Here is a 56,592-nt window from a genome sequence, read left to right as displayed (position 1 = left end):
ACGAGGGCGGCGCGGAGCGCCGCCTCGTGGGCGTGCAGGTCGGCCGGGTCGAGCGCGGCGAGCGCGTCGCACGCGGCCGCGAGCGCCGCGGCGCCCACGACGTTCGGCGACCCTGCCTCGTGGCGCGCGGGCGCCGTCTGCCACTGCGTCCCCGTGACGGCGACCTGCCGCACCGCGCCGCCTCCGGCGAGGTACGGCATGCCCGCGTCGAGCCAGTCGCGACGGCCCACGAGCGCGCCCGCGCCGAACGGCGCGTACGTCTTGTGGCCGGAGAACGCGACGTAGTCGACCCCGGAGTCCGCGAGGGAGAACCCGCGGTGCGGGACGAGCTGGGCGCCGTCGAGGACGACGCGCGCCCCGGCGTCGTGCGCGACCCGCACGACGTCCGCGACGGGCAGCGACTCGCCCGTGACGTTCGACGCGCCGGTCACGGCGACCAGGGCGTACGGGAAGCGCGCGAGCTCCGTGCGCAGGCCGGACAGCGTCTCCGCGACGGACGCGCCGCCGGCGAGGACCGTCGCGCCGCCCGCGCGCTGCCACGGGAGCAGGTTCGCGTGGTGCTCGACGTCGAGGACGAGCACGCGCCCGGGCGTCCCGTCCGCGTTGGCCGGGACGCAGCCCGCGAGCAGGTTGAGCGAGTCGGTCGTGTTGCGCGTGACGACCGTGACGTCGTCCTCGCGTGCACCGACGAAGGCGCCGATCGTGCGGCGCGACGCCTCGTAGAGCGCCGTGGAGACCTGCGACAGGTAGCCAGCGCCGCGGTGCACGCTCGCGTAGAGCGGCAGCACCTCGGTCACGCGGTCCGCGACGGAGCGCAGGGCCGGGGCCGAGGCCGCGACGTCGAGGTTCGCGTAGGGGACGCTGCGGCCGTCGACGAGCGGCACGAGCGTGTCCGCCCCGACCACGGGCAGGAGCGCGGGCGCGTCGGCGACCGCCGCGAGATCCGGCGCCGTCGAGAGGTCGGTCGGACACGAGACGTCGGCGAGAGCAGTCATGGCACAGTCCTCCGAGGGCGGTCCGGGGACGGTGATCCCCGCGCTTGCCGCGCGCCGGTCGGCGTGCGGCCTGGTCGTCACCCGGGGCACCCCGCCGCGAGAGGAGGGTTGCCGGCCAGCAAACCGGGGTTTCACGCTGGCACTCATGACCTGCGTCCCAGGATGTGCGTGGGTGACGCGTCGTGTCAACCGGTGGTCAGTGCGTCTCGGATGGCGGGACGCAGTCCACGGGCAGCTCGAGACGCCACCCGGACTCGTCGACGGCGAACGCGTCGAGCACCTCGCCCGTGCGCGCGTCGAGCACGACGACGGAGTCGGCGGGCCACTCCGCCGGGTCTCCGGGTGGCGTCTGCGGAGGCCGCTGGAGCCTCGCACCGTTCGTGTGGGCCTCGAGGACCTCACCGGTGCGGGTGCTCGCCAGCACGACCTCCGGGTGCGCGTCGGCGTAGGCGTCGCACGCCTCGCCGTTGCCGTCCGAGCTCCACCACCCCTCGTAGCCGCCGACGACATGGTCCGCGAGGTCGATCGGCTCGCCCGTCTGCGCGTCGAGGGCCGCCCGGGAGGGAAGGGGCGAGAGGACGTCCTCGTCAGGTTCGACCTGGACGACCCGCGGTCGCTCGGCGGGCGGCCCCGGGGCGTCGTCCCCGACGACGTGCACCTCCGCCACCCCCCGCGGCCCGTCGTCGCCCTCGGGCGCCGTCCACAGCAGGACGACACCCGCCGCGACCACTCCGGCGACCACGGCCGCGCCCACCGCACGTCCGCGTGCGATCCGCATCGATCCCCCTGCCTGCCGGGACCCCCGCCCGGCCGCACGGCCACGCTAGCGCGACCGGCCGACGTCGGGCACCCGCCGCCCTGGGCCGCTCGGCGAGACGGGCGTTCCGCGCGCCGGACGCGTGGCGTACGATCCGTGCCAACCATCCGGAGCGGCCGAGTGACGTGGCACGTCGACGCCGCAGCAACCCCCCGGTCCGTCGCGAGGCGGCCGGGCGCAGGGTGCTACTGCCACGATCGATGGAGGAGGACTCATGGGCGACCAGTCCCAGCAGACGTCGGCCGTGCCCGACGCGCGACCCGCCGTCGGCTATGCCGGCGACATCACCCCGCAGCAGGCGTGGGACCTGCTGACGAGCGACGAGCGCGCGGTGCTCGTCGACGTCCGCACCGAGGGCGAGTGGCGCACCATCGGGGTGCCCGACGCCACGGACCTCGGCCGCGACGTCGTGTTCGACGAGTGGGTGACCCCGGCCGGACCCAACCCGCGCTTCGTGGAGCAGCTCGTCGAAGCGGGTCTCGCCCCCGGCGACGAGCGTCCCGTCGTGTTCCTGTGCCGCTCGGGCCAGCGGTCGATCGGCGCCGCGCGCGCGGCCACGGCCGCCGGGCTCGGGCCGTCGTACAACGTGCTCGAGGGCTTCGAGGGCGCCCAGGGGTTCTCGGGTCTGCGCGACGTCGAGGGCTGGAAGGTCCGCGGCCTGCCCACCACGACGTTCGACGAGGCCGCCCGGTGAGCGCCGCGCAGCCCGGGAGCGTCCCCGGCGGCTCCGGCCGCAAGCCCCTGCCCGCGAGCGCGCGCCCCGCGACGCTCGCCGTGCGCGGCGGGCACCACCGCACGGAGTTCCAGGAGACGTCCGAGGCGCTGTTCCTCACGCAGGGCTACACGTACGACCGCGCCGCCGACGCCGAGGCCGCGTTCAAGGGCGAGCTCGACCGGTTCGTCTACTCGCGCTACGGCAACCCGACGGTGCACGCGTTCGAGGAGCGCCTGCGCCTGCTCGAGGGCGCCGAGGCGTGCTACGCGACGGCGTCCGGCATGTCCGCGGTGTTCACGTCGCTCGCCGCGCTCGTGGGTTCCGGGTCCCGGATCGTCGCGGCGCGCGCGCTCTTCGGGTCGAGCATCGTCATCTTCGACGAGATCTTCGCCAAGTGGGGCGTGCGGACCGACTACGTCGACGGCCACGTGCTCTCCCAGTGGGAAGAGGCGCTCTCGACGCCCGCGGACGTCGTGTTCTTCGAGACGCCGTCCAACCCCATGCAGGACATCGTCGACGCGCGGCGCGTGAGCGAGCTCGCGCACGCCGCGGGCGCGGTGGTCGTGCTCGACAACGTCTTCGCCACGCCGCTGCTCCAGAAGCCGCTCGAGCTCGGCGCGGACGTCGTCGTGTACTCGGCGACCAAGCACATCGACGGCCAGGGTCGTGTGCTCGGCGGCGCGATCCTCGGGACCGAGGAGTACGTCACCGGGCCCGTGCAGACGTTCATCCGGAACACCGGGCCGTCGCTCTCGGCGTTCAACGCGTGGGTGCTGCTCAAGGGGCTCGAGACGCTGCCCGTGCGCGTCGCCGCGCAGAACGCCGCGGCGGCGCAGGTCGCGGAGGCGCTCGAACAGCTTCCCGGCGTCGGCCGCGTGCGGTACCCGTTCCTCGCGTCGCACCCCCAGCAGGAGCTCGCGCGGTCGCAGCAGAGCGGCGGCGGCACGGTCGTGACGTTCGACCTCGCCGTCCCGGAGGGCACCGACCCGGAGACCGCGAAGAAGCGCGCGTTCACCTTCCTCGACGCGCTGCAGGTCGTCGACATCTCCAACAACCTCGGCGACGCGAAGTCGCTGATCACGCACCCCGCCACCACGACGCACCGCAAGCTCGGCCCCGACGGCCGCGCCGCCGTCGGGATCGCGGAGACGACCGTGCGCCTGTCGGTGGGTCTGGAAGACCCGCTCGACGTCATCGAGGACGTGGAGCAGGCGCTCAACGCCTGACACCCCTCCGCGAGCATGTGGTGGTGGCCCGTCCCGGCGTCGGGACGGGCCACCAGCGCATGCTCGGCGGGCAGCAGGCGCATGGTCGACACCGTGCTTCCGAGAAAGGCGTGGACCGGTCGCGTCATGCCTTCGTAGCGTCGGAGGGTGCCCGACGCGATCTTCGACGAACCCCGCCTCGCCGCCCTCTACGACCCGCTCGACCCGGACCGCAGCGACCTCGACGCCTACGCGGCGATCGTCGACGAGCTCGGCGCACGGCGCGTGCTCGACGTCGGGTGCGGCACCGGGACGTTCGCGTGCCTCCTGGCGCGGCGCGGGGTCGAGGTGGTCGGCGTGGACCCGGCGGGCGCGTCGCTCGACGTCGCGCGCTCCAAGCCGGGCGCCGACCGCGTGCGCTGGGTGCACGGCGACGCCACGACCCTCCCGCCGCTCCAGGTGGACCTCGCGACGATGACGGCGAACGTCGCGCAGGTGTTCCTCACCGACGACGCGTGGGCCGCGACGCTGCGCGGCGTCCGCTCCGCGCTGGCACCGGGCGGGTGGCTGGTCTTCGAGACGCGCGTCCCCGCCCGCCGGGCCTGGGAGGGCTGGGTCCGCGACGCGACGACCGTGCACGTGGACGTGCCCGACGTCGGGCCGGTCGAGTCCTGGACCGACCTCACCGACGTGTCGCTCCCCTTCGTGACGTTCCACGACACGACCGTGCTGCCCGACGGCACCGAGCTGCACTCCGACTCGACCCTGCGCTTCCGCGAGCGCGACGAGGTCGAGGCGACGCTCGTCGCCTGCGGGTTCGAGGTGGTCGACGTCCGCGACGCGCCCGACCGCCCGGGCCGCGAGTGGGTGTTCGTCGCGCGGCGCGCGGAGCCGCCGGCCGAGTGAGGCTCGCGGCCTGTCGTCGTGCTCGGAGACCGCTGTGGACGACGGGTTCGACGGTGTGGGACGCACCTCGTAGATTCCTCGTAGCGCTCGGCCGACCAGCGGGGCGCGACGACCGGTCCGCCACCACCGACAGGGGTCCTCTTGCTGCACGTGCACCGCTCCGAGCGTGCCGAGGCGCTCGTGGCGCCGCTCGCCGCCGTGCTCGCCGCGGCGCCGGAGGACCCGTTCACGCCCGACGTCGTGGCGGTCCCGACGCGCGGCGTCGAGCGGTGGCTCGCGCAGCGGCTCTCGCACCACCTGGGCGCGGGCGACACGGCGGGGATCTGCGCGAACGTGGACTTCCGCGGGCCACGCCGGCTCGTGGAGCAGGTCGTCGCGGACCTCACCGACCTCGACCCCGACGACGACCCGTGGCGCCCCGAGCGGCTCGCGTGGTCCGTGCTCGAGGTGCTCGACGCGCACCTCGCCGAGCCGTGGGCGGCACCGCTCGCGCGCTACGTCGGCGACCCGGGCGACGAGGTGCGGCGGGGCCGGCGCCTGACGCTCGCGCGTCGGCTCGCGGACCTGCTCGTCGACTACGCGCGACAGCGGCCCGAGGTCGTCCTGGCGTGGACGGCCGGGTCCCCGAGCGAGGGGACGGGCGACACCCCGGACGACCTCGCCTGGCAGCCCGAGCTGTGGCGCCGCCTCGTCGACCGCGTGCCGGCCACGGACCCCGCACGTCGCGTCGAGGACGCGGTCGCGACGCTGCGGGCGGACCCGGCGGCCGTCGACCTCCCGCCGCGGCTGTCCGTGTTCGGCCCGACGCGGCTCCCGGAGGACGAGCTGCGCGTCCTGCGCGCGCTCGCGGAGCACCGCGACGTCCACCTGTGGCTCGTGCACCCGTCGCCCGCGCTGTGGGAGAAGGTCGCCGCGTACGACGGCGGAGCGCACGACGGGCCCGCCGTCGCACCCGGTCCCGGCGACCGCGCCCGACGCGCGGACCTGCCCACCTTCGCCCGCCACCCGTTCCTCGCGTCCACCGGGCGCGACGCGGTCGAGCTGCAGCTGCGTCTCGCCGCGGACGACCCGGCGCACGTCCGGGTGGAGACGCACCACGCGGCCTCCGCGACGCCGTCGACCCTGCTCGGCGCCGTGCAGTCCGCGCTGCGCACCGACTCTCCCGACGGGTCCCACGTCGTCGACCCCGCCGACCGGTCGGTGCAGGTGCTCGCGTGCCACGGGCGGTCCCGGCAGGTCGAGGTCCTGCGCGAGACGCTGGTCGGCCTGTTCTCCGCCGACCCGACGCTCCAGGCGCGCGACGTCATCGTGCTGTGCCCGGACGTCGAGACGTTCGCCCCCCTCGTCACGGCGACGTTCGGCGCGGTCCCCGAGCTCGGCGAGGACGCGCACCCGGGCCAGCGCCTGCGCGTGAGCCTCGCCGACCGCGGCGCGGGGACGACGAACCCCGTGCTCGCGCTGCTCGCCACCCTGCTGCGCCTCGCGGACGGCCGCGTCACGGCGTCGGAGGTGCTCGACCTCGCGGCGAGCGCGCCGGTCCGCCGCCGGTTCCGGTTCTCCGACGACGACGTGGACCGCCTGCGCCAGTGGGCCGTCGAGGCGGGCGTGCACTGGGGCGAGGACGGCGCGCGCCGAGCACGTTTCGACATCAACGAGAGCGTCCGCCAGGGCACCTGGGACGCGGCGCTCGACCGGCTCCTGCTCGGCGCGGCGATGGCGGACGAGGACGCGCGGTTCGTCGGGCCGGCGCTGCCGCTGGACGACGTCGGCTCGACCGACGTGGACCTCGCGGGCCGCCTCGCGGAGCTCGTCGCGCGGCTGACGGAGACGCTGCGCGCGCTGGACGGCGTGCACCCGCTCGCGCACTGGCTCGACGCGCTCGACCGCGCGCTCACGCTGCTCGCCGAGGCGCCGCCCACGGAGGCGTGGCAGATCGGCTCCGCGCGCCGTGTGCTGGGCGACGTGCGCGCGGCGGGCGCCGCGCACGGCGGGGTCGCGCTGCGGCTCGCGGACGTGCGCGCGCTGCTCGACGACCGCCTCGCGGGGCGCCCGACGCGTGCCGGGTTCCGCACGGGCGCGCTCACCGTGTGCTCGCTCGAGCCGATGCGCTCGGTGCCGCACCGGGTCGTCTGCCTGCTGGGCCTTGACGACGGCGTCTTCCCCCGCACCGCCGCTCCCGCGGGCGACGACCTGCTGGCGCGGCACCCGGAGATCGGCGAGCGCGACGCGCGCAGCGAGGACCGGCAGATCTTCCTCGACGCCGTCGCGGCGGCGGGCGACCACCTCGTCGTCGTGCACACGGGCGCCGACGAGCGCACCGGCGCCGCCCGCCCGCCCGCCGTCCCCGTCGCGGAGCTGCTCGACGCGCTCGACCGGGTCGCGACGACGCCCGACGGTCGCCCGGCGCGCGAGCACGTCGTCGTGCAGCACCCGCTGCAGACCGTGGACGAACGGAACTTCATCCCGGGCGCCCTGGGCGTGCCGGGTCCGTTCAGCCACGACGGCGCGGCGTTCGACGGCGCCCGCCAGGCACGTGAGAGGCGTCAGCCGGTCGGGGCCCTCGTGGGCGCCCCGCTCGACCTGCCGGCCGTCGCCGCGAGCGGCCCGGGGGCGGGCGAGGTGCCGGACGCCGGGGCGGACGCCCGCGCCGACGTCGAGCTCGACGACCTGGTCCGCCTGCTGGAGAACGCGCCGCGCTGGTTCGCGCAGCACACGCTCGACGTCGGGCTCGTGCTGGAGGAGGACGACGTCGAGGACCGCCTCCCGCTCGCGCTCACCGGCCTCGCGGGCTGGGGGGTGGGCGACCGCGTGCTCCGCGCCGCGCTGGCCGGCGTCGACCCGAACCGGGCGATGCAGGCCGAGTGGCGGCGGGGCCAGGTGCCTCCGCGCGAGCTGGGGCGCTCGGCGCTCCAGGAGGTGGTCCGCTCCGTCGGCCCGCTGCGCGTCGCCGCGGTGGAGGCCGCGCGCGAGGCGGACGTCGCCGCGGGTCGCCCGGTGAGCCAGGACGTGCTGAGCTCCGCGGAGACGGTCGACGTCCGCGCACTGCTGCCCGACGGCCGCACCCTCGTCGGGAGCGTGCCGGGCGTGCACGGCGCACGGGTCGTGCGCACCGAGTACTCGCGGCTCGGTCCCAAGCACCGGCTGCGCGCCTGGGTCCAGGCGCTCGCGCTCACGGCGAGCGACCCGGGCCGCCCGTGGGACGCCGTCGCGATCGGTCGCGCGTCCCGGGGTCCCGGCGTCGCGTGGTCCACCCTCACCCCGCCGGACCGCGAGACGGCCTCCCGGGTCCTCGCCGACCTCGTGGCGCTGCGCGACGAGGCGGCGCGCGAGCCGTTGCCGCTGCTGCCCGAGGTGTCGCTGCGCTACGTCGAGGAGCGGCGCACGAGCGACGCGCGCGACGCCCTGATGCGCGCGGGCTGGGCGTGGAACAAGGGCTTCGAGCGCAAGGACCCGTACGTCGTCCTCGCGTGGGGACAGGACCCGGCCCTCCCCGACGTCGCGGGGCTCGCCACCACGGCCGACCTGGGCCGTCTCCCCGACGACCCGACCCGCCTCGGCGCGCTCGCGCGCCGCGTGTGGGAGCCCCTGCTGGAGAACGAGCTGCGAGGTGCCCGGTGAACGGCGCGACGTCCCGGACCACGCCCGGCGGCGCCCCCACGCGCGGGGGCACGGCGGGGACGAGCAGCGCGCCCCGGCGCTTCGACCCGTTCGGCGAGCTGCCGAGCGGGACCATCGTCCTCGAGGCCAGCGCCGGCACGGGCAAGACCCACACGATCGCGACCCTCACGACGCGCTACGTCGCCGAGGGCGTGGCGGCCCTGCCGGAGATCATGCTCGTGACCTTCGGCCGCGCCGCGACCTCGGAGCTGCGCGACCGCGTCCGCGAGCGCCTCGTCGCGACCGAGCGGGCGCTGCGCGGGGCCGCCCCCGCCGACGACCCGGACCCCCTCGTCGCGTTCCTCGCCGCGGTCGACGACGACGAGCTCGACCGCCGCCGCGAGCGCCTGCGCGTCGCGCTGTCCCAACTCGACGCGGCAACCATCACGACGACGCACGGCTTCTGCCAGCAGATGCTCACCGCGCTGGGGACGGCGGCGGACGTCGACCTCACGACGAGCTTCCTGCCGGACGTCGCGGACCTCGTCGAGGAGGTCACGGACGACCTGTACGTGCGACGGTTCGCCGACGAGCCCGAGCCGATCCTGTCGCCGCGCGACGTGCGCGACGTCGCCCGGGCGGCCGTGAGCGACCACGGGGCGGTGATCGCGCCGTCGGACGCGGCCGAGGGGTCGGTGGCGGCGGCGCGGTACGAGGCCGCGGTCGCCGCGCGCCGCGAGGTCGAGGCGCGCAAGCGCGCGATGCACCTGCTCGACTACGACGACCTGCTCGTGCTGCTGCGCCGCGCCCTGACCGACCCCGAGCACGGCGCGACGGCGGCCCGGCGGGTCCGGTCCCGGTTCCGCGTCGTCATGGTGGACGAGTTCCAGGACACCGACCCCGAGCAGTGGGAGATCCTGCGGACGGCGTTCCACGGGCACCCCGAGGAGTGCCGCACGCTCGTGCTGATCGGCGATCCCAAGCAGGCGATCTACGCGTTCCGCGGCGCGGACGTCGTGACGTACCTGCGCGCGGTCGAGGACGCCGCGGACACGGCGACGCTCAGCACGAGCTGGCGCAGCGACGGTCCGCTCCTCGCGGGCCTGCACGCGCTGCTGGGCGAGACGGCGCTCGGCGACCCGCGCATCGTCGTGCGCCCGGTCGACGCGGCGTACCCCGAGCCGCGCTTCTCCGGCGGCGCGCCGGTGCGGCTGCGGCAGGTCACGCGGCGCGCCTACCGTCTCGGCGGGTCGTCGGCGCCGTCGGCACCGGACGCGCGCAGCCTGCTGGCCCGGGACGTCGCGGCGGACGTCGCGGGGCGGCTGGGGACCGCCGACGGCGGCGGCGACCGCGTGCGCGACGACGGGCTCGGCGCGGCGGGCGACGACGGCGTGAGCACCGGCGGCGCGGGGCGGTGGCGGCCGCTGGAGCCGCGCGACGTCGCGGTGCTCACCCGGACGAACGCGCAGGCCGAGGCGGTGCGCTCCGCGCTCGTCGCGCTCGGTGTGCCCGCGGTCGTGTCGGGGCCGTCGAGCGTCTTCGGCTCGGCGGCGGCCCAGGACTGGCTCACCCTGCTCGCGGCGCTGGAGCAGCCCGGTCTGCACCGCCGCGCGACGGCGCTCGCCCTCACCCCCTTCGTCGGCTGGGACGCGCAGCGGCTCGCGACCGCCGGCGACGCCGACCACGACGTGCTCGGTGACACCGTCCGGACCTGGGCACGTCTGCTCGCGGACCGCGGCGTGGCCGCGGTCGCGGAGGTCGCGGCCCGGGGAGGTGCGACCGCGCGGGTCATGGAGCGGGTCGACGGCGAGCGCTACCTCACCGACCTGCGCCACGTCACGCAGGCGCTCCACGAGGCCGCCGTCACCGACGGGCTCGGCACCGCCGCCCTCACGGCGTGGCTGCGCGCCCGGATCGCCGAGGTCGGCTCCGTCTTCACCGACGAGCGCACCCGGCGCCTCGAGACGGACGCCGCCGCCGTCCAGGTCGTCACGGTGCACGCGGCGAAGGGCCTGGAGTTCGGGGTCGTGTACGTCCCGTTCGGCTGGGAGCGGTTCGAGTCGGACGACCAGGAGCTGTTCGCGTTCCACGACGACCACGGCCAGCGCGTCCTGCACCTGGGCGGGGTCGGCTCCCCCGGGTTCGTGGACGCCAAGGCGCGCTGGCGCGACGAGGAGCTGGGCGAGGACCTGCGGCTGCTGTACGTCGCCCTCACGCGCGCCCGGCACCAGGTGGTCGTGCACTGGACGCCGACCAAGCGCAGCACCGGGTCCGGGCCGCTCACGCGGCTGCTGCTCGCGGACCGGATGCTCGGCGGCGAGCCCGGCCGCCACGCCCGGCCGGACGCGATGCGCGACGACGCCGTCCGGTCCGCGTTCGAGGCGCTCGCCGCGCGCTCGGGCGGGACGGTCGTCGTCGAGCAGGTCGACGCCCGGCCGAAGGGCGAGCGCTGGTCGCCCGGCGCGCGCGCCGGGTCCGACCTCGCCCTCGCCGCCGCGACGCACCTGCCCGACCGCGAGTGGCGGCGCGCGTCGTACTCGGCGCTCACCGCGGCCGCGCACCACGGTCCGGTCGGCGGGATCGAGAGCGAGCCGGAGGACCCGGGCGTCCAGGACGAGCCGGAGGAGACGCCGGACGACGACGGGACCGGCACCGCGCACGCCGTCGTGCCGGCCACCCGCCCCGGCGCCGACGTCCCGTCGCCCTACGAGGGGCAGCCGGGGGGCACGGCGTTCGGCACCCTGGTGCACGAGATCCTCGAGTACGTCGACACCGCCGCGGACGACCTCGACGCCGAGGTCCGCGCCCGGTGCGCGCAGGCGGCGACGGTCCGCGTGCCCGGGGTGGAGCCGGTGTCGCTCGCCGTGGCGCTGGGCCTGTCGCTGCGCACCCCGCTCGGGCCGATCGCGGGCGGGCTCACGCTCGCCGACGTCGACCCGCGCGACCGGCTGCCCGAGCTCGAGTTCGAGCTCCCGCTCGCGGGCGGGGACGAGACCGAGGGCGTCACGCCCGCGACGCTGCGCGACCTCGCCGACGTCCTGCGCGCCCACCTGCCCGCCGACGACGCGTTCGCCCGCTACCCCGACCTGCTCGCGGCGCTCGCCGACGAGGCGGACGGCACCGGCGCGAGCACGGGGTCGGGCGCCGGTGCCGGCACGGCCGGCGTCCCGCTGCGGGGATATCTCACGGGCTCGATCGACGCGGTGCTGCGCGTGCCCGTCACGGGACCGGACGGTCGTCCCGACCCCGCGGGCCGCCGGCGGTACCTCGTCGTCGACTACAAGACCAACCGCGTCGGCCCGCCCGGGGTGCCGCTCGCCGTCGGCGACTACCACCCGGACGCGACGCGCGACGCGATGCTCGCCTCGCACTACCCCCTGCAGCTCGTGCTGTACCTCGTCGCGCTGCACCGGTACCTGCGCTGGCGCGTGCGCGACTACGACCCCGACCGCGACCTCGCCGGCGGCGCGTACCTGTTCGTGCGCGGCATGGCCGGCCCCGACACCCCGACCGGTCCCGACGGCGCGCCGTACGGCGTCGTCGCCTGGACGCCCCCGCCGGGGCTCGTCGTCGCCCTGTCCGCCCTGCTCGACGGAGGTCGCGCATGACCACGACCCCTCCCGGCGCGACGGCGCCCGCCGCGCCCATGACTCCCCCCGTGGACGAGGGCGACCCGCGCCTCGCCGTCGGGGTGCCCGCGTGGCTCGCCACGTTCAACGCCGCGCACGTCGTCTCCGCGGCCGACCTGCGCGTCGCGCTCCGGCTCGGACGGCTCACGCGCGAGCACGACGACCAGGTGCTGCTCGCGGTCGCGCTCGCGGTGCGCGCGGTGCGCAGCGGGTCGGTGTGCGTGCGCCTCGACGACCTGGGGTCGCTCGAGCTGCCCGAGGACGAGGAGGCGGCGCGCACCGACGCCACGGACCTGCCCTGGCCGGACCGGACCGCGTGGGCGGCCGCGGTCGCGCGCAGCCCGCTCGTCGCGGTGGGCGTCGACGGGCCGGCCGACCGCCCCGCGCGCTGGGTGGGCGGCGCCCTGTACCTCGACCGCTACTGGCGCGACGAGCTCGCGGTGCGCCACGACGTGGACGGCCGGCTCGCCGCGGACGACCTGCCCGTGGACCCCGACAACCTCGACGCCGCCCTCGCCCGCCTCTTCCCCGCGGCGGACGACACCCGGCAGCGCCTCGCCGCCGCGCACGCCGCGACGCGCCGGCTCACCGTCCTCACGGGCGGTCCGGGCACGGGCAAGACGACGACCGTCGCGCGCCTGCTCGCCGTCCTGCACGACGCCGCGCTCCCGACCTCGTCGTCCACCGGCGCCACGTCCGCCGCCGCGCTGCGGGTGGCGCTCGCCGCGCCCACGGGCAAGGCGGCCGCGCGCCTGCAGGAGGCGGTGCGCGAGGTCGTCGCCGGGTTCCCGGACCCGGTCGACCGCGAGCGCGTCGGCGCCCCCGTCGCGACGACGCTGCACCGCCTGCTCGGCTACCGGCCCGGCAGCAGCACCCGGTTCCGGCACGACGCGCACCACCACCTGCCGCACGACGTGGTGGTCGTGGACGAGACCTCGATGGTCGCCCTGCCGCTCATGGCGCGGCTGCTCGAGGCGCTGCGGCCCGACGCGCGGCTCGTGCTCGTCGGCGACCCCGACCAGCTCGCGTCCGTCGAGGCCGGGGCCGTGCTCGGCGACCTCGTGCACCGCGAGCCGGTCGCCCCGCCCGCGACGGCGGCCGTCGTGGTCGCGACGGCCGACGTCGCGCTCGCCGACTCCGCGCCGCCCGCCGTCGGCGAGGTGGACGACCGCGCGGTCCTGGGCAACGGCGTCGTGCGGCTGCGCACCGTCCACCGCCAGGACCGCGACTCCGAGATCCTGCCGCTCGCGGCCGCGATCCGGGCCGGGGACGCGGAGGCCACGCTCGCGCTCCTGCGGGCCGGGCACGGGAGCGTCCAGTTCCTCGAGACCCCCGACGACACGCCCGACGACGCCGTGCTGGCCACCGTCCGCGCGGACGCCGTGGCCGCGGGCACGCTGCTGGTCGAGGCGGCCCGTGCGGGTGACGCACCCGCAGCGCTCGACGCCCTCGCCCGGCACCGCGTCATGGTCGCGCACCGGCGCGGCCCCGCCGGTCGGGGCCGGTGGGCGGCGCAGGTCGAGGCCTGGGTCGAGGAGGCCACGGGCCACCACGCGACCGACTCCCCGTGGGTCGCGGGCCGGCCGCTGCTGGTCACGACGAACGACGCGGAGGTGGGTCTCTACAACGGCGACACCGGCGTGCTCGTCGCCGAGCCCGGGGGCGCCGGCGTCGTCGCCGTGTTCGGCGACCCGCGCGCGCCGCTGCGCGTGCGGACGCACCGCCTCCCGCCGGTGGAGACCGTGCACGCCATGACGGTCCACCGCGCGCAGGGCAGCCAGTTCGACCGCGTGACGCTCGTGCTGCCGCCCGCGACGTCGCCGCTGCTCACGCGCGAGCTGCTCTACACGGCGGTGACGCGCGCGCAGTCGTTCGTGCGCGTCGTCGGCTCCGAGGACGCGGTGCGCACCGCGGTCACGAGCCCGGTCCACCGGGCGAGCGGCCTGCGGACACCGCTGCCGGGCGGTCAGTCCTCCGTGCGCCCCGCCTGATCGCGCCCCCGCAGCTCCTTCAGCCGGCCCCAGGGCACGAGCACGATCCAGGCGACGGACGCGATCGCGGCGCCCATGATCATCGAGGGGACGTCCATGGCGACCATCCAGGCAGGCGTGCTGCGGTCCTCGGGGGAATGAGGCCCGGGGGTCTCCGGTTGGCACCAGGGTGAGCACCCAGACCCCCCGCCTGTCCGTCCTCGACCTCGTGCCCGTCCGCTCGGGCCAGTCCAGCACCCAGGCGGTGCGGGCGTCGCTCGACCTGGTCCGCCTCGCGGACCGGCTCGGGTACGAGCGCTACTGGTTCGCCGAGCACCACAACATGCCCGCGGTCGCGGCGTCGACGCCGCCCGTGATGATCGCCGCGGCGGCGTCGGTCACCGACCGCATCCGGGTCGGCTCGGGCGGGGTCATGCTCCCCAACCACGCGCCGCTCGTCGTCGCGGAGCAGTTCGCGGCGCTCGAGGCGATCGCCCCCGGCCGGGTCGACCTCGGCCTCGGCCGCGCGCCGGGCTCCGACCCCGTGGTCACGCAGCTCCTGCGCATCACGGGCCCGACGGCCGACGTCGACCGGTTCCCCCAGCACGTGACGGACATCCTCGCGCTCATGAGCCCCGAGGGCGCGACCCTGCGCCTCACGAGCGGCCAGGTGTACGACGTGCACGCGACCCCGGCCGCCGACGGCGCACCGACCGTCTGGCTGCTCGGGTCGAGCGACTACTCCGCACGCCTCGCGGCCGAGCTCGGGCTCCCGTACGTGTTCGCGAACCACTTCTCCGGCCAGGGCGTCGACGAGATCCTCGCGCTGTACCGCGAGGGCTACCGCCCGAGCGAGGCGTTCCCCGAGCCGCGCACGTTCCTCACGCTCAACGCGGTCGTGGCGGAGACGGAGGACGAGGCCCGGGCCCGCGCGCTCCCGCAGGCGCGCATGATGTCGCGGCTGCGCACCGGTCAGCCGCTCACCGCGCTGGAGACCGTGGAGGAGGCCCAGGCCGCGCCCCTCGACGGTGCGGCCGGGCAGATGGTCGAGGACAGCCTGCGCCGCTGGGCCGTCGGGACGCCCGACGAGGCCGCGGCCGAGGTCCGTCGGCTCGCCGAGCGCCACGGGGTCGACGAGGTGATGATCGTGCCGGTCGCGGCGTCGCGCGCCGACGAGGCGCTGGACTCCACCCCGGGCCGCACCCGCACCCTCGAGCTCCTCGCGGACGCCCTCGCCGCCTGACGCCCCGCCCACCCCCGCCCCCACCCTTGCCGAGAACGACGTTGCTGTCGCCAGCGGCGCCTTTCCGACAGCGACGTCGTTCTCGACGCGGAGCGAGGTCGTGGTCGGCGGGAGGCGGTAGCGTCGCGCGCATGACGACGAAGTACGACGACGCGTCCTGGCACTCCGAGGGCGAGGGGTACCCGCCGGAGGCCGGGCCCGAGGCGGGCGCGACGCACATCGGCATGTTCCTCGCGTGGGCGGTGCTCGGGGGGCACGTCTCCGAGGAGCTCGCCGAGGACGCCGCGAGCGAGCTCGCCGCGCTGCGCGACCGGACGACGACGCCGGGCGCGTTCGTGGTCGACGTGTGCGACGGCAGGCTCGTCGACGAGGATCTCGACGACGTCGCCGCGGCGTTCGCGAGCGCGTACTACACGGGCGACGAGGAGGACGAGGACGACGGCGGCCTCTACCTGGAGGACTACGTCGACGCGGTGAGCCCCGGCGACGGCGAACCCGAGGACGTGTACCGCGTGCCGGACACGTGGGAGACGTACGACCTCGTCGGCCCGCTGGTCGACGCCCGCTTCTCGCAGTGGGACGACGAGGGTCGCCCGACGGTCCTGCGCCACCGCGCCTGAGACGGCCCGAGATGACCGCGCCCACGCCCGTGACCCGGCTCGCCGCGGTGCTGCGCGCCGACAACCCGGGCCCGATGACGCTCGACGGCACGCGCTCGTACGTGCTCCGCGCGCCGGGGGCGGCGACGTGCGTCGTCGTGGACCCGGGGCCCGACGACGCCGCGCACCTCGACGCGCTGGCGGCGGCCGGGCCGGTCGAGCTCGTGCTCGTCACCCACCGCCACGCCGACCACACGGCCGGGGCCCCCGGGCTGCGCGAGCGCACCGGGGCGCCGGTGCGCGCCGCCGACGCGGCACACTGCCACGGCGGCGAGCCGCTGCGCGACGGCGAGGTGATCGAGGCCGCAGGGCTGCGCGTCGTCGTCCTCGCCACCCCGGGCCACACCGCCGACTCGGTCTGCCTCGTCCTGCCCGACGACGGCCCGGTCGCCCCGGCCGGCGACCTCGCCGGGGGCGGCGCACCCCCGGGCGGCGAGACCCCCGCCGACCAGTACCTCGGCGACGTGGCCCCCGGCGACGTGGCCCCCGGCGGCACGCGGTCGGGTGACGCCGCTGGGGGCGGCGCGGGATCGCCGTCGGGCCCGACGGTCCTCACCGGGGACACGGTGCTCGGGACCGGCACGACGGTGATCGCGCAGCCCGACGGCTCGCTCGGCGCGTACCTCGCGAGCCTCGACGCGATCGAGACCGTCGCCTCCGCGGGGCCCGGGCGGGCGACGGGGCTCCCCGGCCACGGGCCGGTCGTCGACGACCTCGCGGAGCGCGTGCGCGCGTACCGCGAGCACCGGCTCGAGCGCCTCGCCCAGGTGCGGGTGGCGCTCGCCGCGCTCGGCCTGACCGCGGGTGCGGACGACGCCGTGGAGCAGGTGGTCGCGCGCGTCTACGCCGACGTCGACCCGTCCGTCCTCGGTGCGGCGCGCCAGTCCGTCGCGGCGCAGCTCGCCTTCCTGGCGCGCGCCGACAAGGGCGCACGACGGTCCCCCCGAGAGGGGTCGGGCGCGCGCCGCCACGACGGCTGACTGTCGGTGGCGCCCGGCACGATGGCGGCATGACGACACCACGGCTCGGTATCGCGTTCGTCCCGACCCACGCACCGGAGAGCCTGCGGCGGCTCGCCACGACCGCCGAGGAGGCGGGACTCGACGACCTCTGGGTGTGGGAGGACTGCTTCAAGCAGTCGGGCCTCGCGTCGGCGGCCGCGGCGCTGGCCTGGACCGAGCGCGTGCGCGTCGGCATCGGGCTGATGCCCGCACCGCTGCGCAGCACGGCGATCACCGCGATGGAGGTCGCGACGCTCGCCCGGTTGTCTCCCGGGCGGCTCGTCGCGGGCGTGGGGCACGGGGTCCAGGAGTGGATGGGGCAGGCCGGCGTCCGCGTCGCGTCGCCGCTGACGCTGCTGCGCGAGCACGCCACGGCGCTGCGGAGCCTGCTCGCGGGCGAGGAGGTCACGACGGCGGGGCGGTACGTCACGCTCGACGCGGTCCGGCTCGACTGGCCACCCACGGAGCCCGTCCCGCTGTGGCTCGGTGGTGTGGGTCCCCGCTCGCTCGCGCTCGCCGGCGAGCTCGGCGACGGCCTGATCCTCGCGAACGCGCTCACCCCGGACGACGTGCGGGCGGCGGCCACGGCGGCACGCGCAGCCAGGACCAGGGCCCGGGGCGACCTCGATCTCCACGCGACGCTCATCGCCGCGACGGGACCGGGTGCGCAGGAGCGCGTGGACCGCGAGGTGCCGTTGTGGGGCAAGGAGGCGGGTCAGGGCATCGGTGCGGGCGGCGACGCCGCGACGATCGCCGCGGCCGTCCTGGCCCTGGCGGACGCGGGTGCGACGGCCGTCGCGGTCCAGCCGACCGCCGACGAGCCCGACGTCGAGGGGTTCGTCCGTTTCCTCGGGCAGGAGGTCGTGCCGCTGCTCAGCGCCCGGTGACGCGCGACGCGTCGGCAGACCCCTCGGCGCGCTGACGCTCGCGCAGCCCGTGCAGCAGGGCGACGACCGCGCACACGAGCGCGACGGCCCCGACCGCGAGCGCCAGGCGCACGGGGAACCCGGCATAGAGGTCGCTCACGTCGCCGACGGGGATCCCCCACTCGACGGCGGTCTCACGCAGCTCACCGGCGAGCAGTCCGACCCGGCCAGGCACGCGTGACGCGACGGCGGCGACCCAGCCGAGGAGCTCGATGACGACGGAGGCCACGGAGTAGGCACCGGTCGCGAGGGGGATCACGGGGACACCCTAGCGGGGCAGGACACCGCGGGCATATCCGGCACGACCCTGAGAATCCCCGGGTGCGGCCCTCAGACCAGCGGCTTCGCGAAGCAGAGCGCGACGTAGTTGTCCCCGACGTAGGGCGGGAACGTGAGGACGGCGCGGTAGCCGAGCGAGCGGTAGAGCGCGATCGCGCCCGGTTGGCGGATGCCCGTCTCGAGCAGGAGCCGGGCCACCCCGCGCTCGCGGGCGACCGTCTCGAGCCCGTCGAGGAGCCTGCGGGCCGTCCCGGTCCTGCGTGCCCGGGCGCGCACGAAGACCTTCTTCACCTCGAGCGCGTCCGCGGGCGCCCCGGGCGCGGGACGGCGCAGCGACGCGCACCCGACGGCCTCGCCGTCCCGGTACGCGACGAGGGTCGTCACGACGTCGTCGCCGAGGCGTGCGTCGACGGCGTCGAACCCGCCGGCGGCGTCGAACCCGGCGAACAGCTCGGGGTAGAGGACCGCGGACGACGTCTCGTGCATCTCCCGTCGAAGCGCGGCCGCGTCCGGGTCGTCCCACGGGACGGCACGGACCTCGACGGGCGGCACGGTCACGGGGGCGCTCGCGGTCGACGGTGGCGTGGCGGTCGCCGTCGTCCGAGCGCCACGCGCCCCGAGCCGTTCACCCGTCGCCGACGTCTCCTCCGCGGCGTCCGGACCGACCCCCACGGCGTGTGCCGACGTCAGGTCGATGGCGAAGCAGCGCGAGAGCGGCTGCCCCGCGTAGTGGCCGTACGACTCGATCGGGACGTACCCGAGCGAGAGGTACAGCCCGATCGACTCGGGCTGCAGCGTCCCGGTCTCCAGGACGACGCGGTCGAGCCCGGCGTCGACCGCGTGCTGGTGGACGGCCCGCATCGCGGTGCGCGCGTGACCGTGGCCGCGATGGGCGGGCTCGACCCAGAGGCGCTTCACCTCGCCGGTGCGCGCGGGGTGCGTCCCGCCGCGACCGTCGGGCGTGCCCGACACGTCGCGCAGCGCGACGAACGCGACGGGCTCACCGGCGGAGCGGACCACGACGTTCGCGAGCGACGCGTCGGGCACGAACGTGCCCGCGTCGGGCTCGCCGTAGCGCACGGCGAGCTCCGCCTGCTGACGGGTGCGCAGGAGCTCGGCCGCGGCGTCGTCCCCGGGGACGGCCTCGACGGTGACGTGCGCGCCCGGGCGCCCGACGCCGTCGGGCAGCGCGCGGAGGGGCGAACCCGTCACGCCGACCTCGTCATGCGTTGACGAGCGCGCCCAGGACCGACGTGAAGAAGCCGAGCCCGTCGGTCCCCGCGCGCGGGCCTGCCTCGTTCGCCGGGCCGAAGCCCGCCTCGACGGCGTGCTCGGGGTGCGGCATGAGGCCGACGACGTTGCCCGCCGCGTTCGTGATGCCCGCGATCCCGCGGCGCGACCCGTTCGGGTTCCAGCCGTCGTAGCGGAAGACGACGCGGCCCTCGCCCTCGAGCTCGTCGAGCGTACGGTCGTCCGCGACGAACTGGCCGTCCTGGTTCTTGAGCGGGATCGTGATGCGCTGGCCGACGGTGTAGTCGCGCGTCCAGGCCGTGTCCGCGTTCTCGACCACGAGGACCTGCTCACGGCAGATGAAGTGCAGGTGGTCGTTCTTGACCATCGAGCCGGGCAGCAGGTGGGCCTCGGTGAGGACCTGGAAGCCGTTGCAGATGCCCAGGACGGGCAGGCCGCCCGCCGCCGCGTCGACGATCGACTCCATGACGGGCGCGAAACGGCTGATCGCGCCCGCGCGCAGGTAGTCGCCGTAGGAGAAGCCACCGGGCAGGACGACCGCGTCGACGCCGTGCAGGTCGGCGTCCGCGTGCCACAGCGACACGGCCTCGCCGCCCGCGAGGCGCACCGCGCGCGCCGCGTCGCGGTCGTCCAGCGTGCCGGGGAACGTGACGACGCCGATCCGCGCCGTCGCGAGCGTCGCGCCGGACATCAGGCGAGCCCCTCGGACGTGATCGTCGCGGCGGCGTCGGCCTCGATATCCGCGACGCGGACGACGTCCTCGATCACCGGGTTCGACAGGACCTTGACCGCGGCCTCCTCGGCCGCGGCGAGGATCTCCGGCGTGACCGGGCCGTCGACCTCGAGCTCGAACCGCTTGCCCTGGCGCACGGACGTGAACTGGGTGAAACCGAGGCGCGGCAGCGCCCCGACGACGGCCTTGCCCTGCGGGTCCAGGATCTCGGGCTTGGGCATGACCTCGACGACGACGCGTCCCACGGGGGCTCCTTGGCGAGAGAGTTCGGGAGAGCCGGGGCTCCGGGATCCCGCCCACGTCACGGCCGTCGAGGACGGTCGGTGGGACGGGACGAGCGGGAGCCGACGGCGGGATTCCGCGGCCAGTCTACCGGGCGCGCACGACCGTCCCGGCGGGCGTCCGCACCCTGGCACGACGGCGCCGCACCGGGCTCAGGCGCCGTCGGCTCGCGGCGGGTCGATCGGGGTGTCCACGGGGATGTTGCCGTCCAGCACGTGCTTGCGCCAGGCCCGCTCCCCGTTCGACCGGGAGAACAGCGTGGCGGACCCGATCGCGCACACGAGCACCAGCGGCCAGTACCACCAAGCGAACGGGAGACGCCACGCGTGCTCCGGTGTCGTCGAGACGAGCCCGAGCAGGGCCATCACGGTGGGGACGATCATCTGGATCCCCGTGACGAGGAGCGCGGCCGCGACGCCCCGGCGCCACGGGTAGAGCGCACCGTGGATGTCGTCGGCCACCCACCACCAATAGCGCGCCGGGAGCCGGGCGTCGAAGAGCCGGTACAGCAGCCATCGCCCGAGCGGCGGGTGCTCGCGCCACCGCAGGCCCCACCCCGCCCGGACCAGTCCCCACGCCTCCCGGGCGCCGATCCCACGGCCCCGGCGAGCGCCGTCGGGCACGGCGCCCGGCGGCGCGAGGTCGAGCAGCACCGCGAGCGCCTCGTCGCCGTGCAGGCGATGCCAGCGGGGCGGGTAGGCCCGGAGCCAGAACCGGGCGGACCGCTCGTACCGGCCCGCGCCGCCCGCGCTCACGCGCCGCTCCCCGCGAGGCCGTCGGCGGTGCCTGCCGGGCCGTGGCGCTCCAGGGACCGCCGCGCCCGCTCGGCGAGCTCGGCGAGGCGGAGGGTCTCGGCCCGGGCCGCACGGCGCCCGTCGTCGGTGGCGCGGTAGTAGCGCCGCAGGCGGCCGTCGACGACCTCCTCGCCGGTCGACACGACGAGCCCGGCGGCGACGAGCCGGTCGAGGTTGCCATAGAGCGTGCCGGCCCCGAGCCGGGTACGGCCGTCGGAGAGCTCGCGCACCGCCTGGATCACCGCGTACCCGTGCCGCGGCTCCGCGCTGAGGGAGAGCAGCACGAGGTACGCCTGCTCGGTCATGCGGAACACAGGAGGACTCGGCGTCATGGCCCGATATATATCGGATGACGACTCATCGCGCCAGCCCTCGACGCGTGTCGGAGGGTGCCGCTACAGTCGAACACGTGTTCGAGACGCACGCTCGGGCACGGTGCGAGGGCGGGGTCCTGCCCCTTCCCCGCCCTCGCACGAACTCGTTCCGCACGACGCATGGGAGGTCCGCGTGGCAGCACCGCTCGCCCCCGCCCCGGCCCCGGAGCGCGGCAGGGCTCGACCGACGCCGCAGACCGTCGCACGCGTCCTGACGCGCGACGAGACCTGCGTGTTCCCCGGGTGCCGCGTCCCGGCGTTCCGCTGCGACCTCGACCACGTCGTGGCCCCGCGGCCGGGCGCGGACGACGAGGCCGCGGCCGCCGCGCAGGAGGCCGACAACCTCGTCGCGCTCTGCCGGCACCACCGGGTCGTCCGCGCGCGCGACGGCTGGCGGCCCGCCCTGCTCGCCGACGGCTCGGTCCGGTGGACCGCGCCGAGCGGGCACACCTACGTGCGCCCGGGCGCCGCCCGGACCGCCTGAGGGCCTGGACCGCCTGAGGGCTCAGCCGAGCGCGGAGCCCGTGAGCCTCTCGTACGCCTCGAGGTACCGGGCGCGGGTGCGCGTGACGACCTCAGCGGGGATCGACGGCGGGGGGTTGTCGGACGCGCGGTCCCAGCCCGACGCCGGCGACGCGAGCCAGTCGCGCAGCGGCTGCTTGTCGAAGCTCGGCTGCGCCCGGCCCGGCTCCCACTGGTCCGCGGGCCAGAACCGCGACGAGTCCGGGGTGAGCACCTCGTCGCCGAGCACGGTCTCGCCCGTGGTCGGGTCGACGCCGAACTCGAGCTTCGTGTCGGCGAGGATCACGCCGCGCTCGCGCGCGATCCCCTCGGCCCGGGCGTAGACGGCGAGCGTGAGGTCGCGCAGGCGGGTCGCGTCGTCGATCCCGACCTGCTCGGCGACGACGTCGAACGAGACGTTCTCGTCGTGCTCGCCCACGGCGGCCTTGGTCGCGGGCGTGAAGATCGGCGCGGGCAGGCGCGAGCCGTCGACGAGGCCGGCGGGCAGCGGGACGCCGCAGACCTCTCCCCCGGCGCGGTACTCGACGAGCCCCGAACCGGTGAGGTAGCCGCGCGCCACGCACTCGACGGGGAACATGTCGAGGCGGCGGCAGATCATCGCGCGCCCGGCGACGACGTCGGGCACGAGGCCGTCGCCCGGCTCCGACGACACCTCGGTCGACACGACGTGGTTCGGCACGAGGTCGGCGAGCTGCTCGAACCACCACAGGCTGAGCTGCGTGAGCACGACGCCCTTGTCCGGGATCCCCGGCGAGAGCACGTGGTCGTACGCGCTGACCCGGTCGCTCGCCACCACCAGCACGACGTCGCCGAGCGGGTGCACGCCACCGACGGCGGGCAGGTCGGGCGCGTAGAGGTCGCGCACCTTGCCGGAGTACACGTGCGTCCAGCCGGGCAGGTCGAGCGACGCGGTGTCGAGCGCGTCCACCTCGCCGAGCGAGAGGGCCGGGGCAGGATCCTGAGGGGTGTCGGTCACGGCCCCTAGTCTCGCACCGGCCGCCGCGGGGGCGGCACCGTGTCCGACGACCGGTCGGTCAGCCTGTCAGCCTGCCGTGCCGAACCCGCGGCCCGAACCGGCGGCCCGTCCCGACGACCCTCCGGGTGGCGCCGTGACGCCTCGCCCGGCAGCACGGGACCACGACCCCCGTCGAACCCCGGCGCGACGAACGCCGCCGAAGCCGCTACTGTGCCGTCAGGACGGTCGTGGGAGCGCTCCCTCACCGTCGGGGGCCTGCATCGGAGCGACCCCCTCGGGGGCGCCTGCACCGCTGTCCCGGCCCGGCCGACGACGGCGGGGCCGACATCCGCACCGAGGAGGCAACGATGCACCACGGCACGATGCACCATCGCCTGACAGCGCTAGCAACCGGAGTCGGCGTGATTGCCGCGAGCGTCGGGCTCGCGACGGCCGCGAGCGCGAGCGCACCCCAAGCGAGCGCGCCCGCACCGGCGACCGTCGGGGCTGAGGCCCCAGCGCTGCTCGCCGGCCCCGTCCCCGGACCCGACGACCTGTCCCCTGGCCAGCTCCGCGCGCTCGAGCGCGACCTGGGCCTCGACGCGGCCGGCGTCGCCGACCGGCTCGCGCTCGACGCCGCGACCGCCGCCGTCGAGCAGGCACTGGGCGACGACCTGGGCGCCACGTACGCCGGCACGTGGGTCGACGCCGACGCCGCGACGCCCGTCGTCGCCGTCACCGACCCGGCCGCGGTCCCCGAGGTCGAGGCCGCGGGTGCCGAGGCCGTCGTCGTCGAGCACGGCCTCGCCGAGCTGGACGCCGTCGCCACCGGGCTGGACCAGGTGTCGACGCCGGACGCCGTCCAGGCCTGGTACGTCGACGTGACGACGAACGAGGTCGTCGTGGAGTCGCTCGACCCCGCGGCGGCGGAAGGGTTCGTCGCGGCCTCGGGGGTCGACGCGTCCGCCGTCCGCACCGTCGTCGTCGACGCGCCCTACGAGCTCACGGCCGACGTGCGCGGCGGCGACCGGTACATCACCCGGGACCCGGGCGCGTCGTCGGGGTCGGCCTGCTCGATCGGCTTCGCCGTGCAGGGCGGCTTCGTCACGGCCGGTCACTGCGGCGCCGCGGGCAAGGAGGTGCTCACGGCGAGCTGGGCGCGCATGGGCACGGTCCAGGCGGCGTCGTTTCCCGGGCACGACTACGCCTGGGTGCGCGTCGACGCCGGGTTCTCCCCCGTCCCCCGGGTGAACAACTACGCGGGCGGCACGGTCGACGTCGCCGGGTCGGCCGAGGCACCGGTGGGCGCGTCGGTCTGCCGGTCCGGCGCGACGACGGGCTGGCGCTGCGGCGTCATCGAGCAGAAGAACATCACCGTGAACTACGGCAACGGTGACATCCCCGGCCTCGTGCGCGGCAGCGCGTGCGCCGAGGGCGGCGACTCGGGCGGCTCGGTGATCTCGGGGAACCAGGCGCAGGGCGTGACCTCGGGCCGCATCAACGACTGCTCCAACGGCGGGAAGTTCATCTACCAGCCCGTCAACCCGATCCTGTCGGCGTACGGGCTGTCGCTCGTCACCACGGGCGGCGGGTCGGGCAGCGCGCTCGTCGGCCTCGCGGGCAAGTGCATCGACGTGCCGAGCTCGGACTTCAGCGACGGCAAGCGGCTGCAGCTCTGGACGTGCAACGGGACGAGCGCGCAGCGCTGGACGTTCGAGTCCGACGGCACGGTCCGCGCGGGCGGCAAGTGCATGGACGTGGCGTGGGCGAGCACCGCCGACGGCACGGCCGTGCAGCTCGCGAACTGCAGCGGCAACCCCGCCCAGCAGTTCGTGCTGAGCGGCGCGGGCGACCTCGTGTCCGTGCTGGCGAACAAGTGCGTCGACGTGCCGGGCAGCAACAGCACCAACGGCACGCAGCTGCAGATCTGGACGTGCAACGGCACCGCGGCCCAGAAGTGGCACAAGGCCTGACGTCCTGACGCGCCGAGCACGACGTTGTTGTCGTCAAAGCCCTCAGAACGACAGCAACGTCGTGCTCGGCCGCGTGGAACCTCGTTCTCGGCGGCGCCAGTGCGGCGGGCCCGACGGCGAGGGTCAGCCCGCGAGGGTGACCTCGCCCGCGGCGGCCTTCGCCGCGATGTCCGTGCGGTGGTGCGAGCCCGGGAGCACGATGCGGTCGACCGCCGCGTACGCCCGACGGCGCGCCTCGGCCAGGTCAGCACCGCGCGCCACGACCGACAGGACACGACCGCCCGCGGCGACCAGGCCGCCGTCGTCCGCGCGCGACGTGCCCGCGTGCAGCACGTGCACGCCTTCGACGTCCTCCGCCGCGTCGATGCCCGTGATCGGGTCGCCGCCGCGCACCGCGCCCGGGTAGCCGTGCGCCGCGACGACGACGGTGACCGACGCGTCGTCGTGCCAGCGCAGCGCGCCGATCTCGGCCAGGCGGCCCTGCGCCGCCGCGAGCATCACGGCGGACAGCGGCGTCGCGAGGCGCGTGAGCACCGACTGCGTCTCCGGGTCGCCGAACCGCGCGTTGAACTCGACGACGCGCGTGCCGCGGCTCGTCAGCGCGAGGCCCACGTACAGGACGCCGACGAACGGGGTGCCGCGCCGCGCCATCTCGTCGACCGTCGGCTGCGCGACGCGCGTGACGACCTCGTCGACGAGGCCCTCCGGCGCCCACGGGAGCGGGCTGTAGGCGCCCATGCCGCCCGTGTTGGGGCCGGCGTCGGCGTCGAACGCGCGCTTGAAGTCCTGGGCGGGCGCGAGCGGGACGACGGTCGCGCCGTCGCTCACGCAGAAGAGCGAGACCTCCGGGCCGTCCAGGTACTCCTCGACGACGACGCGCGGGTCCTCGGGCGTGCCGTCCGCCGCACGGCGCGGGGTCGCGAAGCACGCGGCGGCGTGCTCGAGCGCGGCCTGCCGGTCCACCGTGACGACGACGCCCTTGCCCGCGGCGAGGCCGTCGTCCTTGATGACGTACGGGGCGCCGAACGCGTCGACAGCGGCCGCGACCTGGTCGACGTCGGTGCACACGTGCGCGAGCGCCGTCGGGACGGAGGCCGCCGCCATGACGTCCTTGGCGAACGCCTTGGAGCCCTCGAGGCGCGCGGCCTCGGCGCTCGGGCCGAACACCGGGATCCCCGCCGCGCGCACCGCGTCGCCGACCCCCGCGACGAGCGGGGCCTCCGGGCCGACGACGACGAGGTCGACGCCCAGGCCGGTCGCGAGCGCGGCGACCGCGGCGCCGTCGTTCTGGTCGACCGCGTGCAGCGTCGCGAGGTCCCCGATACCGGGGTTCCCGGGGGCGGCGTGCAGCTCGTGCGGCTCGGCGCCCGGGCGGTCGGCCTCGTGCGCGAGGGCGTGGACGATGGCGTGCTCGCGGGCACCGGTCCCGACGACGAGGATCTTCACGGGCGCCGAGTCTACCGAGACCGCCCCCGCGAGCTGTCAGCGTCTCGTCGCGCTCGACCGCGACCGCCTGCTGACAGGTCGACGGCCCGAGAAGTTGTCAGCACCTCGTCGGCCTGGAGCGCGACCAGGTGCTGACAACTCGCGGGAGGGGTCAGTGGATGAGGTCGTGGCGCGGGATGATCGCGTCGCGGCTCGGGCCGACGCCGATGGCCGAGATCCGTGTGCCGGACATCTCCTCGAGCGCGAGCACGTACCGCTGCGCGTTCACCGGCAGGTCCTCGAACGTGCGGGCGCCGGAGATGTCCTCCCACCAGCCGTCGAGCTCCTCGTAGATCGGCTTCGCGTGGTGGAACGCCGTCTGGTCGAGCGGCATCTCGTCGTGGCGGACGCCGTCGACGTCGTACGCGACGCAGACCGGCACCTTCTCGAAGCCCGTGAGGATGTCGAGCTTGGTGAGCACCATGTCCGTGATGCCGTTGACGCGCGTCGCGTAGCGTGCGATGACCGAGTCGTACCAGCCGCAGCGGCGCGCGCGGCCGGTCGTCACGCCGTACTCGCCGCCCTGCTTGAGCAGGTACTCGCCGTTCGCGTCGAACAGCTCGGTCGGGAACGGGCCCTCGCCCACGCGGGTCGTGTACGCCTTGATGACGCCGATGACGGAGCTGATGCGCGTCGGCCCGACGCCCGAGCCGGTGAGCGCGCCGCCCGCCGTCGCGTTGGACGACGTGACGAACGGGTACGTGCCGTGGTCGACGTCGAGCATGGTCGCCTGGCCACCCTCGAAGAGGACGTTCTTGCCGGCGTCGAGGGCCTTGTTCAGCTCGAGCGCGGTGTCGGCCACCATCGGCTTGAGGCGCTCGGCGTACTGGAGCAGCTCGGCCACGGTCTCGTCGACCGTGATGGCGCGGCGGTTGTAGACCTTCACCAGCAGGTGGTTCTTCTGGTCGAGCGAGCCCTCGATCTTCTCCGCGAGGATCTTCTCGTCGAACAGGTCCCAGATGCGGATGCCGACGCGGTTGATCTTGTCCGCGTAGGCCGGACCGATCCCGCGGCCGGTCGTGCCGATGCGGCGCTTGCCGAGGAACCGCTCACTCACCTTGTCGATCGTGCGGTGGTACCCCGCGATGACGTGCGCCGACCCCGAGACGAGCAGGCGGGAGACGTCCACGCCGCGCGAGATCAGGTCGTCGAGCTCCTGGAACAGCACCTCGATGTCCACGACGACGCCGTTCGCGATGACCGGCGTGACGCCCGGGGACAGGATGCCCGACGGCAGCAGGTGGAGCGCGTACTTCTCGTCCCCGATGACGACCGTGTGGCCGGCGTTGTTGCCGCCGTTGAACTTGACCACGTAGTCGACCCGGGAGCCGAGCAGGTCGGTCGCCTTGCCCTTGCCCTCATCGCCCCACTGGGCACCGACGAGCACCACGCCTGGCATGGAATCCCCACTTTCGCACTGCCTGTTCCTCGGGCCGGTCATGGTCGTGGGCGCACCGGCGTCCGGAGCGGAGCGGGCAGGTCGTGCCCGACGGCGCTGGGCCCGCGGGCCCGAGGCGTCACCCGGGCGGCAGTCACCCGAGGACCGCGCCGAGTTTACCGGTCGGATGACGGAAATTGACCTTGAGGGTGCCGGCCGTCCCCGGCGCGCCGGTGCCGCCGGATCCTCGGACGGGCAGAATGGCCCCATGAGCGACACGCACGCGAACCTCCTCGACGGCCCCGCGCCGGTCCGCCTCCCCGACGACTTCGCGCACGTCCGCGACGCCATCGCCGCCGACGGCGACCCGTACGAGATCGCGGCCCGCACCCCGGCCAGCTCGCTCGCCTGGGCGTACCTCGCGGAGGACTTCCTCCACGAGAACGGGTCCCGCGGTGCGGTGACGGCGTACGCGTTCGCACGCACCGGGTACCACCGCGGCCTCGACTCGCTGCGTCGCGCGGGCTGGCGCGGGCAGGGCCCGATCCCCGCCGACCACGTCCCGAACCAGGGCTTCCTGCGCGCGCTGCTCGCGCTCGCGGAGTGCGCGGCGTACATCGGCGAGGTCGAGGAGGCGGAGCGCTGCGAGCAGTTCCTGCGCGACTCCGGGACGTCGGCCGACGAGGTCCGCGCCCTGCGCTGACGAGACCCGTCGCGCGCCCGTCCGGCAGGCCGGGTGGACGCGCGACGGACCCGGGCGGCGTCTAGAGTCGATGCCATGATCGAGATCGCCACGTCACCCGCGACGACGACCCTCGTCATCGCCGGGGACCTCGATCTCGCCGAGCGCGACCAGTTCCCGGAGATCGCGGCGCGCGTCGTCGGGCTGCGCCGTCAGCTCCTCGTGATCGACATGTGCCGCGTGACGTTCATGGACTCCACCGGCGCGGCGTTCCTCATCTCGCTCGCGGACTCGGGGCGCAAGCGTGGCGGCGCCACGGTGCTGCGCGGCTGCGACGACCGCGACCTGTTCGTGCTGGAGGTGTGCGGGGCGCTCGAGCTGTTCCGCATCGACGCCGACCACCGCTGCGAGCCCGCGACGCCGCCGTCCGGCTTCGCGCAGGTCGAGCCCCCGGCCTGACGCGCCCGGGCGCTCCTATCGCGCGGAGGGCCGCAGCGTCGCCCAGACGAGCTTGCCCGACGCCGTCGGGCGCCAGCCCCAGTCCGCGAGCCGCTCGACGATCTGCATGCCGAAGCCGCCCATGCGGTTCGGGTGCCCGTCCGTCGGGACGGGCGGCGCCGGGTTGGAGTCCTCGACCTCGACGCGGATGCCGTCGCCCGTGTCGAAGAGGCGCAGGGCGAGGTGCCCCCAGCCGTGGAGCACGCCGTTGGCCACCAGCTCCGAGACGACGAGCTCCGCGTTCGCGCTGTCGCGCACACCCCACGCCTGGCACGTGCGCACGACGGCGTGCCGCGCGCGCCCGATCGACGCGGGCTCGCTCGGCAGGAGCCACCGGCGGCTGCGCGGGCTGAGCACGACGGCCGACGCGTCGTGCACGGGGTCCGGGATGCGCACGACGACGAGCGCGACGTCGTCCTCGGGGGCGTCCGCGAGGCGGGACAGCAGCTCCTCGCCGACGCCCGCGGCGTCGACGGCCGTGACGGCCTCGGACGCGGCGACGAGCGCCTCGAGCCCCACCCGCAGCGCGCGGTCGCGGCGCTCGATGAGGCCGTCGGTGTAGAAGACGAGCGTGTCGCCCGGCGCGAGCGCTGCGACGCCCGTCGACCGGCTCCGGCCGCCGAACCCGACGAGCGCGCCCCCGGCGTCGTCGAGCTGGGTCACCGTGCCGTCGCGCAGCAGGAGCGGGGGCAGGTGCCCGGCGCGCGAGTACTCGATGCGCCACGCGTCGTCGGGCTGCTCGGCGTCGGGCTGGGTGAGCGCCGCGTACACGAGGCTCGCGGAGCGCGGGATGCGCATGCCCTGGACGAGCTGGTCGACGCGCTCGAGCACCGGCCCGGGCGTCGTGAGCTCGTACGCGTACGACCGCACGACCGAGCGGAGCTGTCCCATCGCCGCGGCCGCCTCGACGTCGTGGCCCACGACGTCGCCGATGACGAGCCCGACGACGTCCGGCGCGATCTGCAGGACGTCGTACCAGTCGCCGCCCACCTGGGCGTGCTCCGAGTTGGGCGCGTAGTAGGTCCAGACGTCGAGCCCGGTCACGTCGGCCTGCTCGGGCAGCATCGCGCGCTGCAGCGTCTCGGCGAGCCGGTGCTCGCGGGCGTAGAGCCGCACGTTGTCGATCGCGGTGCCGGCCCGGCGCGCGATGATCTGCAGGAGCGTGCGCACGCCCTCGCGCGCCTCCGCCTCGGTACCGAGCCCGTGGGGGCCCGCCTCGGAGGTGTCGCCCGTGACGAGCAGGCCGAGGATGCGGCGTCGTCCCGGGACCGCCGTGACGGTGACGGTGCCCGGCCGGTGCGGCAGGCCGGAGAGGCGGTGGTGCAGGTCGCGCTGGAGCCAGCCGGAGGCCGACCACTGCGGGTACGTGGCGGACAGGTCGAGGGTCACGGGGCCCTCGATGCGCCCGTCCAGGACGTCCTGGACGCGGTCGGGCACGTCGACGAGGCGCACGCGCGGCAGAGAGCCGGTGACGGCGGCGGAGTCACCGAGCGCGTCGGTCGTGTGCAGGCCGGGTGCGACCGGGTACGCCCCGGGCGTGTAGCGGCCGTGGCGTTGCCCGCGCCCGCTCGGGGGCGCGGCGGTGTCGACGCCCTCCGCGTACCGGAGCCCGTCGTCGTTGAGGTAGAAGCCGGCCCAGTCGACGACGTACCCGGCGAGGAGCTCGGTGATGTCGCGCAGCGCGTACGGCTGGTCGAGGTCGGCGAGGAGGTCCGAGCTGCGGGAGACGACGTCGAGCACCGCGCGCTCGCGCCGCTCCAGCGCGAGCGACGCGACCTGGGCCGCGTACCGCTCGAGGTGCTCGGAGACGTCGACCTGCACCCCGACCCAGTGGGTCACGGTTCCGTCGGGGCCGGCGAGCGGGGCGAGCGAGAGCTGCGTCCACACCGGGGAGCCGTCGCGGCGCAGGGCGCGGACGGTGTGCGTGATCTCGCGCTCCTCCGTGATGGCGGCGCGCAGCTCCTGCGCCTCCACCGGCTCGGTGAGCAGGGACTCGAGGACGTGGGGGCTGCGACCGACGACCTCCGTGGCGGCGAAACCGGTCTGGCGCTCGAACGCGGCGTTCACCCACACGATCGGCATCTCGTCCGAGCGCGGCCCGGTGACGAACATCGCGACGCCGGCGCCCTCCATCGCGCGCGTGCACAGCTCCTGGACGTGCGCGGGCAGGTCGGTGCCGAGCCCCGGCGAGCTGCCCATCGTCACCTCCGACGGTCCGTGCGTCGATCGTCTGGATCCGGACGCCACGGTCGCGTTACTGTCCCGACTGGACATTCAACCGTAGATTGGTGCTTCCCGAGACCGGAACGGGTCGGGACCACGCAGAGAGGAGCGCCGGTGCGCGAAGGTACACCCTCGGCCGCCGACCGTCCGGTCGGCGTCGCCGGCGACCCCGCCGGGGCGGGCGACCCGGCGAGCGTGCACGTCATCGTGGGGACGACGCGGGCACGCATCGTCCTCTCGGGCGAGATCGACGCCGACCTCGGCGCCGACCTCCAGGAGGCGACCGCCGCGGCGGAGGACTCCGGGCTCCCGGTCGAGATCGACGCGCACCACGTCACCTTCATGGACTCGTCCGGGGTGGCGTTCCTCGCGCGCCTCGCGTCACGCGGCCCGCACCGGGTCCGCGTCCTGCGCGCCCCGCCGACGGTCCGGTTCCTCCTCGAGGTGACCCGCATCGGCGAGCTGCTCGACATCGTCGACGTGGACCCCGGCTTCGACCTCGACGAGCCGGGCACGGGCAACGGCTCCGACGCCACGGACTGACGTCGACGCCGCCTGTCGCACGGTCGCGACCAACCGTCACCGGTCACGACCCAGCTGCACGGCCCGCACCGGGCACGACCCACGACGAAGGCCCCCGGTCCGTACGGACCGGGGGCCTTCGCGCGTCCGGAGCCGGCGCAGCGCCGGCTCTCGGGGCGTCAGCGGATCTTGTTGCCCGCCGAGCGCAGCTGCTGCGACGCCTCGATGATGCGAGCGGCCATGCCGGCCTCGGCCAGCTTGCCCCAGGCGCGCGGGTCGTAGGCCTTCTTGTTGCCGACCTCGCCGTCGACCTTCAGGACGCCGTCGTAGTTCGAGAACATGTGGCCGACGACCGGACGCGTGAACGCGTACTGCGTGTCCGTGTCGATGTTCATCTTGATGACGCCGTAGTCGACCGCGGCCGAGATCTCCTCGGCCGTGGAGCCGGAGCCGCCGTGGAAGACGAGGTCGAACGGGTTCGCCTTGCCGACCTTCGCGCCGACGGCCTCCTGGATCTCCTTGAGGATCTCCGGGCGGAGCTTGACCGCGCCCGGCTTGTACACGCCGTGCACGTTGCCGAACGTGAGGGCCGTCAGGTAGCGGCCCTTCTCACCCGTGCCGAGGGCCGCGATCGTCGCGAGGCCGTCCTCGACCGTCGTGTAGAGCTTCTCGTTGATCTCGGCCTCGTGGCCGTCCTCCTCGCCACCGACGACGCCGACCTCGATCTCGAGGATCGTGCGCGCCGCCTGCGAGAGCTCGAGGAGCTCCGCCGCGATGGTGAGGTTCTCGTCCAGCGGGACGTCCGAGCCGTCGTACATGTGCGACTGGAACGTCGGCAGGCCGCCGTTCTTCACCTGCTCGGCCTCGAGGGCCAGGAGCGGGCGGACCCAGGAGTCGAGGTTCTTCTTGACGCAGTGGTCGGTGTGGATCGCGATCTGCACGGGGTAGCTGTTCGCGACCTCGCGCGCGTACGCCGCGAGCGCGAGCGAACCGGCGATGCGGTCCTTGACCGTCGAACCCGAGCCGTACTCGGCGCCGCCCACGGAGACCTGGATGATGCCGTCGGACTCGGCCTCGGCGAAGCCCTGGAGCGCGGCGGTGATGGTCTGCGACGAGGTGATGTTGACGGCCGGGTAGGCGAACGAGCCTGCCTTCGCCCGGTCGATCATCTCGGCGTAGACCTCGGGGGTAGCGATGGGCATGCGAAGCTCCTGTGGAGTCGTGCGGGGTGGACTGTCGGGTCAAAGTCTGGCATGGATGACAGCGCGGGCGTCAGGGCCGTTCGACCTGTGGTCGCCCGGTGACCACGCCTCTACCTCGCGCCGCCGGCCGGGGCGAGGTGCCGCGCGGCCCACGCGTGCAGGGCGATCGCGCCCGCCGCCCCGGCGTTGATCGAGCGGGTCGAGCCGTGCTGGGTGATGTGCAGGACGTCGCGGCACGCGGCGACCGCCTCGGGCGTGAGCCCGGTCGACTCCTGGCCGAGCAGCAGCACGCACGACGCGGGCAGCGCGTAGCCCTCGATCGGGACGGAGCCCGGCAGGTTGTCGACGCCCAGGAGCGGCAGCCCCTCCCCCGCGGCCCAGGTCGCGAGGTCGTCGACGGACGCGTGGTGGTGCACGTGGAGGTAGCGGTCGGTGACCATCGCGCCGCGGCGGTTCCACCGGCGCCGCCCGACGACGTGCACGCCCGCCGCGTTGAACGCGTTCGCCGTGCGCACCACGGACCCGATGTTGAGGTCGTGCGCCCAGTTCTCGATCGCGACGTGCAGGGAGCGCGCGGGGTCGCGCCGCGCGTCGAGGTCCGCCACGACGGCCTCGACGGTCCAGTAGCGGTAGGCGTCGACGACGTTGCGCCGGTCGCCGTGCGCGAGCAGCTCGGGGTCGTAGCGGGGGTCGAGGCGGGTCGCCCCGGGCGGGCCCCCGAGGTCCGGGACGCGCGGCCACGCGTCCGGCCCGCCGGGCCACGGCCCCACCCCCACCTCGCGCTCCTCGCCGCGCTCCTCGGCGCGCTCGTCGTCCCCGACGGCGGGTCGCGCCCCGGGCGGCTCCGCGCGCACCCCGTCGGACGGCGTCATGCGCGCTCCCGCAGCCACTCGCGGTACGTGAGCGTCCCGTAGCGGTGGTCGGGCACGAGGTTGTGGCCCGCGCGGAAGAACTCTCCCAGGGGGCCGGGCAGCGGCACACCGACGACCGGCCGGCGCGAGCCGTGCGCCGCGCGCCAGGCGCGCGCCATGTCGCGCGCGTCGAGGACCTCCGGGCCGCCGATCGTCACGGTCGTCGCGGCGGGGCCGGGACCTGGCACGCCGCTCCCGGGCGGCGTCCCCTCGGCGGCGTCGACGAGCGCCCGCGCGACGTCGGCGAGCGCGATCGGCTGGAACCGCACCCCGCGCGGCACGGGCAGGAGGCCGAGGCGCGCCCACCGGCCGAGCCGTCCGTCGCGCCCGAGGAAGATCTCGAGGAACTCGTGGAACTGGGTCGCGCGCACGACCGTCGTCGGGACGCCCCCGGACGAGAGGATCCGCTCCTGCTCGGCCTTCGCGCGGTAGTACCCGTAGTCGCCCTGGTCGACGTTCACGATGGACAGCACCACCACGCGGCCGACCCCGGCACGGTGGGCCGCCGCGGCGAGGCGACGCGCGCCGACCGTGAAGACCTTCATCGCCCCCGGCGACATCCCGTTGCTCGCGTCGACCACCGCGTCGGCGCCTGCGAACGCCGTGTCGAGCGCGGTCGTGACCGTGCCGTCGTCGGACCCGAGGAGGTCGACGCGGTGGTGCGTCGTCCCGGGGACCCGCGCCCCGTCGTCCGGCACGTGCCGCGAGAGCACGCGCACGTCGTGGCCGCGCGCGACGGCCTCCCGCACGACGGCGCGACCTGCCGCGCCGGTCCCGCCCACCACCGCGATGCTCGCCATGACGGACATTCTGCCCGGTACGCGCCTCACCGCTCCGGCCGCGCGAGACCTTCACGGCCGGTGCACACCCGGCGTCGGGGACGAGCGCACCGCCCCCACTACGCTGGTGACCCGTGAACACCCTCGCCGAGCTCGTCTCCGCCCTGCCCGGGGCCGCGCACGCCGCGGGCCTCGGCGCCGCCGGACCCGTCGCCGCCCTGGGCCCGGACTGGATGGACCCGATGTCGCTCATCGAGCGCTTCGGCGACGCCGCGCTCGTGGGCATCGTGGTCGTCATCTTCATCGAGACGGGCCTGCTGTTCCCGATCCTGCCGGGCGACTCGCTGCTGTTCACCGCGGGCGCGCTCGTCGCGCAGGACTCGCTGCAGATCAGCCTGCCCGTGCTGCTCCTCCTGCTCTTCGCGGCGGCGTTCCTCGGCGACCAGACGGCGTACCTCATCGGGCGCACCGTCGGGCCCAAGGTGTTCGACCGGCCGGACTCGCGGTTCTTCAAGCGCAAGTACATCGACCAGACCAACGCCTACTTCGAGAAGTACGGCGGCCGGACGATCGTCATCGCGCGCTTCGTGCCCATCGTGCGCACGTACGCGCCGGTCGCCGCGGGCGTCGGCAAGATGCACTACCGCCACTTCGTGGGGTTCAACGCGCTCGGCGCGCTGCTGTGGGCCGTGGGCCTCACGTGGCTCGGCTACCTGCTCGGCAACATCACGTTCGTCAAGGACAACATCGAGGCGCTCGTCCTGCTCATCGTGTTCCTCTCGGTGATCCCGATGATCGTGGAGGTCTGGCGCGGGCGCCGCGCCGAGAAGCGGGCCGCGGCGCTCGAGGCGCAGATCGCGGCCGACGCGGCGGGCACCGGCGGCGAGCCGGCCGTCACCGAGGACACGACCGCCGTCGGGCACGGCGAGACGGACGGGAAGGACGCCTGAGATGACACGAGAGATCACGAGCTGGCTGACGGACATGGACGGCGTGCTCGTCCACGAGGGGCACGCGATCCCCGGCGCCCCGGAGTTCGTGCGGGCGCTGCGCGACAAGGGCCGCCCGTTCCTCATCCTCACGAACAACTCGATCTTCACGGCGCGCGACCTGCGCGCGCGGCTCGCGACGTCGGGCATCGACGTGCCCGAGGAGTCGATCTGGACGTCGGCGCTGGCCACCGCCCAGTTCCTCAGCGACCAGATCCCGAGCGGCAGCGCGTACGCCGTCGGCGAGGCGGGGCTGACGACGGCGCTCTACGAGGCGGGCTACACGCTCACCGAGTCCGACCCGGACTACGTGGTGCTGGGCGAGACGCGCACGTACTCGTTCGAGGCGATCACCAAGGCGATCCGCCTCATCCTCGGCGGCTCGCGGTTCATCTGCACCAACCCGGACACGACCGGCCCCTCCCAGGAGGGCCCGCTGCCCGCCACGGGCGCGGTCGCGGCGATGATCACGGCGGCGACGGGCCGCAAGCCGTACTTCGTCGGCAAGCCGAACCCGATGATGTTCCGCTCGGCGCTCAACCGCATCGACGCGCACTCGGAGAAGACGGCGATGATCGGCGACCGCATGGACACCGACGTCGTCGCGGGCATCGAGGCCGGGCTGTACACGTACCTCGTCATGACGGGGTCCACGAAGATGTCCGACGTCGACCGGTTCCCGTTCCGCCCGAGCAAGGTCGTCGACTCCGTCGCGGACCTCGTCGACCTGGTCTGAGGCCCACCGCTCCCCCGCACGCACGACGGCGCCCGGTCACCTCGCGAGGTGACCGGGCGCCGTCGTGCGGGGTGCCGGTGGCTCAGGCGGTCGCGACCGCCTGCACCTGACCCGCGCGACGGCGCCGCACGGTCAGGAGCGCCCCGCCCGTGAGCAGCAGGGTCCCGGCGAGGAGCGCGAGGCTGCCCGCGTCCGTCCCGGTCGAGGCGAGCGCACCCGAGTACGCGTCGCACTCCACGTCGCCTCCGACCGGGAAGGCGAACGTCACGGGCGAGAGCGCGGTGCCGGCCTCGTAGAACCCGGCGAACGCCTTCGCCCCGGCGGCCGTGAGGGTCGCGGGAGCGCCGCTCCACGTGATCGTGGAGCCCGACGTCGACTTCTTGCCCGACAGGTCCAGGCTCGCGAACGCGACGCCGTTCGACGAGGACGTGTTGCCCTCCATGTCGCTGCTCCGGACGTCGACCACGAGCGTGCCCGACGAGCCGTTCACGACGACGCGCGGGTTGCTGATCCGCAGGTCGAGGATGCCCTCGTGGCCGGAGAACGACACCGAGCCGCCGAAGCTCGCGCGGCCCTTGCCGAGGTCCGTGTTGAACGAGCCCTTGCCGCCGCTCCACGTGAACGCCGAGCCGGTGTCGCCGACGCCGCTCGTCGAGACGGAGCCCTTCGCGATCGGGCCGGTGACGTACGCGCGGAAGCGGTCGCTCACGCCCCACGAGAGGGTCGCGCCGTTGACGCCCTGCGCGAAGCACTGCTCCGCCGCGCTGCCCGTGCCGGTTCCGGTGGTCCCGGTGCCGACGATCGTGATGGGGGCGGACGCCGTGTGGTCCGCACCGACCAGCAGCAGCGTGTGCTCGCCGGGGGCGACGTCCGTCGGGATCGTCACCGTCGAGCTCGCGGCGCCGCCGGCGTTCGCGGTGACGCCCGTCGCGAGCGTGCGCGGCGTCGAGCGGATCTCCGTGCGGATCCCCGCCTCGTGCGGGCCGAACCCGACGCCGCTGATCGTGACCTCGTCACCCGGGCGGGCCTGCGCCACCGAGAGCGTCGCCTTCGCCGGGTCGGTCGGCGTCCCCGGCGTCCCGGTGCCCGGGGTGCCGATGCTGCCGCCGTCACCGGGGCCGGTCGACGCCGCGCCGACGGTGAACGTCACCGGGTCGAGCGCGGTGCCCGCCGGGTAGAAGCCGGAGAACGCGAGCGAGCCGTCGGCCGTGAGCGTCGCCGCGGCCTGCGTGTAGGTGACGGCCCCGTCCGCGCTCGTCGTCGGCGCACCGAGCGCGAGGGTCGCGAAGACGACGCCCTGGCGGTCGAACGTCGAGCCGTCGAGCCCCGTCGAGCGCGCGTCCACGAGCAGGCGGCCAGCGCCCGGTCCGGTGACGTCGACGACCGGGTTCGTCAGCGCGAGGTCCAGCGCGCCCGAGTGGCCCGTGAAGCGGACCGTGCCGGAGTACGCCACGCTGCCCCGGCCGCTCGCGGCGGTCCACGTGCCGCCGTCGGCCTGGCCGAACCGGAAGAGGCCGTCGACCACGGCCGCGCCGGACGACGCCGACGCCCCGCCGCCCGCGACCGGGCCGACGATGTAGCTGCGGAACGACTCCTTGACACCCCACGTCAGGGATCCCGCCGTCGTCGGGACCGACGGCTTCGCCGTCACCGTCACCGTGACGGGCGACGAGGCCGAGCCGACGAACGCGGCGCTGTCCGCCGGGACGAACGTCGCCGTCACGGCGTGCGACCCGGCCGCGAGACCGGTCGCCCGGTACGACGCGACGCCGTCGACGACGGTCGCCGTGCCGAGGGTCGTGCCCCCGGCGGCGAAGCGGACCGTGCCGGCCGCCTGCGGGGTGACCGTCGCCGTGAACGTCACCGCCGTGCCCTCCACGACGGACGTCGACGACGCCGCGAGGGACGTCGTGGTCGGTCGAGCCCCCGGAGCCGGGGCCGTGACGGTGAGCGTCGTGCCGCCCGTCACGCCGAGCTCGGACGTCACGACGACGGGGACAGGCCCCGCGGCGGCGTCGGCCGGGACGGTGAGCAGGACCGCGGTGCCGTCGCGCGAGTAGGTCGCGGCCTTGCCGGCGAACGTCACGCCCTTGACGGCGTCACCCTCGACGAGGCCCGCCACCGTCAGCCGGACGGAGCCGCCGGCCTCGACCGTCGTCGCCGCGGGCGTCACCGTGAGCGACGCGGGGGCGTCGAACGCGACGGGAGCGAAGAGCTCCTGGTCCGCGTTGCTCACGCCGCCCGCGCCGTACGTGTAGACGCCGTACCGGCCGCCGTCGAGCAGCCCCGGGCTCTTCACCACGAGCCGCGCCTCGAACGTGCCGTCCGCCGCGATGTCCGTCCACTGCGCGCGGACCACCGACTGGTACTGGGCGGGGACCTGGTCGAGCACCGGCTCGGCGAGGGCCCACACCTGGGAACCGACCTTGCGCGTCGACGACGCGGCGCCCTCGGACGGCCGCCACTGCTCGGCGAAGCTGCCGAACACGACGTACGTGCCCTGCGGCAGCGTCGCCGGGATCGGGACGCCGCGGCCACCCACGTTCGCCGCGGGGTCGAAGCCCGAGCCGCGGACGACGATCGTGTCGCCCACCGAGACCTCGGCGTCGCCGAGCGGCGTCACGCCGTCCTCGGCGAAGACCGCGATCTCGGGCTCCCAGACGGGGGCGGCGGGCTCGGTCGTGAAGGCGACGGGTGCGTAGAGCTCCTGGGTGGCGTTGACCGTGCCGCCCGCGGCGTAGGTGTAGACGCCGTAGCGGCCGCCGTCGAGCTCGAGCTCGCTCGCGACGAGCTCGGCCGTGAACGTGCCGTCCTCGGAGAGCTCGGCCCACTGGCCGCGGATCGCGCTCTGGTAGCGCGGGTCGACCTGGTCGAGCGCCGCGGACGCGAGCGCCCACTGCTGCGACCCGGCCTTGCGCGCGGACGACGCGACGCCCTGCGACGGCCGCCACTCCGGCGCGAACTTGCCGAACACCACGTAGGTGCCGGCGGGGATGCCGCCGGAGATCGGCGGGCGGTTGCCCGCGGGCGCGACGTTCGCCTCCGGGTCGAAGCCCGAGCCCTTGACGACGATCGTGTCGTCCGGGCGCACCGGGGCGTCGCCGAGCGGGGTGGTGCCGTCGGCGGCGAACAGCTCGATCGACGGCTCCCAGCCGGGCTCCGGGGTCGTGGCGCCCTGCACCGCGACGGGCGTGAACGTGTCGAGGCTGCGGTCGGTCACGGAGAGCCCGTGGGCGGCGGACGTCGCGACCACGTACTCCTTCGCCGGGTCGAGCGTGCCCGCCGGGACGGTGAGGGTCGTGGTGAACGCGCCCGCGCGCACCTGCTGCGGCATCACCCAGCCCTGGGCGAGCCAGCCGCTCGCGACGAGCGGGCCGCTGCCGTCCCAGATCGCCGCGTCCCCGAGGAGCACGTACGCACCGTTCGCGGCCCCCGCGCCGACGAAGCCGGTGCCGGAGATCGTGAACGTGGTCTCCACCGCCGGGTCCACCGGGGTCGACGGCGAGACGGTGACCTTCGGGTCCACCGCGGGCTCCGGCTCGGGCTCGGCGGCGGTCACGGAGTGCACGACACCGGCCGACGTCGAGGAGGCGAAGGCCGCCGGGTCGGCCGGCTCGAAGGTCGCGCTGAGCTCGTGCGCGCCGGCGGCGAGGCTCGCCGTCTCCATGCGCGCGACGCCGTCGGTCACGGGCGCGGTGCCGAGCGCGGCACCGCCGTCGCGGAACTCGACCGTACCTGCGGCCGCGGGCGCGACGGTCGCGGCGAGCGTCACGGTCGCGCCCGCGAGCGACGTGCCCGCGGGCGTCACGGCGAGCGCGGTCGTCGTCGCCTGCGCCGGGGCCGCCGGCTCGGGCGACTCGACGCGCGCCGTCAGCGTCGCGATCGGCCTGCCCGCGTACGACGAGAAGTAGGAGGAGACGTCGCCGAGCGACGCCGCGACGGTCCCGTTCGCCACGAACGTCACCTGGTCGCCGTCGCGCGTCGCCGACACGGCGACGTCCGCGACCTTGGCATCGTCGCCCGCGCCGGCGTTCACCGTGCCCGCGAAGTCGGCGTAGAGGACGCCGGTCGTGGGCCCGGTGAGGTCGAGGCGCAGGTCGGAGACGGTCACGTCGAGCGCGCCGTGGTGGCCCTGGTAGCGGGTCGAGCCGCCGAGCCGCACCGCGCCGACGCCGGACGCGTCGTCGTACGTGCCGGACGCGGGACCGTAGGAGGACTGCCCGGCCTGGAGGGCCGGCGTGACCGTGCCCTGCGCGATCGGACCGGTGACGTACGACGTCCACGAGTCGACGAAGTTCCAGGTGGCCGAGCCGCCCGTCACGTCGGTCGGGGCCGCCTGCGCGGGGGCCCCCGCGCCCGCGACGGTCAGGCCGGCGGCGAGCGCCGCGGCGAGGAAGGAGGCGAGGCCGCGACGGACGCGTCTCGACGGTGAAGTGGGCACAAGGTCTCCCGTGCTGGTCCGGGGCGAGGTCCCGGCGGGAGCGGGACCGACGATTCCGGAGCGCGCTGCGGCGCCCCGTCGTGACGGACCATATAAGGCTCGCCTCACCAAAGCAAGGTAAGCCTGACCTGCCCCGGGTGTGACACACGACTCGTCACACCCGGGGCAGGCGGGACGGCTCAGGCGAGGCCGAGGTCCTCCAGGCTGAACAGGAAGTGGTAGGGCACGCCGAGCGCCTCGATCTTCTCGCCCGCGCCCGTCGCGCGGTCGACGATCGTCGCCACCCCGACGACCTCGCCCCCGGCGGCGCGCACGGCCTCGATCGCCGTGATCGGCGACCCGCCCGTCGTCGTCGTGTCCTCGACGACGACGACCTTGCGGCCCGCGACGTCCGGGCCCTCGATCTGCCGCTGCATGCCGTGCGCCTTGGCCGCCTTGCGCACGACGAACGCGTCGAGGTCCTGCCCGCGCGAGGCCGCGGCGTGCAGGAGCGCGGTCGCGATGGGGTCGGCACCGAGCGTCAGCCCGCCGACGGCGTCGACCTCCGCCGTGCCGAGGCCCTGCTCCTCGAGGAGGTCCAGGAGCTGGTGCCCGATGAGCGGCGCCGCGCGGTGGTGCAGCGTCACGCGCCGCAGGTCGACGTAGTAGTCCGCCTCCTTGCCGGAGGAGAGCGTCACCCGGCCGTGCACGACGGCGAGCTCACGGATCAGGGCGAGCAGCTGCTCGCGGGGCGTCGAGGCGAGCGTCGAGGCGGAGTCAGTAGTCACGGTCGCCAGGGTAGTCGGCGGGGCGCCGACCGTCAGGACTGCCGGGGCACGCCCGGCTCCTCATGAGTGGGCCGGCTCCGCCGGGCTCGCGCCGAAGGGCCCGTACGTCGTGGCGCCCACCCGCTCGGCGTCGTCGATGTAGCGGACCAGGGCCTCGCGGGACCGGGTCAGCGTGTCGATCTGGTCGTCCACACGACGCAGCCGCGCCCGCAGGGCGGTCAGCAGCTCCGGGCAGCCCACGAGCTCCGGGGCCTCTCCGGTCGCGCACGGCAGCAGGTAGGCGATGTCCTCGGTGGACAGACCGGCGTCGAGCAGGTGCCGGATCTGCGTCACCTTGACGAGGTCTGCCTGGTCGTACCGGCGGTACCCGGCCGCGGTGCGACCCGGTGCCAGCAGCCCCTGCGCCTCGTAGTACCGCAGCTGGTGGGCCTTGACCCCGCTCCGACGGCTCAGCTCTCCGATGTGCACGACGCCCCCTTGACCTTCATACCGGTCTGAACGTTCACCATGCTGCCATGGCACACCACGCGAGCACGCGGACGAGCACCGAGACGAGCACCGAGACGAGCACCGACGTCACGATCATCGGCCTGGGACTGATGGGCAGGGCACTGGCAGACGCCGTCCTGGCGGCGGGGCACCGGGTGACGGTCTGGAACCGCACGGCCGCGAAGGCAGAGGGGCTCGTCTCCCGAGGCGCGCGGCTCGCCGAATCGGTCGAGAGCGCGGTCCTGGCGAGCCCCGTGAGCATCGTCTGCGTCGCGGACTACGAGTCGCTCCAGCAGGCGTTCGCGTCGGTCTCCGGGGAGCTCGACGGCCGCGTCCTGGTCAACCTGACCTCGGGCGAACCGGAGCAGGCCCGCGAGCTGGCCCGGTGGGCGGACCAGGGAGGCGCCCGCTCCCTCGACGGCGCGATCATGGCGGTCCCCTCGACCATCGGCACCGCGGACGCGATCATCCTGCTGAGCGGTTCGAGGGCGGCCTTCGAGACCCAACAGCCCCTCCTCGCCGCACTCGGAGACGCGACCTTCCTCGGCGACGACCACGGCCTGTCGGCGCTGTACGACGTCGCCGGCCTCAGCGTGATGTGGGGCGTCCTGAACGCGTGGCTCCAGGGGGTGGCCCTGCTCGGGACCGCCGGTGTCGACGCGTCCACCTTCACGCCGTTCGCGACGCAGGTCGCGCAGGAGACGGTCGGATGGCTGTCCGGCTATGCCGACCAGGTCGACCGCGGCTCCTACCCGCCCGACGACGCGACGCTCGCCACCCACGCGGGCGGGATCGCCCACCTCGTCCGGGTGAGCGAGCGGCTGGGCGTCGACGCGGAGCTCCCGCGGCTGTTCCAGTCGCTGGTGGCCCGGGCGCTCGCCACGGGCCAGGCGGACCAGAGCTACGCTGCGCTGATCGAGCAGCTCACCCCGGGTGCGAGGACCTCCTGAGGGACGCGAGCGAGGGAGCAGACGCCCGAGGGCACCGGCGTCGCCGACGCCTGGCCGGGGACCTCAGCGGTACTTGCCGATCGCGCGGACGGCCGAGCGCGGCATCGCGCGCAGGGCGGCCGACGCGACGCGGTAGCGCACCGACGGGGTCGAGATGACGACACCGCGCCGCACGTCCGCGAGCGCCGCGGCGACCACCCGGTCGGCGTCGAGCCACGCGAGCTCCGGCAGGACGGACTTGTCGATGCCGGCGCGGTCGTGGAACTCCGTGTGCGTGAAGCCCGGGCACAGCACGGTCGCGGTGACGCCGGTGCCGTGCAGCTCGACGGCGAGACCCTCCGTGAACGAGCGCACCCACGCCTTCGCGGCCGCGTAGGTGCCGCCCGCGGTGAGGGCCGCGACGGACGCGACGTTGAGGATCGCGCCCCGCCCCCGCGCGGTCATCTGACCGGCGGCGGCGTGGGACAGGATCAGGACGGCGCGCACCATGACGTCGAGCGCACGGAGCTCGACGTCGAGGTCGCCGTCCACGAAGTGCTGCTGGGTCGCGAAGCCCGCGTTGTTCACGAGCAGCCCGACCGGGCGCTCGTCCGGGCCGCCGGGCGAGGCGAGGCGCTCGGCCACGCGCGCGACGTCGTCGGGCACGGAGAGGTCCGCCGGCAGGACCTGGACGCGCACGCCCGCGGCGGCCCGGATCTGGCCCGCGACCTCCTCGAGGCGCGCCTCGTCGCGCGCGACGAGCACGAGGTCGTGCCGCGCCGTGGCGAGCTGCCACGCGAACTCCAGGCCCAGGCCGGCGCTCGCGCCGGTGATGAGTGCTGTCGCCATGGCCACAGCCTACGGGCGGCGGCGCCCGGACCCGGCCGCCACACGGCCGCCGACGTCGGTACGGTGGGGCCCGTGCGCCTCGCGACCTGGAACATCAACTCCGTCCGTGCCCGCGTCGACCGGGCGGTCGCGTTCCTCGAGCGGACCGGGACCGACGTCCTCGCGCTCCAGGAGACCAAGTGCGCCGACGCGCAGTTCCCCGTCGCGCCGTTCGAGGCGGCGGGGTACGAGGTCGCGCACGTGGGCGTGAACCAGTGGAACGGCGTCGCGGTCGTCTCGCGCGTCGGCCTGGACGACGTCGAGACCTCCTTCCCGGGCCAGCCCGCCTTCGGCGAGAACGTCGAGGCGCGCGCCCTCGGCGCGACGTGCGGGGGCGTGCGCGTGTGGAGCCTCTACGTCCCCCACGGCCGCGAGGTCGGGGACCCGCACTACGCGTACAAGCTGGCGTGGCTCGACGAGCTCCGCGCACGGGCGGCGGGCTGGCTCGCGGACGACCCGGCGGCGCAGGTCGCCCTGGTCGGGGACTGGAACGTGGCCCCGCTGGACACCGACGTGTGGGACGTCGCGTACTTCGCGGGCAAGACGCACGTGACACCGGCCGAGCGCGACGCGTTCGCGGCGTTCGGCGCCGCCGGGTACACCGAGGTCACGCGCGAGGCGCTCCCCGCCGAGCACACGTACACGTACTGGGACTACCAACGGCTGCGGTTCCCGCGGAACGAGGGCATGCGGATCGACTTCGCCTACCTCTCCCCCGCCGCCCGCGCCCGGGTGACCGGCGTGGCGATCGACCGCGACGAGCGCAAGGGCAAGGGCGCGTCCGACCACGTCCCGGTCGTCGTCGACCTCGCGGACTGAACGAAGCCGTCCCGCCCGCGACGCGCGGCCGCGGGCGGGACGGTCGACGGCCTACTTGAGGTAGGGCCCCGCCTGCCCGACCTTGCCCGGCGCGGGGTTGTCCGGGAGGTCGAGCACGTAGGCGCGCAGGTTGCCCTTGCCCGGTGCGGGGACGGCCAGGGTCCCGTTCGTCACGACCCTCCGGTCGCCCGTCACGGCGTCGACGTACGTGCCGTTCGGGACGCGGGCGAAGGTCGCGGCGTCCGTCACCGTGACGAGCACGAAGCTGTCCACGGCGCCCTCGGTGAACCGGCGCTTGTACGCCATGTTCCCCTGCACCCCGACCGTCGAGTACTGGCCCTTCTGCAGCGCCGGCACGGCACGACGGATCTGGTTGAGCCGCTGCACGTGCTGGACCAGCGGCTTCTGGAGGGTCTGCGCGACCGCGCCCGACGCGGACTCCACGACCCCGAAGTCGCTCGCGACGACGTCGCCCGCGAGGTGGTCGCCGTAGTACGCGCGGCCGGTCGTGGCGAGCGGGCACGTCGGGCCGCAGTCGATCGGCTTGCCCGCCTGGAACTCGATCTCCGAGCCGTAGTAGAGCGTCGGGATGCCCCGGAACGTCCACATGAGGCTCATGTTCTCGGCCCATGCGTCCGTGCCGCCGGCGTAGCGCACCGTCGACTTGTTCGGCCCGTAGTCGTGCGAGTCGACGTACACCACGTTGTACGTCGCGTCGTTGTACGAGTCGTCCGAGTCCTTGCCGTTGTGGTACGCGTTGCCCGCGTCCCCGAAGTTCATGTGCGTGCGCATGTCGATGACGTTCATGCCGGAGAACTTCGTGTGGTCGGGCGCGTGGTACGTGTTGCCGTCGGCACCCCCGAGGAACGCGTTGTCCGACGTCGGCTGGTTGCCGGTGCCCAGGAGGTTCTCGTACTGGAACTGCTCCGCCGCGGCGACGACGTCGTCGAGCGAGTACTCCTTGCGCTCCTTCCACGTGTAGAACTGCGCGGAGTGGTTCACGGAGCCGCGGTTCCACTTGTCGTTGACGAAGGCCGCGACCTCGCCGAAGACGTAGAAGTCCTTGCCCTTCTCACCGTGCGTCGCGACGGCGTGCTCCTGGATCGCGGGCAGGAAGTGCCGGTTCCACATGACGCGCGGGACGTGCACCGCGGTGTCGACGCGGAAGCCGTCGACCCCCATGTCGATGTACCGGTTGTAGGCGTCGATCAGGTACTGCTGCACCTCGGCGTTCTCGGTGTTGAAGTCCGCCAGGTCGTCGTGCAGCCAGCAGTCCTGCGCGTCCTTGCCCTCCCAGTTCCCGATCCAGCACTGGTGGTACGTGCTCTTCGGGAACATGCCCGACGTGGGCGACGGCCACTGGCAGTTGTAGATCTGGAACCCCTCGGGGCTCTTGTACTGCGTGGGCGTGCCGAACCCAGAGCACGTGTTCCCCGCGGGGGCCGTCGTCGACCACAGGTCGCCGTTGTACGTGCGGCCCTTCGCGAGCGCGTTCTGCGCGGCGGTGAGGGTCGGGTCGTTCCCGTCGTTCTCCTCCATCGGGTCGTACTCGCGGCCCTCCTCCTTCGCCGAGTACATCCAGTCCCACTGGCCGTCGCGCGCGCCCCACACGGTCGGTACGAACAAGCCCTTGGCGCCCCAGCGCGACGAGTGGTTGTACACGACGTCCTGGTAGATCTTGATGCCCTTCGCGTGCGCTGCGTCGATGAGCTCCTGGTAGGAGGCGCCCGGCGTCTCGAGGCGCGGGTCCACGCGGAAGAAGTCCCAGCCGTGGTAACCGTGGAAGTCGTAGTCGGACCGGTTGAGCACGACGGGCGTGATCCAGATCGCCGAGAAGCCGAGACCCTTGACGTAGTCCAGCTTGTCGATCAGCCCCTGGAAGTCGCCGCGGAACATCGGGTCGCCGTTCGCCGCGTTGCCCGACTTCACGTGCTGCGACCCGCCCCGGTTGTTCTCGCTGACGCCGTCGTTGAAGCGCGCGGTCATGACGAAGTAGATCGAGTCCTCGCGCGGGTCGCCGCCGAGCGGCTCGCCCGTCGTCCCCGGGTCGACGACGGGCTTCGTGCCCGTCGTGACGGTGACGGGTGCGCTCGCCGCGGAGCGGTTCCCCGCGGCGTCGACGGCCGTCACGGAGTACGCGTACGGGGTCGCCTCGAGCAGTCCCACGTCCGTCGCGGACGGGGTCGTGACGTCCCGCGTCACCGGGCCCGCTCCTCCGGTGCGGGTGAGGGTGTAGCCGGTGACGCCCGTGTCGTCCGTCGAGGCGTCCCACGTGACCGTCACGCGCACGCCGTCGGCCGTCGCGACGAGCCCGGACGGGACGCTGGGCGCCCGCGTGTCCGGCTCCTCGGGGACGTCGGGTCCGCACGGGCTCTCCTCGACCGGCGCGAGGACGCCGCCCGAGACCGTCTGCGGTCCCGCGGCGTAGCGGTAGTTGCCTCCGCCGTTGTTGTCCCACCGCCCGGAGCCGTCGTTGAAGACGACCTGGCCGCCGCTCGCCTCGCCGAGGTCGATGGTGTGCGCGAACCAGCCCGCGCACGCCGCAGTCATCGGAGTGCCCGGGACGCTCGTCCACGCACCCGAGCCCACCTGGTAGTGGATCTTCGGCGCGGCCCACGACGTCGCGTAGTAGATCGTCGCGGTCGTGTCCGCGGGGTCCGTCGGGCCTGTCGGGTCGGTGGGGTCGGTGCCGCACGGCGACGCCCCCGCGGTGAGCACGCCGTCCTGCACGACGACGGGCCCTGCGCCCGCCCGGTAGTTGGCGCCGCGGTTGTTGTCCCAGGTCCCGGCACCGTCGTTGAAGGTGAGCTGCACCCCCGACGCCGCGCCGAGGTCGACCTCGGCCGTCAGCCAGCCCGGGCACGCGTCTGCCATCGGCACGCCGGGGACCGACGTCCACGCGGCGCCGTCGACGCCGTAGTGGACGTTCGTCGCCGCCCAGCCGGGGCGGTCGGGGTAGTAGACGGTCGTCGTGGTCGGTGTCGCGCTCGGTGCCACGCTCGGTGTTGCGCTCGGTGCCGCGCTCGGTGCCGCGACGGCGCTCAGTCCGGCCGCCCCCGGCAGCGCGACGGCGAGGGCGAGCGCCCCCGCCAGGCGTGCCCGCGACCTTGCGAGCCTCGTTGTTCGCATCGGTGTTCCTCCGTGTCGTGCCCCGGCGTCGGTGCCGGGACGTCGGCCGCCGGTCCGCGTGCCGCCGACATGGAGGACGCACCCTGGCTGTACCGTTGCTGCAAGATGTAGCAATATTTGCGACACCTTGCAAGGGTCTGTTCATCCGTCGGACGGAGTCCTCCCCCCGTCGCTACGGTGTGTCCATGACCACGCCACCCGTCCCGCCGTACGGGTCCCCCGACGAGCCCGTCGACCCGTACGCCGCTCCGCGCCCGCACCAGCCGCCGCTCACCCCGTACAACCCGCCGGCAGACGCCGCCGGCGCCCCGACGCCGGAGCAGGGCGGTTTCGTCGCACCGTCCGGAGCGGGCGGCGGCTACCCGGGCACGCCGGCGCCCGGGACGGGAGCTCCCTACGGCGCGCCCGCCGCTCCGGCCGGGCAGGGATCGCCCTACGGCCCCGCCGCGGCGCCCGCGTACGGCTCGGCCCCGGGCCCCGGGTACCCGCCGTCGGACCCGTCGGGCTTCGCCGGGAGCCCCGGCTACGGCGCCTACCCGCCCCCGTACGGGTCCGCGTACACGGCGCCGCCACGGACGAACGGGCTGGCGCTGGCGTCGATGATCGTCTCGATCGCGAGCCTCGTCCTCTGCGCGGGCTTCCCCGGGATCGTCGGCCTCGTGCTCGGGATCGTCGCCCTCAACCAGGTGATGCGGGACGGGACGCGCGGGCGCGGGTTCGCCGTCACCGGCATCGTCGTGGGCGCCGTCTGCACGGCGTTCGCGATGCTCGTCGTGCTCGCCGCGACCCTGAGCGACTCGTAGCCGTGGCCGACGACGACCTCTTCGCCCCGCCCGGCGGCCCGACCGGCCCGCCCGGGCCCCAGGCCCCGGTCCCACCACCGCCGGCGGGAAGCCCGACCCCGCCCGGCGCTCCGGCGCCGACAGGCACGCCGGTGCCGCCCCCGGCCGCCCCGGTCGAACCGGGCTTCGCCGCGGAGACGTACTACGCGCCCGGGTGGCAGCCGGCGGCGCCGCGCGTCGAGCCGCTCGCCGTGGCGGCCGTGCCCGCGGGGGTGGTGCTCGGGCCCGTCGGGATCGGGCTCGGCGCCGCGGGGCTCTCCCGCGTCCGCTCCCGGGGCACGCGCGGTCGTGGGCTGGCCGTCGCCGGCATGGTGGTGGGCGCCGTCGTCACGGTCGCGTGGACCGTGGGCGCGCTCCTCTGGTGGCAGGGCGTGCAGGCGCGCGCGCCGCTCGCAGGCGACGTCGCCGCCCCGCAGACGGTGAACGCGGTCCAGCTCGTGCTGGGGACGTGCCTGGACGAGCTGCCGCCCGACGGCGAGGTGTCGCAGGTGCGGGCCGTGCCCTGCGCGGACGAGCACCGGGCGCAGGTCGTCGCCCGGACCGACCTGGGCGCGGACGAGGTGTGGCCCGGTCAGCAGGCCGTGGACCGCCGCGTCGCGCGCGTGCGCACGCCCGACGTGCTGGGGTCGGACGCGCCCGACGGCGTCGAGCTCGTCGTGTGGTCACCGACCGAGGCGTCGTGGCGCGACGGCGACCGGACGGGCCTGTGCCTGGCGGCAGGCGCCGCGCCGCTCCCGGGCGACCTGCTCGGCTGAGCACGTCCGGGGGTCCTCGCGCTCAGCGCGCGGGGACCTCGTCGGCGAGGACGAGCCGGAGGTAGGCGCGCAGGTCGGCGGCCATGTCGACGCGCTCGGGCCGGGGGCGGTCGAGCGACAGCAGCCACTGGACCTGGAGCCCGTCCATGAGCGCGACGATGTGCCGTGCCGCGGCCGACGGGTCGACCCCGTCGCGCAGGCCGCCGGCGCGCGCCCGGCGCGCGAGCTGCTCGCCCGACCTCGCGACCGCCCACTCGTACCGCCGGACGAAGTACTCGTGCGCCGGGTGGTCCGGGGACGTCGCCTCGGCCGCGAGCGCCGTGAACAGCTCGACGATGTGCCGGCGGAGGGCGTTGCGCTCGACCAGGCGCACGAGCGCCTCGAAGTAGTCCGTCCCCCGCGCGAGGTCCTCGTCCAGGTCCGCCACGTCGACGGTGTCGCGGTAGTCGAGCACCGCTTCGAGGAGCGCGACCTTCGTCGGGAAGTGGTGGAGCAGGCCGGGGTGGGACATGCCCACGCGCGACGCCAGCTCGCGCAGGGACGCGGCGTGGAAGCCGACCTCGCCGAAGAGCACGACGGCGGCCTGGAGGATCTCCTCGCGCTTCGCGCGACCCTTCGCGTACCCGCGCCCGGGGTCCGGTGTCGCGGCGCGGCGGGGTGCCCCGCGGTCCTGACCGGCGCCGATGGCCGCGCTCGTCATGGTCCTGCTCCGTCCGTCGTCCGACGAGGGAAGACCCTACCGACCATGGCGGGCCCGGGACCCCGTGCAGCCGCGAGTTCACCCGCGGTCCGCCGGGCTGGTGGTCCGTCGCTCAGGACGACGGCGCGAGGGTCGACTCCGCCTGTCCGCCCGTGCTCGGGGTCGTCGCGCCGGGGACGCCGGCCGACGGCTTGTCCGTGGGCGACGGCGGCGCCGGCTCCGTCGGGGCCGTGCCGCCGGGGTCGGTGGGCGCCTCGCCCCCGCCGGCCGGCGCGGCGGCCAGCGCCTCGGCGGTCGCGGCCGTCACGGCGCCGTCGCCGGGCAGCCCGTGGGCCTGCTGGAACGCCCGCAGCGCCGCGCGCGTCGCGTCGTCCAGGGTGCCCGTGACGGCGACGTCCGCGCCGTGCACGCGCAGCCGCTCCTGGACCCAGGTGACGGACGCTGGGTCGGCGGTCGGCGCGGGGGTGGTCGGCGTGGGCTCCGGCGCGGCGGTGCTCGGGGCGGCCGAGGGCTCGGTCGTCGGCGCCGGCCCAGGGTCGGCCACCGTGGGCGGCGTGCCCGTCCCGCCGGACGAGGGCCGCGGCGCGGGCGTCGTCGCCGGGTCCGCACCGTCCGCCGGGTCGTGCGCGTGGTCGGGCGGCGGGATGCGCGTCACCTCGGGGCGGGGGGCGTCGGGGCGGGGGGTGACGGCCGGGACGCCGTCCTCGACCGCGTTCCCCGCGTCAGCCGACGCACCGACGACGACCGCCTCGCCGCCCCCGGTCGCGGCGCCCACCATCCCGGCGACCGCGACGACGAGGGTCACCGCACCGGCACCTGCCGCGACCGTGACCCACGGCGTGGCCGCGCGGTGCGCGTCCCTCGGCGGGGGGACGCGCCCCCCGTCGGGGGTGCCGGACGAGTCGTGACGTCGGCGCACGTCGCCTCCTTCCGAGGACGGTCGGGACCGGCGGACGACGCGTGGCGCTGTCCGCCAGAGCGGTCGGGTGAACGTCCACCCTGCCCCATGGCCCGGCCCGATGTCACGCCCGGCGCCCTCACCAGCGACGACGCCGGGACGGACACCACCGGTCCCGGCGCGTCCGCGCCGACTCCGACGAAGGTCGCAACGCAGGTTCCCCCCTGCGCCGCAAGACCGGGGCGCCCCCTGCGCGACAGCCTGGTGGGGCACCGCACGGGAGGCCCGTGCGGGACGCACGAGGAAGGGACCGGCATGACCACCATCCACGTCTCCGGGCTGCGCAAGACCTACGGGGCGTTCGACGCCGTGCACGACGTGACGTTCACGGCCGCACCCGGCCGCGTCGTCGGGCTGCTCGGGCCGAACGGCGCCGGGAAGTCGACGACGCTGCACGTCCTGCTGGGGCTGGCCACGGCGACCGCAGGGAGCGCGACGTTCGACGGTCGCGCGTTCGCGGACCTGACGCACCCCGCGCGCACCGTCGGCGCGCTGCTCGACGCGGGCGGCCTCCACCCCGGGCGCACGGGCCGCGACCACCTGCGGGTGCTCGCCGCGGCCGGCCGGACCCCGGTCCGCCGCGTCGACGAGGTGCTCGCGCTCGTCGGCATGACGCCCGCCGCCGACCGGCGCGTGCGCACCTACTCGCTCGGGATGCGGCAGCGCATCGGCATCGCCGCAGCGCTGCTCGGCGACCCGGAGGTGCTCGTGCTCGACGAGCCCGCCAACGGGCTCGACCCGGCGGGCATGCGCTGGCTGCGCGACCTGGTGCGCGGCTTCGCCGACGACGGCGGGACCGTGCTCCTCGCGAGCCACGTCCTGTCCGAGGTGCGGCAGGTCGCGGACGACCTGGTCGTCGTCGGGCAGGGCCGCGTCGTCGCCGACGGCCCCCTCGAGGACCTGCTGCGCGGGGAGTCCCTCGAAGACTTCTACCTCGACCTGACCGCCACGACCGAAGGGGTGCGCTGATGTACCGCGCCGAGATGCTCAAGCTCCGCACGACCCGCGCGACGTGGGTCGTCGCGGCCGTCGCCGTCGCCGGGATGCTCGTCGTCCAGGCCTTCACCCTCCTGCTGCCCACGATCCTGCGGGGCACCGAGGCGCTCGGCGGGGGCACGACCGTCGGGTTCCAGGCGTCGCCCGAGACGTTCGAGAACCTGGCCCCCGACCTCGGCGCGCTCACGGACGCCGCCCAGCCCGCGTTCCAGCGCGGCATGCTCGACCTGCTCGGCAACGGGCTGAACGGCTCCGGGTCGGTGGGCGTCGCGACCGTGTGCATGCTCCTGCTCGGCGTGCTCGCCGTGACCACGGACTTCCGGACGGGCGGCATCGTGCCGACGGCGCTCGCCCAGCCGTCGCGCCTGCGCATCCTCACGGCCAAGGCCGGCGCGACCGCGACCGTGGCCCTCGCCGTCGGCGCGGTGCTCGCCCTGGTCGGTGCCCTGGGGCTGACCGTCGCGATCGTCACGACCCCGGGCGCGACCCTCGCGCTCGGACCGGGCGAGGTCCTCGGCGTGTGGGCCCGCGGTCTCGCGGTCCTCGTCCTCCTCTCGTGGCTCGGGCTCGGGATCGGGACGCTCGTGCGGGGCCAGGTGGCCGCCGTCGTGACCGTCGCGGCCCTCGCGCTCGCCGAGCCGATCGTCCGGGGCGCCGTGACGCTGCTGTCGGGCGGCGAGTCCGCCGCGGCGGAGTGGCTCCCGCTCGGCCTGGGCGCGCTCGCCTCGACGGGTCAGTCGGGTGCGGCGCTCCTGGGCGGCACCGCACCGCTGGGGACGCTCGCCGCGCTCGCCGGGCTCGTCGCGTGGGTCGCCGTGCTCCTCGGGAGCGGCGCCGTGACCCTGCAGCGCCGCGACCTGGTCTGACGGCCGCCGAGGGAGGGGCCTGGTCCACCGAGGCAGAGGCGTGGTCATCCCTTCTGGAGACCACGCCTCCACCTCGGTGGACCAAGGCTCTACCTCGCGGTCGGGTCGGTGCGCCCCCGTAGGGTGGGCGGGCCGTCCGTACCCGTCGCCCGTACCCGTCGTCCGTACCCGTCGTCCCCTGGAGGAGATCGTGACCGAGGCCCTGCGCCGCGCGCTCGACCGGGTCGGCGTGCGCACGGACACCGGCCGCGACGCCGTGCTCGCCGCGGTGGTCGCCGTCGCGACCGTCGTGCTGTTCCTCGGCATCGAGCGCGTGCTCGCGACGGACGTCGGGGCGACCTTCGGCGCCGGGCCGGACGCCGCGATCGTCACCCCGGGGGCGCGCGCGACGGTGCTCGCGCTCGTCGTCGTCCAGGCCGCGACGCTCACGCTCCGCCGTCGGGCGCCCCTCACGTGCCTCGCGCTCGCCGTCGTGGCCCAGGTCGCGATCACCGTGCTCCTGCCGCCGTACGTCGGGTTCCAGGCGCCGGCCACGCTCATCGCCGCCTACTCCGCCGGGGCGTACGCGCCGCGCCGGGCGCGCCTGGGCGCCCCGGCGCTCGCGGCGCTCGCGCAGGTCGTGCTCGTCTTCGCCCTCGGAGGCTTCGCCGTCCCGGCCGGGGCGGGGCCCGCGCAGCACGCGCTCCAGGTGGGCGGCGCGCTGCTCTCCGCGCTGCTCACGTTCGTCGGGGCGGCCCTCGTCGGCTCGTACGTCGCGACGCGGCGCGAGCTCGTCGCCGAGCTGCGCGACCGGGTCCTCCGTGCCGAGCGCGAGCGCGAGGCGCTCGCCGCCCAGGCGGTCCTCGAGGAGCGGGCGCGCATGGCGCGGGAGCTGCACGACGTCGCGGCCCACCACCTGTCGGGCATCGTCGTCCAGGCGTCCGCCGCCGAGCGCCTCGTCGACGCCGACCCGGAGCGCGCCAAGGAGTCGGTGCGGTGGATCCGCGCGCAGGGGCGCGCGACGCTCGACGACCTGCGCCTCGTCGTCGGCATCCTGCGCGGGCGCGACGACGAGGACGGCGCGGAGCGCGAGGCGCCGCAGCCGACGCTCGCGGAGGTCCCGGTCCTCCTCGACACGGCACGCTCCGCCGGCACCGTCGTCACGGTCGAGACCGACGGCAGCCCGTGGGAGCCCACGCCGAGCACGCAGATCGCGGTCTACCGCGTGCTCCAGGAGGCGCTCGCCAACGCGCGCCGGCACGCGCCGGGCCGCCCCGTGGCCGTGCGGTTCGCGTGGTCCGCCGCGGACCTCGTGCTCACCGTGCGCAACCCGGCGGCAGGCACCGCGCCGCCCCCGGACCCGCAGCCCGGTCACGGGCTCGTCGGCATGCGCGAGCGGGCGACCGTGCTCGGCGGCACGCTCGACGCACGGCGGGCGCCCGACGGCGCGTGGCTCGTCCGCCTGACCGTGCCTCGCTCACCGGCGCGCGACCCGCGCCGCGCCGACCACCTCACCCCCGACCAGGAGGTCTCGTGACACGCGTCGTGCTCGTGGACGACCAGGCGGTCGTCCGCGCCGGGTTCACCGTCATCCTCGAGAGCGAGGGGATCGAGGTGGTCGGCGAGGCGTCGAACGGCACCGACGCCGTCCGCGTCGCGCGCCGCGAGCGCCCGGACGTCGTGTGCATGGACGTGCGCATGCCCGGCGGCGACGGCATCACCGCGACCCGCGCGCTCGCCGGCCCGGAAGTCGTCGACCCGGTCCCCGTGCTCGTGGTGAGCACGTTCGACCTCGACGACTACGTGTTCGGCGCACTGGAGGCCGGGGCGAGCGGGTTCCTGCTCAAGGACGCCGAGCCGGACGTGCTCGTCGACGCCGTGCGCCGCGTGGCGGCGGGCGACGGCCTGGTCGACCAGTCGCTCACCCGACGCGTGATCGGCGAGTTCGCGCGCCGTCGCGCCCCCGCCTCGCGGGACGACGACGCGGCCGCGCTCCTCACCCCGCGCGAGCTCGACATCGTCGGCCTGCTGTGCCGCGGGTCGTCCAACGCGGAGATCGCGACGGCCCTGTTCCTCGAGCCCAGCACGGTGAAGTCGCACCTGAGCCGGGCCATGACCAAGACGGGGGCACGCGACCGCGTCCAGCTCGTCGTGTGGGCGTTCCGGCACGGCGTCGTCGACCCGGCCGGCTGAGCTCAGCGCACGGGGCGCGGCACCGCGAACCGTGCGTGGACGGGGGCGGCGACGTGCACCAGGGGCGGCGCGACGCCGTCGGGCAGCCCGAGCCGCCGGGGCAGGTCGGTGTCGAGCACGTCGAGCGACCCTCGCCGGAGCGCCCACGGCTCGTGCTCGACCGGGAACCGCCAGAGCCTGCCGGCGCGGGACCCGTACCCGTTCCAGCGGGCGGTCAGCCAGGACGCGAGGCCCGACGACGCGTCCACGACCTCGTGCGCGCGGACCACGGCGTCGAGGTACCCGGAGTGCAGTGCGGGGTGCTCGTGCGGGACGGGGAAGGGTCCGCGCCGGCCCGGTGCGCGGAACCGGTAGCGCACGACGTCGGACCCGTCGCCCGTGACCGCCGCGACCACCGGGTGGTACGGGACGCCCGCGGCGCGCGTCGCGGCGACGAACGCGCGGCGGGCGGCCCACAGTCCGAGGAACCAGACGCCCTCCGCACCGTCGCGATCCTGGACGTAGACGCGGACGTTGAGCTCCGGGTACGTCGACCACGCGCCGAGCGTCGGCAGCGGCGGCACCCGCACGTCCGCCATGACGAACGGGACGACCCCGACCCACGTCGCGCCGTCGAGCACCTGGACCGTCAGCCCCGGTGGCAGCCACCGCTGCACGACGGCCGGGTCGACCGGCCAGTGCAGGAACGTCAGCGACTCCCAGCGCTGGGCGGTCACGACGACCCCGCCGCGCGGAGCCGGCGGTCCGGGCGGCGAGTCCGTGCGCACCGCGTCAGAGCACCTGGTAGAGCGCACCCTGCACGAGGCCGAGGACGACACCCAGGAGCGCCGCCGCACCGAGCGCGGTCCCGGCCGCCGCGAACGCCGTGCCCGGCTGCCGCCGCACGAGCGCGACCGCGCCCGTGATCCCCGCGGCGAGGCCGAGCAGGCCGGCGAGGACGCCGTTGACGAGCTGCAGGACGCCGACGGACGTCGGCGAGTACCCGGACGACGACAGGACGAACGGGAAGGCCAGCGTGACGACCGCGCCGACGAGGACCGTCGCGACACCCGTGACGAACGACGTGACGGCGAGCGGGGAGCGTCGCGCGCCGGGTGCGGGCGCCGGCACGGTCGGGCCGTCGGCAGGTGGGGCGGGCGACGACCAGGTCTCGGGGCCGGGCTGGGGAGCGCTCATGCGCCCATCCTGCCGAACGCCCGGCTCCGGCACCTCCCCGTGCACAGGTCGTGGCACGTCCGCGTCAGCGCGCGGAGGGTGCGCCCTCGGCGACGTCCTCGGACTCGTCGGGCTGGTACACGCACACCCACAGCGCCTCGGGACGCACGGTCACGTCGAGGCGCTCCGACGGCTCGATGACGTCGCCGTCGAGCTGGCGCGGCTGGGGGCGGTCCGAGACGACCGAGATCTGGCGGCCCCGCACGACCTCTCGGCTCGGCACCCGGCTCTTGCCGCGCACGACGCCCCACGCGAGCTGCACCCAGTGCTTGAGGTTGCGGGGCGCGACGATCGCGACCTCGAGCTGCCCGTTGTCCGGCTCGGCGTCGGGCAGGATGTTCGTCCCCGCCTGCAGGCGCCCGACGTTCCCGACGAGCACGGTCCGTGCCCGACGC

The 56,592-nt window shown here is 75.4% G+C and carries 51 protein-coding genes and 1 riboswitch (2 of these 52 only partly in view); of the genes, 25 read left to right on the top strand and 26 right to left on the bottom strand.

Translation table 11 applies throughout. The features are described 5' to 3' along the window. A protein-coding gene (locus JOE63_RS04690) for an aminotransferase class V-fold PLP-dependent enzyme (RefSeq protein WP_204539541.1) crosses the window boundary here: on the bottom strand, positions 1-995 show its 5' portion. Its footprint begins 442 nt before the window's first position; only the first 995 of its 1,437 coding nucleotides appear in the window; its start codon is at positions 993-995; the stop codon falls past the left edge of the window. 35 nt (positions 996-1,030) lie between these two features. Then, positions 1,031-1,146: riboswitch (SAM riboswitch) on the bottom strand. 45 nt (positions 1,147-1,191) lie between these two features. Beyond that, on the bottom strand, positions 1,192-1,773 hold the full coding sequence (locus tag JOE63_RS04685) for a hypothetical protein (RefSeq protein ID WP_204539537.1): 582 nt from the start codon (positions 1,771-1,773) through the stop codon (positions 1,192-1,194). Between the two features lie 253 nt (positions 1,774-2,026). Between JOE63_RS04685 and JOE63_RS04680 the strand changes: the two genes are divergently transcribed. The 6 genes from JOE63_RS04680 to recD all read left to right on the top strand — a co-directional run bounded on the left by JOE63_RS04680 (position 2,027) and on the right by recD (position 13,855). Then, positions 2,027-2,506: a rhodanese-like domain-containing protein gene (locus tag JOE63_RS04680; protein WP_204539534.1), complete on the top strand. Its 480-nt coding sequence runs from the start codon at positions 2,027-2,029 to the stop codon at positions 2,504-2,506. Next, positions 2,503-3,753 (top strand): O-succinylhomoserine sulfhydrylase, encoded by a 1,251-nt coding sequence (locus JOE63_RS04675; RefSeq protein ID WP_204539531.1) that lies wholly within the window; start codon positions 2,503-2,505, stop codon positions 3,751-3,753. The genes JOE63_RS04680 and JOE63_RS04675 overlap by 4 nt, the downstream gene beginning before the upstream one ends. A gap of 147 nt (positions 3,754-3,900) precedes the next feature. Beyond that, positions 3,901-4,638 carry a class I SAM-dependent methyltransferase gene (locus tag JOE63_RS04670; RefSeq protein ID WP_204539528.1) on the top strand — a complete coding sequence of 246 codons (738 nt, stop codon included), beginning with the start codon at positions 3,901-3,903 and terminating at the stop codon, positions 4,636-4,638. Positions 4,639-4,788: 150 nt separating this feature from the next. Beyond that, complete coding sequence (gene recC / locus JOE63_RS04665; protein ID WP_307840293.1) at positions 4,789-8,256, top strand: exodeoxyribonuclease V subunit gamma; 3,468 nt, start codon at positions 4,789-4,791, stop codon at positions 8,254-8,256. Further along, entirely contained in the window at positions 8,253-11,843 is a 3,591-nt protein-coding gene (locus JOE63_RS04660) for a UvrD-helicase domain-containing protein (protein ID WP_204539522.1), read from the top strand. Before recC ends, JOE63_RS04660 begins: the two co-directional genes overlap by 4 nt. After that, entirely contained in the window at positions 11,840-13,855 is a 2,016-nt protein-coding gene (gene recD / locus JOE63_RS04655; RefSeq protein ID WP_239576621.1) for an exodeoxyribonuclease V subunit alpha, read from the top strand. Before JOE63_RS04660 ends, recD begins: the two co-directional genes overlap by 4 nt. Here recD and JOE63_RS21355 read toward each other — a convergent pair. Next, complete coding sequence (locus JOE63_RS21355; RefSeq protein WP_264029557.1) at positions 13,831-13,953, bottom strand: hypothetical protein; 123 nt, start codon at positions 13,951-13,953, stop codon at positions 13,831-13,833. The two genes, recD and JOE63_RS21355, sit on opposite strands and share 25 nt — an antisense overlap. A 71-nt stretch (positions 13,954-14,024) precedes the next feature. On the opposite strand from JOE63_RS21355, the gene JOE63_RS04650 reads away from it, so the two are divergent. From JOE63_RS04650 to JOE63_RS04635, 4 genes are all read left to right on the top strand, one after another. Continuing rightward, on the top strand, positions 14,025-15,077 hold the full coding sequence (locus tag JOE63_RS04650; protein WP_204539519.1) for an LLM class flavin-dependent oxidoreductase: 1,053 nt from the start codon (positions 14,025-14,027) through the stop codon (positions 15,075-15,077). Positions 15,078-15,208: 131 nt separating this feature from the next. Further along, entirely contained in the window at positions 15,209-15,697 is a 489-nt protein-coding gene (locus JOE63_RS04645; RefSeq protein ID WP_087470940.1) for a DUF7832 domain-containing protein, read from the top strand. An 11-nt stretch (positions 15,698-15,708) separates the two neighbouring features. Continuing rightward, entirely contained in the window at positions 15,709-16,716 is a 1,008-nt protein-coding gene (locus JOE63_RS04640) for an MBL fold metallo-hydrolase (RefSeq protein WP_204539516.1), read from the top strand. A gap of 29 nt (positions 16,717-16,745) precedes the next feature. Then, positions 16,746-17,624, top strand: coding sequence for an LLM class flavin-dependent oxidoreductase (locus JOE63_RS04635; protein ID WP_204539513.1), 879 nt, complete (start codon positions 16,746-16,748; stop codon positions 17,622-17,624). On the opposite strand, the gene JOE63_RS04630 is transcribed toward JOE63_RS04635, so the two are convergent. The 6 genes from JOE63_RS04630 to JOE63_RS04605 form a co-directional block, all read right to left on the bottom strand. Then, positions 17,611-17,922: a hypothetical protein gene (locus tag JOE63_RS04630; RefSeq protein ID WP_204539510.1), complete on the bottom strand. Its 312-nt coding sequence runs from the start codon at positions 17,920-17,922 to the stop codon at positions 17,611-17,613. The two genes, JOE63_RS04635 and JOE63_RS04630, sit on opposite strands and share 14 nt — an antisense overlap. Before the next feature lie 71 nt (positions 17,923-17,993). Then, positions 17,994-19,154: a GNAT family N-acetyltransferase gene (locus JOE63_RS04625; protein WP_307839932.1), complete on the bottom strand. Its 1,161-nt coding sequence runs from the start codon at positions 19,152-19,154 to the stop codon at positions 17,994-17,996. Between the two features lie 10 nt (positions 19,155-19,164). Continuing rightward, on the bottom strand, positions 19,165-19,884 hold the full coding sequence (purQ, locus tag JOE63_RS04620; RefSeq protein ID WP_087470937.1) for a phosphoribosylformylglycinamidine synthase subunit PurQ: 720 nt from the start codon (positions 19,882-19,884) through the stop codon (positions 19,165-19,167). Beyond that, positions 19,884-20,171: a phosphoribosylformylglycinamidine synthase subunit PurS gene (purS, locus tag JOE63_RS04615; protein WP_087470936.1), complete on the bottom strand. Its 288-nt coding sequence runs from the start codon at positions 20,169-20,171 to the stop codon at positions 19,884-19,886. Before purS ends, purQ begins: the two co-directional genes overlap by 1 nt. Positions 20,172-20,360: 189 nt before the next feature. Further along, positions 20,361-20,963 (bottom strand): hypothetical protein, encoded by a 603-nt coding sequence (locus tag JOE63_RS04610; RefSeq protein WP_204539507.1) that lies wholly within the window; start codon positions 20,961-20,963, stop codon positions 20,361-20,363. Beyond that, positions 20,960-21,307 (bottom strand): PadR family transcriptional regulator, encoded by a 348-nt coding sequence (locus JOE63_RS04605; protein ID WP_204539503.1) that lies wholly within the window; start codon positions 21,305-21,307, stop codon positions 20,960-20,962. The genes JOE63_RS04610 and JOE63_RS04605 overlap by 4 nt, the downstream gene beginning before the upstream one ends. 202 nt (positions 21,308-21,509) lie before the next feature. Between JOE63_RS04605 and JOE63_RS04600 the strand changes: the two genes are divergently transcribed. Continuing rightward, positions 21,510-21,860 (top strand): hypothetical protein, encoded by a 351-nt coding sequence (locus tag JOE63_RS04600; RefSeq protein ID WP_204539500.1) that lies wholly within the window; start codon positions 21,510-21,512, stop codon positions 21,858-21,860. A 21-nt stretch (positions 21,861-21,881) separates the two neighbouring features. On the opposite strand, the gene JOE63_RS04595 is transcribed toward JOE63_RS04600, so the two are convergent. Further along, positions 21,882-22,826, bottom strand: coding sequence for a phosphoribosylaminoimidazolesuccinocarboxamide synthase (locus JOE63_RS04595; RefSeq protein ID WP_087470933.1), 945 nt, complete (start codon positions 22,824-22,826; stop codon positions 21,882-21,884). 449 nt (positions 22,827-23,275) lie between these two features. Here JOE63_RS04595 and JOE63_RS04590 point away from each other — a divergent pair, with 449 nt between their 5' ends. Then, positions 23,276-24,826 (top strand): ricin-type beta-trefoil lectin domain protein, encoded by a 1,551-nt coding sequence (locus JOE63_RS04590; protein ID WP_307839931.1) that lies wholly within the window; start codon positions 23,276-23,278, stop codon positions 24,824-24,826. A gap of 123 nt (positions 24,827-24,949) precedes the next feature. Here the strand turns inward: JOE63_RS04590 and purD are convergent, their stop codons facing one another. Then, positions 24,950-26,272, bottom strand: a complete 1,323-nt coding sequence (purD, locus tag JOE63_RS04585; RefSeq protein ID WP_087470932.1) for a phosphoribosylamine--glycine ligase — start codon at positions 26,270-26,272, stop codon at positions 24,950-24,952. Between the two features lie 151 nt (positions 26,273-26,423). Further along, positions 26,424-27,710 carry an adenylosuccinate synthase gene (locus JOE63_RS04580; protein WP_087470931.1) on the bottom strand — a complete coding sequence of 429 codons (1,287 nt, stop codon included), beginning with the start codon at positions 27,708-27,710 and terminating at the stop codon, positions 26,424-26,426. A 247-nt stretch (positions 27,711-27,957) separates the two neighbouring features. On the opposite strand from JOE63_RS04580, the gene JOE63_RS04575 reads away from it, so the two are divergent. Together JOE63_RS04575 and JOE63_RS04570 are read left to right on the top strand one after the other, a co-directional pair. Continuing rightward, positions 27,958-28,392: a DUF3151 domain-containing protein gene (locus JOE63_RS04575; RefSeq protein WP_087470930.1), complete on the top strand. Its 435-nt coding sequence runs from the start codon at positions 27,958-27,960 to the stop codon at positions 28,390-28,392. Positions 28,393-28,467: 75 nt separating this feature from the next. Beyond that, positions 28,468-28,830 (top strand): STAS domain-containing protein, encoded by a 363-nt coding sequence (locus tag JOE63_RS04570; protein WP_087470929.1) that lies wholly within the window; start codon positions 28,468-28,470, stop codon positions 28,828-28,830. Between the two features lie 15 nt (positions 28,831-28,845). Here JOE63_RS04570 and JOE63_RS04565 read toward each other — a convergent pair whose 3' ends face one another. Continuing rightward, positions 28,846-31,068: an ATP-binding SpoIIE family protein phosphatase gene (locus JOE63_RS04565; RefSeq protein ID WP_087472723.1), complete on the bottom strand. Its 2,223-nt coding sequence runs from the start codon at positions 31,066-31,068 to the stop codon at positions 28,846-28,848. Between the two features lie 138 nt (positions 31,069-31,206). Between JOE63_RS04565 and JOE63_RS04560 the strand changes: the two genes are divergently transcribed. After that, complete coding sequence (locus JOE63_RS04560; protein WP_374058993.1) at positions 31,207-31,635, top strand: STAS domain-containing protein; 429 nt, start codon at positions 31,207-31,209, stop codon at positions 31,633-31,635. Between the two features lie 158 nt (positions 31,636-31,793). Here JOE63_RS04560 and fbaA read toward each other — a convergent pair whose 3' ends face one another. The 3 genes from fbaA to JOE63_RS04545 form a co-directional block, all read right to left on the bottom strand. Continuing rightward, positions 31,794-32,816, bottom strand: a complete 1,023-nt coding sequence (fbaA, locus tag JOE63_RS04555) for a class II fructose-bisphosphate aldolase (protein ID WP_087470928.1) — start codon at positions 32,814-32,816, stop codon at positions 31,794-31,796. Positions 32,817-32,926: 110 nt separating this feature from the next. Further along, positions 32,927-33,688 (bottom strand): TrmH family RNA methyltransferase, encoded by a 762-nt coding sequence (locus JOE63_RS04550; RefSeq protein ID WP_087472721.1) that lies wholly within the window; start codon positions 33,686-33,688, stop codon positions 32,927-32,929. Next, positions 33,685-34,527: an SDR family oxidoreductase gene (locus JOE63_RS04545; protein ID WP_087472720.1), complete on the bottom strand. Its 843-nt coding sequence runs from the start codon at positions 34,525-34,527 to the stop codon at positions 33,685-33,687. Before JOE63_RS04545 ends, JOE63_RS04550 begins: the two co-directional genes overlap by 4 nt. A gap of 113 nt (positions 34,528-34,640) precedes the next feature. Between JOE63_RS04545 and JOE63_RS04540 the strand changes: the two genes are divergently transcribed. Next, positions 34,641-35,456 (top strand): VTT domain-containing protein, encoded by an 816-nt coding sequence (locus JOE63_RS04540; protein ID WP_374058992.1) that lies wholly within the window; start codon positions 34,641-34,643, stop codon positions 35,454-35,456. Between the two features lies 1 nt (position 35,457). After that, the gene (locus JOE63_RS04535; protein WP_047233591.1) at positions 35,458-36,231 is read left to right on the top strand and encodes an HAD-IIA family hydrolase; all 774 of its coding nucleotides are present in this window, start codon (positions 35,458-35,460) and stop codon (positions 36,229-36,231) included. An 82-nt stretch (positions 36,232-36,313) separates the two neighbouring features. Here JOE63_RS04535 and JOE63_RS04530 read toward each other — a convergent pair whose 3' ends face one another. From JOE63_RS04530 to JOE63_RS04520, 3 genes are all read right to left on the bottom strand, one after another. Continuing rightward, positions 36,314-40,672: an HtaA domain-containing protein gene (locus JOE63_RS04530; RefSeq protein ID WP_204539496.1), complete on the bottom strand. Its 4,359-nt coding sequence runs from the start codon at positions 40,670-40,672 to the stop codon at positions 36,314-36,316. A 179-nt stretch (positions 40,673-40,851) separates the two neighbouring features. Next, positions 40,852-41,448, bottom strand: a complete 597-nt coding sequence (pyrE, locus tag JOE63_RS04525; protein WP_374059062.1) for an orotate phosphoribosyltransferase — start codon at positions 41,446-41,448, stop codon at positions 40,852-40,854. Between the two features lie 51 nt (positions 41,449-41,499). Beyond that, complete coding sequence (locus JOE63_RS04520) at positions 41,500-41,907, bottom strand: MerR family transcriptional regulator (protein ID WP_204539493.1); 408 nt, start codon at positions 41,905-41,907, stop codon at positions 41,500-41,502. A 47-nt stretch (positions 41,908-41,954) separates the two neighbouring features. Between JOE63_RS04520 and JOE63_RS04515 the strand changes: the two genes are divergently transcribed. Next, a complete protein-coding gene (locus tag JOE63_RS04515; RefSeq protein ID WP_204539490.1) occupies positions 41,955-42,878 on the top strand; it encodes an NAD(P)-dependent oxidoreductase in 924 nt (307 codons plus the stop codon). Between the two features lie 63 nt (positions 42,879-42,941). Here the strand turns inward: JOE63_RS04515 and JOE63_RS04510 are convergent, their stop codons facing one another. Then, positions 42,942-43,706, bottom strand: a complete 765-nt coding sequence (locus JOE63_RS04510; RefSeq protein ID WP_204539487.1) for an SDR family NAD(P)-dependent oxidoreductase — start codon at positions 43,704-43,706, stop codon at positions 42,942-42,944. Between the two features lie 72 nt (positions 43,707-43,778). Here JOE63_RS04510 and JOE63_RS04505 point away from each other — a divergent pair, with 72 nt between their 5' ends. Then, positions 43,779-44,564, top strand: coding sequence for an exodeoxyribonuclease III (locus JOE63_RS04505; RefSeq protein WP_204539484.1), 786 nt, complete (start codon positions 43,779-43,781; stop codon positions 44,562-44,564). Between the two features lie 51 nt (positions 44,565-44,615). Here JOE63_RS04505 and JOE63_RS04500 read toward each other — a convergent pair whose 3' ends face one another. Continuing rightward, positions 44,616-47,693: a carbohydrate binding domain-containing protein gene (locus JOE63_RS04500; protein ID WP_204539481.1), complete on the bottom strand. Its 3,078-nt coding sequence runs from the start codon at positions 47,691-47,693 to the stop codon at positions 44,616-44,618. Between the two features lie 185 nt (positions 47,694-47,878). Between JOE63_RS04500 and JOE63_RS21350 the strand changes: the two genes are divergently transcribed. Both JOE63_RS21350 and JOE63_RS04490 read left to right on the top strand, forming a co-directional pair. Further along, on the top strand, positions 47,879-48,496 hold the full coding sequence (locus tag JOE63_RS21350) for a DUF4190 domain-containing protein (RefSeq protein WP_087470922.1): 618 nt from the start codon (positions 47,879-47,881) through the stop codon (positions 48,494-48,496). Between the two features lie 131 nt (positions 48,497-48,627). Continuing rightward, positions 48,628-49,290 (top strand): septum formation family protein, encoded by a 663-nt coding sequence (locus JOE63_RS04490; protein ID WP_307839929.1) that lies wholly within the window; start codon positions 48,628-48,630, stop codon positions 49,288-49,290. A gap of 22 nt (positions 49,291-49,312) precedes the next feature. Here JOE63_RS04490 and JOE63_RS04485 read toward each other — a convergent pair whose 3' ends face one another. Beyond that, on the bottom strand, positions 49,313-49,990 hold the full coding sequence (locus JOE63_RS04485) for a TetR/AcrR family transcriptional regulator (RefSeq protein ID WP_204539478.1): 678 nt from the start codon (positions 49,988-49,990) through the stop codon (positions 49,313-49,315). 112 nt (positions 49,991-50,102) lie between these two features. After that, positions 50,103-50,909 (bottom strand): peptidoglycan-binding protein, encoded by an 807-nt coding sequence (locus JOE63_RS04480; protein WP_087470920.1) that lies wholly within the window; start codon positions 50,907-50,909, stop codon positions 50,103-50,105. A gap of 294 nt (positions 50,910-51,203) precedes the next feature. Here JOE63_RS04480 and JOE63_RS04475 point away from each other — a divergent pair, with 294 nt between their 5' ends. The 4 genes from JOE63_RS04475 (at position 51,204) to JOE63_RS04460 (ending at position 54,982) form a co-directional block, all read left to right on the top strand. Further along, positions 51,204-51,917 (top strand): ABC transporter ATP-binding protein, encoded by a 714-nt coding sequence (locus tag JOE63_RS04475; RefSeq protein ID WP_087470919.1) that lies wholly within the window; start codon positions 51,204-51,206, stop codon positions 51,915-51,917. Then, positions 51,917-52,810: a hypothetical protein gene (locus tag JOE63_RS04470; protein WP_204539476.1), complete on the top strand. Its 894-nt coding sequence runs from the start codon at positions 51,917-51,919 to the stop codon at positions 52,808-52,810. Before JOE63_RS04475 ends, JOE63_RS04470 begins: the two co-directional genes overlap by 1 nt. 190 nt (positions 52,811-53,000) lie before the next feature. Continuing rightward, positions 53,001-54,326 (top strand): sensor histidine kinase, encoded by a 1,326-nt coding sequence (locus tag JOE63_RS21625; RefSeq protein ID WP_087470917.1) that lies wholly within the window; start codon positions 53,001-53,003, stop codon positions 54,324-54,326. Beyond that, positions 54,323-54,982 (top strand): response regulator transcription factor, encoded by a 660-nt coding sequence (locus tag JOE63_RS04460; RefSeq protein ID WP_087470916.1) that lies wholly within the window; start codon positions 54,323-54,325, stop codon positions 54,980-54,982. The genes JOE63_RS21625 and JOE63_RS04460 overlap by 4 nt, the downstream gene beginning before the upstream one ends. 2 nt (positions 54,983-54,984) lie before the next feature. Here the strand turns inward: JOE63_RS04460 and JOE63_RS04455 are convergent, their stop codons facing one another. The 3 genes from JOE63_RS04455 to JOE63_RS04445 all read right to left on the bottom strand — a co-directional run. Further along, the gene (locus JOE63_RS04455; RefSeq protein ID WP_204539473.1) at positions 54,985-55,749 is read right to left on the bottom strand and encodes a YqjF family protein; all 765 of its coding nucleotides are present in this window, start codon (positions 55,747-55,749) and stop codon (positions 54,985-54,987) included. A gap of 4 nt (positions 55,750-55,753) precedes the next feature. Then, entirely contained in the window at positions 55,754-56,158 is a 405-nt protein-coding gene (locus tag JOE63_RS04450) for a hypothetical protein (protein ID WP_157759564.1), read from the bottom strand. Positions 56,159-56,222: 64 nt separating this feature from the next. Then, on the bottom strand, positions 56,223-56,592 hold the 3' end of the coding sequence (locus tag JOE63_RS04445; protein ID WP_307839928.1) for a diacylglycerol/lipid kinase family protein. The gene runs 605 nt beyond the window's last position; 370 of the gene's 975 nt are visible here — the last part of the coding sequence; its start codon lies beyond the right edge, outside the window; the stop codon is at positions 56,223-56,225.

Source organism: Cellulosimicrobium cellulans (genome assembly GCF_016907755.1).
GTDB lineage: Bacteria > Actinomycetota > Actinomycetes > Actinomycetales > Cellulomonadaceae > Cellulosimicrobium > Cellulosimicrobium cellulans_D.
This window is presented reverse-complemented; position numbering and strand designations above follow the sequence as displayed.

Bases quoted from the DNA above. Each gene is read 5' to 3' on its own strand.
- JOE63_RS04515 (WP_204539490.1), top strand. From the start codon at position 41,955: ATGGCACACCACGCGAGCACGCGGACGAGCACCGAGACGAGCACCGAG.
- JOE63_RS04550 (WP_087472721.1), bottom strand. From the start codon at position 33,688: ATGACGCCGTCCGACGGGGTGCGCGCGGAGCCGCCCGGGGCGCGACCC.
- JOE63_RS04640 (WP_204539516.1), top strand. From the start codon at position 15,709: ATGACCGCGCCCACGCCCGTGACCCGGCTCGCCGCGGTGCTGCGCGCC.
- JOE63_RS04580 (WP_087470931.1), bottom strand. From the start codon at position 27,710: ATGCCAGGCGTGGTGCTCGTCGGTGCCCAGTGGGGCGATGAGGGCAAG.
- JOE63_RS04500 (WP_204539481.1), bottom strand. From the start codon at position 47,693: ATGCGAACAACGAGGCTCGCAAGGTCGCGGGCACGCCTGGCGGGGGCG.
- JOE63_RS04485 (WP_204539478.1), bottom strand. From the start codon at position 49,990: ATGACGAGCGCGGCCATCGGCGCCGGTCAGGACCGCGGGGCACCCCGC.
- purQ (WP_087470937.1), bottom strand. From the start codon at position 19,884: ATGTCCGGCGCGACGCTCGCGACGGCGCGGATCGGCGTCGTCACGTTC.
- recD (WP_239576621.1), top strand. From the start codon at position 11,840: ATGACCACGACCCCTCCCGGCGCGACGGCGCCCGCCGCGCCCATGACT.
- fbaA (WP_087470928.1), bottom strand. From the start codon at position 32,816: ATGCCCATCGCTACCCCCGAGGTCTACGCCGAGATGATCGACCGGGCG.
- JOE63_RS04475 (WP_087470919.1), top strand. From the start codon at position 51,204: ATGACCACCATCCACGTCTCCGGGCTGCGCAAGACCTACGGGGCGTTC.
- JOE63_RS04545 (WP_087472720.1), bottom strand. From the start codon at position 34,527: ATGGCGAGCATCGCGGTGGTGGGCGGGACCGGCGCGGCAGGTCGCGCC.
- JOE63_RS04450 (WP_157759564.1), bottom strand. From the start codon at position 56,158: ATGAGCGCTCCCCAGCCCGGCCCCGAGACCTGGTCGTCGCCCGCCCCA.
- JOE63_RS04645 (WP_087470940.1), top strand. From the start codon at position 15,209: ATGACGACGAAGTACGACGACGCGTCCTGGCACTCCGAGGGCGAGGGG.
- JOE63_RS04570 (WP_087470929.1), top strand. From the start codon at position 28,468: ATGATCGAGATCGCCACGTCACCCGCGACGACGACCCTCGTCATCGCC.
- JOE63_RS04680 (WP_204539534.1), top strand. From the start codon at position 2,027: ATGGGCGACCAGTCCCAGCAGACGTCGGCCGTGCCCGACGCGCGACCC.
- JOE63_RS21355 (WP_264029557.1), bottom strand. From the start codon at position 13,953: ATGGACGTCCCCTCGATGATCATGGGCGCCGCGATCGCGTCCGTCGCC.
- JOE63_RS04575 (WP_087470930.1), top strand. From the start codon at position 27,958: ATGAGCGACACGCACGCGAACCTCCTCGACGGCCCCGCGCCGGTCCGC.
- JOE63_RS04510 (WP_204539487.1), bottom strand. From the start codon at position 43,706: ATGGCGACAGCACTCATCACCGGCGCGAGCGCCGGCCTGGGCCTGGAG.
- JOE63_RS04470 (WP_204539476.1), top strand. From the start codon at position 51,917: ATGTACCGCGCCGAGATGCTCAAGCTCCGCACGACCCGCGCGACGTGG.
- JOE63_RS04605 (WP_204539503.1), bottom strand. From the start codon at position 21,307: ATGACCGAGCAGGCGTACCTCGTGCTGCTCTCCCTCAGCGCGGAGCCG.
- JOE63_RS04565 (WP_087472723.1), bottom strand. From the start codon at position 31,068: ATGGGCAGCTCGCCGGGGCTCGGCACCGACCTGCCCGCGCACGTCCAG.
- JOE63_RS04635 (WP_204539513.1), top strand. From the start codon at position 16,746: ATGACGACACCACGGCTCGGTATCGCGTTCGTCCCGACCCACGCACCG.
- JOE63_RS21350 (WP_087470922.1), top strand. From the start codon at position 47,879: ATGACCACGCCACCCGTCCCGCCGTACGGGTCCCCCGACGAGCCCGTC.
- JOE63_RS04535 (WP_047233591.1), top strand. From the start codon at position 35,458: ATGACACGAGAGATCACGAGCTGGCTGACGGACATGGACGGCGTGCTC.
- JOE63_RS04685 (WP_204539537.1), bottom strand. From the start codon at position 1,773: ATGCGGATCGCACGCGGACGTGCGGTGGGCGCGGCCGTGGTCGCCGGA.